Consider the following 57,671-nt stretch of genomic DNA (forward strand, 5'->3'; position numbering starts at 1 on the left):
TGCAACGTACCATGGCCTGCAGGATCGGCGTTGTCAGCCTTGGTGGCCCGGCAGGAGATCTCAGTGGAGCCATCAGGTGACAGTCAATGCATTTCTGTCGCTCTTGAAGTCGAGTGCAACCGCAATAACGGACTGCCCAACACCGCCCAAGTGGTCGGGTCATACCCTCGCCTCTTCCCTATGCTGGGCCCCGTCGCAAGGCACACGGCCTCGACACCCCCACCGCATCCGATCAAGGGCAGACACCGATGACCAGCAGTACCGCACCCGTCACGCTGCGCACGCTCCACGAAAACGATTTCGAACCCTGGCTGCAACTCTGGCTGGCCTACCAGGACTTCTACCAGGTCGAGCTGGGCGAAGCCGTCAACAACACGACGTTCAATCGCCTGCTCGACAACAACGAGCCCCTGTTCGCCGCCGTGGCCGAGCAGAACGGCGAAATGGTCGGCCTGGTGCACGCGGTCATCCACCGCTCCACTTGGTCGAGCACCCACTACTGCTACCTCGAAGACCTCTACGTAGCACCCCAGGTACGCGGCCAAGGCACCGGCGAACAACTGATCGCATGGGTCAAGACAATCGCCGAACAGCAGCACTGCTCGCGCCTGTACTGGCACACCCATGAAACCAACAAGCGCGCTCAACAACTCTACAACCGCGTGGCCGTGAACCCCGGCACGATCCTCTATCAGATCCCGCTCTGATCACACCCGCACAACGGCAGGCATCGACAGCCCGGCACAGGCACGTCAGCATGGTCGACCTGCCACTCACCACCAGAAATCCCTGCATGGCACACACCTTCGAACTCGACACCCTGAAAATCCGCCTCGCCGACCCGGCGCTGGCCACGCTGGAGCTGCGCGTGCGACTGCAGCGCGCACTGCGCGGGCTGATTGTCCAGGGCGTGCTGGCGCAAGGCTCGCGCCTGCCCGCCAGCCGCACCCTGGCCAAGTCGCTGGGGGGTGTCGCGCGACACGGTGGAAATGGCCTATGTGCAGTTGCAGCTCGACGGTTTGATCTGCCGGCGCGCCGGCTCCGGCAGCTACGTCGCCGAGCAGGTCGGGCCCAACCTGCTCGGTGCTCGCGCTGCGCGTACGCTCGCCCCACCGCGCCCGCCCAGTGAACTCGACCTCAGCAGCCGCGGCGCGGCAATCCTGGCCAGCGGCGGGGTCAACGACCAGCAACAGGTCAAGGCCTTCGCCACCGGCCTGCCCGAAACCCGCGATTTCCCGCTCGACACCTGGGACCGCCTGCAACGCCAGGCCCTCAAGGATTACCGCGCCAGCGTGCTGCTGCACGGCGACCCGCTGGGCGCCGAACCGCTGCGCCTGGCCATCGCTCGCTACCTGAACCTGGAACGCGGCGCCAAGGTGCACCCCGACCAGGTGCTGGTGCTGAGCAGCGCACGCCAGGCGCTGTACCTGTGTGCCCAACTGCTGGCCGACCCAGGCCAGCCGATCCTGCTCGAAGACCCCGGTTACTTCGGCGCGCGCAAGGCCTTCGAAATGGCCCAGCTCAAGGTCGTGCCGATTGCAGTCGATGCCCAGGGCCTGCGCACCGACCTGCTGCACGCCGACCGCAGCGGCGCCCGCACGATCTATGTCACACCATCGCATCAGTACCCCACAGGGGTGACACTGTCACTGCAGCGGCGCCTGGAACTGATCGCCTGGGCCAACGAGCGCAACGGCTGGATCATCGAAGACGACTACGACAGCCAGTTCCACTACGACGGCTTGCCCACCGCCTGCGTGCAGGGCCTGGACAGCGCGCAGCGCACGATCTACCTGGGTACCTTCAGCAAGTCGCTGTACCCCGGCCTGCGCATGGGTTTCATGGTGCTCCCCCCCCGCGCTGGTCAAACCCATGAGCCATGCCCGCAGCATGCTGGACGGGCACACCCCGCAACTGGCCCAGCTGACCCTGGCGCGGTTTATCGAAGACGGTCATTTCGCCGCACACATACGCGCCATGCGCACGATCTACGCGGTGCGCCGCGAGGCCATGGCCCAGGCCCTGCACCAGCACCTGGGCGGCATCGTCACGGCGCAGCTGCCGCCGGGCGGATTGCAGATGCTGTGTCGCCTGGAACCGGGTTGGTCGGAAAGGGAGACACTGCGCCAGGCCGCCCGCGTCGGCATCCAGTTGCCCGGCCTGAGCCGCCTGTACGCGACCCCACCCGCCACGGGCGGCTGGCTGCTGGGGTTTTCGGCGTTGACCCCGCACGAGATCAACAGCGCCGTGGCGCGCCTGGCCAAGGCACTGCGAACCGGTGTGCGCAGCGGTCTGACACACGCGCCTCGGGGCTGACCGGGCCGCCCGCTCACGCGCCGAACGTTGCCACAGATCAAGCCTTGACCAAAAAGATGGCACTCTGCCCTAAAGTCCCGCCGCAATAGTCCGATACTGATGCTCGAAGGAACGAGGTCCCACTCATCAAAGGAGCATTCATGCTGCGGGTACTTTCTCTGGAAAATCTCACTGTTACCCGCAAGCTGGGGCTCGGTTTCGGGCTGCTGCTGGCCTTCGCCGTGCTGCTCGCCGGCACAGGCCTGAAGGGCTTGCGCAGCGATGAGCAGTCGTTCGAACGGATCAGCCGGCTGGGCGCGATCTTCGATGAAACCGTGTACGCCCGGGAGGCTAACTATCAATACGCCCTGAGCACCGACAAGGCCCATCTGGGCAGCCACGCCGACCACCAGCAGACCCTCAAGCAGGCGCTTGCGCAACTGCTTGACGATGTGCAGCGCAACCAGTGGCCGGTGGAGGACCTGCCCACCGTGCAACAACTCAATGCCGGGCTGGACAGCTACAACCAGGCACACCAGGCCGCCCAGGCGGCGCAACCGGTAGACGCCAACGCGATCGTGCAAGCCAACGAATTGCTCTCTGCACTGCAGGACAATATCAATGTGCTGTACAAGAAAGAGGAAGAGCGTGCGGCAGCCAGCGTGGCGACAGTAGTGTCGATCCTGCTCGGCGTCACCGCGGTGGCACTGGTGCTGGGCGTGCTGATCGCCTGGCTGATAGGACGCCAGATCGTGCGCCCCCTGCGCCAGACCCTGGACGCTGCCGAACGTATCGCCCAAGGCGACCTGACCGTGCAACTGGACAGCCACCGCAACGACGAGCTTGGGCAACTGCTGCGCGCCATCGGGCACATGAGCCAGCGCCTGCGCGACGTGATCACCCAGATAGGTCAAGGCTCCTCGCAACTGGCGGTGTCGGCCAGCCAACTGGCGACCATCACCACCCAGACCCAGGCCGGCACCGACAGCCAGAAAACCGACACCGACCGCGTGGCCACGGCCATGAACGAGATGAGCTCGATGGTGCAGGCCGTGGCCCGCAACTCCGAAGACGCTGCCACAGCAGCGCGCCTGGCCGACCAGGAAGCAAGCGGTGCCTCGGGCATCTCGCGCAATGCCATCGTGCAGATCGAAGCCCTGGCAGGGGAAGTCGGGGTGTCGGCGGACTCGATGAACCGGCTGCACAAGGAAATCGACCGTATCGCAAGCGTGCTGGGGGTGATCAAGGCGGTAGCCGGGCAAACCAACCTGCTGGCGCTCAACGCAGCCATCGAGGCCGCCCGTGCCGGCGAAGCCGGGCGTGGCTTTGCCGTGGTGGCCGACGAGGTGCGCAGCCTGGCACAACGCACGCAGCAATCTTCCGAAGAGATCGAGCAATTGATCGGCGAACTGCAGCGCATTGCCAACGAAAGCACGCAGATCATGCAATCGAGCGTCGAGCAGACCCAATCGACCGTGACCGGCGTGCGCAACACCGGGGGACGCCTTGGCGATCATTACGCGTCAGGTGTCGGAGATCCAGCAGATGAGCCTGCGCATCGCCAGCGCCGCCGAGGAACAGACCGGCGTGGTGGCAGAGATCACCCGCAGCGTGCTGCATGTGCGGGAAACCGCCGACCAGTCGGCCCTGGCCAGCAGCGAGATTGCCACCTCGAGTGTGGAGCTGGCGCGCCTGGGCAACGACCTGCAGAACCTGGTGGTGCATTTTCGCACCTGAGCCCGCGGCCCCCGGGAAAGGGTTGATCCTTGGATTGACTCTGTTTCCCGCCTGACCCAAGCTTCGGGTTCCCCGCCTGCCCGGATGTCGCATGCCAAAGCCGCGCTTCTATACCCTGCTCAGCCTGATCCTGCTGCTCATCATAGGGTTGGGCTACGGCTGGCGCAGTGACACCCCGGCACCGGCAGTAACACTCAAGCACAGTTACGCCAAGGCCCTGACCATGGCCCACGAAGGCCAGGCAGGCGCTGCGCGGGTGCTGTACCAGCAACTGGGGCGCACCGACCTGTCGGGCATTCGTCGTGCCAGCCTGCATGGCGAGCTGCCAAATTACCCCTCGCCGCTGGCACTCAAGCTGGCCGACAACGACCTGACCCATGACGACCCGCTGGTGCGCAGGGCCGCCATTGCCAGCATCGCTGCGCTGGTGCCGGGCCCGCAACGCAGCCTGTTGCTCGGCCCGATGCTCGATGACCCGGAGCAGAGCGTGCGCTTTGCGGCCGTCGATGCCCTGCTCGGCCTCAGCCCGGACGAAGTCGGCCTGTATTTCGGCCCACTGCAGCAGGCCTTGGAGCAGTATCAGCAAACGCTGCTGCTTCAGACCCAAGACGCCACCGCGCAGGTGCACCTGGCGCGACTGTTCCTGCACGAGCGCAGTGATGGTGAGGCGCTTGCGGCGCTGGAGCATGCCTTGCGCCTGGCACCCGACAACCTCGACGCACTGGCGACCAAGGTTCACCTGCTCGATACCCAGGGCCACACCGATGCCTCCCGTGAAGTCCTGGCCCAGGCGCTGCAACGTCATCCCGAATCGGCCTTCCTGCAACACGAACTGGGCGTATGGCTGATGCGCCACGGCCAGCACGAATATGCCTTGCTGGCCTTTGCCCGGGCGCTTGAGCTGGACCCCGACAACAATGACTACCGCTACACCCTGGCGGTCAGCCTGCACAGCCTGGAACAGGTCGAAGTGGCCCAGAAGCAGCTGGAAACCATCCTCGCCCGCCAGCCCGCCAATCGCAAAGCCCGGGTGCTGCTGATCGGCTACTGGAAGGAGACCGGGCAGTTGCAGAACGTGCAGGTGCTGCTGGCCCAGCTGGAGCAGCAGAACCCCGACGATCCGCTGGTGCAGCAGGGCCTCTGAACGCCGCCTGCCGGCCTTTTGCAATGGGTTTGAACCCTGCCGACACCCCCGATGTCCAGTGATAGTGCATGGAAAATAAGGCAATCGCCTGGCTGTGCGTCATCAAAGGAGATCGTCCGTGAACAACTCGGTGCCCAACGGCGAACGCGCACTGATACTGGCCCCCCCGTCCCTGTGCAGTCAGGCGCTGAACCTGTTCGAGACGGCAGGTATCGAGGTGCTCGTCACCCACGACCTGAACGAGATGGCCCACGCGCTGGACCAAGGTGCAGGGCTGGCCATCCTGGCCGATGAGTCACTCGGCGGTTTCGTCCAGTCGCCAGTGCATCACTACCTGCGCGCCCAACCGGCCTGGTCGGACCTGCCGGTGGTGCTGCTGACCAGCCCGGCACACGCCGCGCACCCCACCGACGCAGACGTGCAGGCAGCGCTGGGCAACCTGTTCCTGTTGCCCTGCCCGTTTCATTCCAGTGGCCTGTTGAGCCTTGCTCACGCCTCGTTGCGCGCGCGCCGCCGTCAGTATCAGGCCCGCCAGCACGGTACGCAGTTGAAGGCGCTGGAGCAACGGGTCGAAGAACAACTGCGCCACCTGCAAGAGAATGAACAGCAACTGCGCCATACCCAGAAAATGGAGGCCATCGGCCAACTGGCCGGTGGCGTCGCCCACGACTTCAACAACCTGCTCACCGGCATCGGTGGCAGCCTGGAAATGATCCGTCGACGCTTGGCCCAGGGCCGTGAGCAAGAGCTGCCAAAGCTCATCGACATGAGCCTGGGCGCGGTACAGCGCGCCGCCGCCATGACCCATCGACTGCTGGCCTTTTCCAGCCGACAGCCCCTGGATGCGCGCCCCGTCGACGTCAAGGCGCTGCTGCAACGCGCGCGGTTGCAGCCGCAGCTCAACCCGGACATCACCCTGCAACTGACCACCGACGACGATTTGTGGCGGGCCGAAGCGGATGCACAACAGTTGCAGGAAGCCCTCGACAACCTGCTGAGCAACGCTCGCGACGCCATGCCCAACGGCGGTGAGCTGCGCATTCATGCCTGTAATCGACGCCAGGGCAAACCCTTGCCCGGTGGTAACCCGCTAGCCAGCGGCGACTATGTCCTGTTGAGCCTGCACGATAACGGCTGCGGCATGCCCCAGAGCACGCTGGACCGCGCTTTTGACCCCTTCTTCACCACCAAGCCGATCGGCCAGGGCACAGGTCTGGGGCTGTCGATGGTGTACGGGTTCAGCCGCCAGTCCCAGGGCCATGTGGCGCTGTACAGCTGTATCGGCCACGGTACGCGGGTCGAGTTGTTCCTGCCGCGCCATATTGACGGGCCAGCGAAACAGCCTGCGCCGGCGCAAGCCGAAACCCGCAGTGGCAACCGCGTGATGATCGTCGAGGACGATGCGACGGTACGCCAACTGGTGCACGAGGCGCTCACCGAGCAGGGCTATCAGTGCACTGAAATGGCCGACGCCAGCCTGGCCCTGCCGGTGCTGCGCTCCAGCCGCCCGATTGATCTGCTGATCAGCGACGTGGGGTTGCCGGGCATGAACGGTCGCCAGTTGGCCGAGATCGCGCGCAAGCTGCGCCCAGGGCTCAAGGTGCTGTTCATCACCGGATACGCCGAAAACGCGACCTCGCGCATGGGCTTTCTCGACCCCGGCATGCAGATGATCAACAAGCCGTTCAAGTTCACCCAGCTGACGCGCAAGGTGGCGCAGATGCTGGGCAGGGGAAAAACCCCATGAGCCTGCCCGAGCCGTCAGCTGGCGTTGAGCAGGCAGCGACCGTGCACGCCGTGCGTATCCTGACGGTCAATGCGCACAAGGGGTTCAGCCCGCTGAATCGGCGCTACGTGCTGCCGGAGCTGCGCGATGCGGTACGCAGCCAGGATGCCGACCTGGTCTTCCTGCAGGAGGTGCTGGGCAGCCACCGCCAGCATGCCCGCCGCCACCCCGGCTGGTCAGAGGTGCCGCAATACGAGTTTCTCGCTGATAGCCTGTGGCCGGTGTTCGCCTATGGGCGCAATGCGGTGTACCCGGAGGGTGAGCATGGCAATGCGTTGTTGTCCAAGTTTCCGATCCTGCACCACGAGAACCTCGATGTCAGCGTGACCGGCAGCGAACGCCGCGGCCTGTTGCACGCAGTGCTCGACGTACCGGGCCATGCGCCCTTGCACACGGTATGCGCGCACCTGGGCCTGGACGAGCGACAGCGCAACAAACAGCTACGCATGCTGTGCCGGCTGCTGGACAGCCTGCCGCCCCAGGCGCCGGTGATCGTTGCGGGCGACTTCAACGATTGGCGTCAGCGGGCGGACGCGCAACTGGCCGGCAGTGGCCTGGTCGACGTGTTCAGGCAAGCGTTCGGGCAGCCGGCGCGCAGCTTCCCCGCGCGCTGGCCGTTACTGTGCCTGGACCGAATCTACCTGCGCAATGCCCAGGCGCGACAGCCGCGGGTAATGACGCGCAAACCGTGGTCACATCTATCCGATCACCTGCCATTGAGTGTCGAGGTACTGCTATGAAAGCCGACTGGCGCGAAGACAACGAGGTGCAACTGTTGATCAATGGCGAGGCGTATTTCCCGGCGGCGTTCGCGGCAATCGCTGCGGCGCGGGTGCAAGTGCTGCTGGAAACCTTCATCATTTTCGAAGACAAGGTCGGCAAGCAGCTGCAACAGGTACTGATCGAGGCGGCGCAGCGCGGTGTGCGGGTCGAGGTGCTGGTGGACGGCTACGGCACGGCCGACCTTAGCAGCAGCTTTCTGCAAAGGCTCAGCCAGGCTGGGGTCAACCTGCAGGCGTTCGACCCCAGCCCCAGGCGGCTTGGCGTGCGCACCAACCTGTTCAGACGCCTGCATCGCAAGATTCTGGTGGTGGATGGCGAGACCGCATTTGTCGGCGGTATCAACTACAGTGCCGACCATCTTGCCGACTTCGGGCCCATGGCCAAGCAGGATTACGCCGTGCAGGTGCGCGGGCCGATCGTCAGCAACCTGCAGCAGGCCACCCTTGCCCTGCTCAACGCACCACCCCAGATGCCCGACCGTGGCCGGGCCTGGTGGCGCCGGGCGCCGGTGATCGCCGCCAGCAGCGAGCAGGTAAAGATGTGCCTGTGCATCCGCGACAACGGCGAGCACCCCACTGATATCGAACAGCACTACATGCGGGCGATTGTCAGCGCGCGTGAACGAATCATCATCGCCAATGCCTATTTCTTCCCCGGTTATCGGTTGTTGCGAGCCTTGCGCAACGCTGCCCGACGTGGGGTGGAGGTCACACTGATTCTGCAGGGTATGCCCGACATGCCCATGGTGCGGTTGTGTTCGCGCATGCTCTACAACTACCTGCTGCGCGACGGTGTACGCATTCATGAATACTGCGAGCGGCCGCTGCACGGCAAGGTCGCAGTGGTGGACCGTCAATGGTCCACCGTCGGTTCCAGCAACCTGGACCCTCTGAGCCTGTCGCTGAACCTGGAAGCCAACCTGGTGATTCGCGATGAAGCGTTCAATGCGCAACTGGCCGACCATCTGCTTGAGCTTGCGCAGGGGCACTGCAAATCGGTGACCCTGCAACGCGTGCTGCGCGGCTACTGGTGGCGTGCCCCGCTGATCTTCGTGGCCTTCCATTTCACCCGCTACTTCCCGGCTATCGTCGGCTGGCTGCCGGCCCATCAGCCCCGGCTCAAGCCGCTGCAACCCACGGTGATGGGCCAGGAGCACCTGTCATGAAGCTATCGCGCACGCACTGGCAGTGGGCGCGGCGCGGGGTGACCCTGGTGTTTTTCATCCTGATCCCGACGCTGCTGTTCATGCTGCTGCGCAACCAGGACTGGGGCGAGGTGCGCCACGCGCTGCTGTCCTATCGGCCAGGTGCATTGCTACTGGGCGTGGCCATCGCTGCATGCAGTTTCCTTCTGTTCAGTGGCTACGACCTGCTCGGGCGCCGTTACACCGGCCACACCCTGCCCGCGCGCAAGGTCATACCGCTGGCGTTCGTGTGCTATGCCTTCAACCTCAACCTGAGCGCCTGGGTTGGCGGCGTGGCGTTGCGTTATCGGCTGTATTCGCGCCTGGGCCTGGATATACCGACCATCAGCCGCATCCTGGGGCTGGGGCTGGTGACCAACTGGCTGGGCTATCTGCTGGTGGCCGGCAGCCTGTTCGCCTGCGGCTTGCCACGCCTGCCCGCAGGCCTTGACATCGGCACCCGCGGCCTGCGCCTGATCGGTGTGGCGTTACTGCTGGTGGCCTGCGCCTACCTGCTGGCCTGCGCCTTCGCCAAACGTCGCAGTTGGCAACTGCGCGGGCAGCCCCTGACCCTGCCGGGGATCCGCCTGGCGTTGTTGCAGGCGCTAATGGGAGCCAGCAACTGGCTGCTGATGGGGCTGGTGATCTTCAGTCTGTTGCCCGACAAGGTCGGTTACCCGACCATTCTGGGCATTCTCATGATCAGCAGCATCGCGGGGGTAATCACGCACATTCCGGCAGGCCTTGGGGTACTGGAGACCGTCTTCATCACCCTGCTGCAGGGACAGTACGCACAAGGCACCTTGCTGGCAGCGCTGATCGGCTACCGAGCGATCTACTTTCTGCTGCCATTGCTGATTGCCTGCGCGGTGTACCTGGTGCTGGAGCGCGTGGCCAGTCACGGCACCCGCACATCGGCGGGCGAAACGCGCAGCGCTTCGCCCTGAAGCATGCCCTTGACCCGTTGAAGCAGCACGTCCAGCGCAAAGGGCTTGGTCAGCAACGCCACCCCGTCTTCCAGGGTGTCATGCTGGGTGATCGCCACATCGGTGTAGCCGGTGATGAACAGCACTTTCTGCTCGGGGCGCTGCTGACGCAAGGCGCTGGCCACTTGTCGGCCACTGAAGCCACCCGGCAGTCCGATATCGGTAATCAGCAGGTCGATCCGCTCAAGCGCCTGGCAGGCCGCCAGGCCGCTGCTGCCGTCAACCGCCTCGACCACCTCGTAGCCCTCCTGCTGCAATACTTCCTTGAGCAGCAGACGCAGAGTCGGCTCATCATCGATCAGCACAATGCACCCCTTGGCAAGCGGGCCTGCCTGACGCTGCTGTGGTGACGGCAGCAAAGGGTCGCTGCTGCACCCGGCATAGCGTGGCAGCACCAGGTTGATCCGGGTACCACCGCTTTGGGGCGACTCGATCCATACCCGGCCACCCGACTGGCGAACAAAACCGTACACCATCGACAGGCCAAGGCCGGTACCCTGCCCCGCGGGCTTGGTGGTGAAGAACGGCTCGAACGCGCGCGTGGCCACCTCTGCCCGCATGCCGCTGCCATTGTCCTCGACGCTCAGGGAGCAGTAGTCTCCCGGGGGCAAGCCGTCCTTGCCAGGCAGGCTCGCATCGTAGCGTTCATTGCTGGTGCTGATTTTAAGGCACCCACCGGCCGGCATCGCATCGCGGGCGTTGATGCACAGGTTGAGCACGGCGTTTTCCAGCTGATTGGCATCCACCAGCACACCCCACAATTGCGGATCGACCTGCAGTTGCATGGCGATGTCGGGGCCCACCGTCTGGCGGATCAGGGCATCGATGCCGTGGATCAGCGTGTTGAGGTTGGCCGGGCGCGGATCGAGCGGTTGGCGCCGGGCAAACGCCAGCAGCCGGTGAGTCAGTACTGCCGCGCGCTGGGACGCCTCCTTGGCCGCAAGGATGTAGCGGTCAAGGTTGTCGTACTGGCCCTGGCCGATTCGGCGCTCGATCATCTCCAGGCTGCCGCTGATACCGGTCAACAGGTTGTTGAAGTCGTGGGCCACGCCGGCAGTCAACTGTCCCACGGCGTCCATCTTCTGGCTCTGGCGTAGCAGCTCTTCGGCCTGGAGCAAGGCGGCGGCACGCTCACGGTCCAGGGTCACGTCATGGCCGATGGCGGTATAGATGCCGGCGCTGGGCACGACAGACCAGCTGAACCAGCGATAATGCCCGTCGCGATGACGCAGGCGGCTTTCTACACCTTGTACCGTCTGGCCGTTGCGCAACTGCATGAGTATGGCGTCGACCACGCTCAGGTCTTCGGCATGCAGGAAGTCGAAGATCGAGCGCCCCACGACCGCGTCGTCCCAGCCCAGCAAGGTATGCCCCGACGGATTGAGCGCATAGATCTGCAGGTCCTCGCGCACCAGCAGCATGATATCGCTGGACAGTGCCCAGATCCGTGCATGATCGGCCGTCTGCTCGAGGATCTGCTGCTCGAATGCATCGGCGCGCTCGCGCCACTGCTGCTCGTTCCTCACACTGCTGGTGGTCTCGAACACCGTGTTCAGAAAGCCAGCCACCTGGCCGGACTCGTCACGCACAGGGCTGTAGCAGAACGTGAAGTAGGCCTGTTCCATCACGCCGTTGCGGTCAGTGTTGAGCAGGAAGTTCTCCATGAACACCGCTTCGCCGGTATAGGCACGCCGGGCCAGGCCGCAGATGTCGTCCCAGACATCGCTCCAGATCACATTCAGCGGTTTGCCCAGCGATGCCGGCTTGGCGCCCAGCAGGGGCACGAAGCCGTCGTTGTGCAGCGTGATCATCTCGCTACCCCATACGAGGCAGCCGGGAAACTTGGAGGCCAGCAGCATATCCACCGCAATGCGCAACGACGTCGGCCATGCCTGCGACGGGCCCAGGGCGGTCTGGGCCCAGTCGAAATCCCGCACGGCATCGCTCATGCCACCTGATTGAAGAGGCGATGTCGGGAGATGAGTCATGTGCATGCTCGACGTGTTTCCTGAAGGCTCAAGCCTCGGACTCTTCGCCGATGTCTTCGTTCCAGAGTGCGCGATGGTCGTGGATGAATTGTGTCATCAGGCCGATGCAGTCGTGATCATCGAGCACGTGCAACTGAACACCGCGTGCCTTGAGCAGTTCTTCTTCGCCGAGGAAGGTACGGTTTTCACCGATGACCACCTGCTTGATGCCATACAGCAGGATCGCCCCGCTGCACATCGCGCAGGGTGACAAGGTGGTGTAGAGGGTGGCCTGGGCGTACACGCTGGCCGGTTGGCGCCCGGCGTTCTCGAACGCATCCATTTCGCCGTGCAGGATCGCACTGCCCTGCTGAACCCGGCGGTTGTGCCCGCGCCCGATGATCTTGCCCTCGTGCACGATCACCGAGCCGATGGGAATGCCACCCTCCTCGACGCCTTTGCGCGCCTCGTCGATGGCGGCTTGCATGAAGCGTTGGGTCTCGTCGGTCATGGCTGATGCTCCTGCTGGAAGCTGATAGAAGTGAAATTAGCACACCGCCTTGGTCGATGGCGGCATTTGCACCGGCGGCTATGCTTTACAGGTTTGCTTTTTCCGCCGTGTGCATCGGCCCCCACCTTCGAAGGAGCGCTGCAATGAGCAAGAAAGTACTGGTAGTGCTGACCAATACGGCCAAGTACCCCACCCTCAAGCGGGCCACCGGCCTGTGGCTGGGTGAGGCGGTGCACTTTGTCGACGTGGTGGAGCAAGCCGGCTTCCAGGTCGACTATGTCAGCCCGGCAGGCGGCTATGTACCCATTGATCCTCACAGCCTGAGCATGGCTCAGGACATCGACTGGCAATGGTATGACAACAAGGCATTCATGAATCGGCTGGGCAGCACCCTCATGCCGGGGCAGGTCAACGCCCGGGACTACCAGGCCATCTACTTTACCGGTGGGCACGGGGTGATCTGGGACTTTCCCGACAACGTGGCGCTGCAGGCCCTGGCCCGGCAGATCTTCGAGGCTGGCGGGGTAGTCGCTTCGGTGTGTCACGGGGCGGTGGGCCTGCTCAACATCAAGCTCAGTGACAACACCCTGCTGGTCAAGGGTCGCGAGGTCACAGGCTTTTCCAACACAGAAGAACAGTTGGTCGAGCTGGACAAGGTCGTGCCGTTCCTCACTGAAAACGAGCTCAGTGCGCGTGGTGGCGTGTACCGCAAGGCCGAGGACCCGTGGCAGGAGTTCGCCATCGCCGACCAGCTTGAAGGCCGCCTGGTCACCGGACAGAACCCGGCCTCGGGTGCGGCGGTCGCCCGTCAGGTACTGGCGGTATTGGCCGCACCTAAAGCGGGTTAGGCCCCCAGCGCGTCGACGAATAGCACGGCCGATGTCGGCGCGTCTTACAAGGGCAACCTACGTCACTCACTTATGCTGGACGGCATCCGTTCAAGGCTCCGCGCCTCGCTCCGTCAACATAGGTGAACCATGGCTCCTCATAATTTTCGCGCCGGTCGCGTCGTGCTGGAATTGCTGATAACCCTGCTGATCGGCCTGACACCGGTAGCGTGTGGCCTGTTGATCATGGCCTGGCAAGTAGAGAAAACCCTTGCCGAATCGACCCGGGTGGCGATTGAACAGACGTTGTTCGATGTTGATGGCATCCTTGATTCGCTGCATAACGCCAGCAACAAGGTCCTCAACCTTGCAGAGTTCCCTTGCCAGAAAGCCTTGCCGAGTTTGCGCACAGAAGTGGTCATGCGCCCGGCGTTGCGTTCGTTGGTACTGGTGCGGGAGAACCGTGCTTTTTGCAGTACGGTGAGTGGTGAGTACCAGTTGCTGGTCGACCCTGGCAGTTTCTTCAACCAGCGCTTGCGCCTGGAGCCCGGTAACGATGTGACACCGGATTCGGCGATCCTCTATTACCGCTTGCAGGAGTACCCGCTTGGGGTGCTGGCGCTGACGGATGGTTCAACCTTGCAGGCAGTGATGCAGGGTATCAAGGCGCGGACCACGCTGGTGCTGCAGTTTGGCGATGCGTTCTTGTGGCATGACGGCAACGTCATCGAAGGCGACCTTCCGGACCATAGCGAGCAGCACATGCGTGCGCTGTCGGTCAGGTATGGCTATGCCGTGCATGGGGGGTATCCGAAGGGGTTCATGTGGAAGGAGCTGACGAGCAATGGGTTGGCGATTCTTCCGTCGTTGCTGCTGGTGGGTGTGATGACGTCGGCGGCGGTGTACTGGACGTTGTTCCGGGGGCGTCGGGAGTATCAGCCGAAGCGAAGTCAGGGGTAAGGGGCCAGCTGATTCGCAGCAGATACTGGATAAGCTCATCAAGCTTGAAGCTTGCGGGGCCGGGGTCCGCTGGCAAGCCAGCTCCCACAGGTGCCCCGCCGTTCTCGGGGCATGTGATTATCCTGTGGGAGCTGGCTTGCCAGCGAAGGCGGCCTTAAGGCCCAAAGCGCACTGCGCTGCGGCCCCCCTTCCGGTGCAAGTGCCAAGCGTTCGGCACAAAAAAAGCCATCGGGCTACCCCGATGGCTTTTTTGACTCATCCGATCAGTCGGTAGTCAACACGCCCCGACGTACCTGATCGCGCTCGATCGACTCGAACAACGCCTTGAAGTTACCCTCGCCGAACCCGTCATCGCCTTTGCGCTGGATGAATTCGAAGAACACCGGCCCCATCAACGTTTCGGAGAAAATCTGCAGCAGCAAGCGCTTGTCACCCGACTCGGACGAGCCGTCCAGCAGAATCCCGCGGGCCTGCAGCTCATCGGCCGGCTCGCCATGGTTGGGCAGGCGCCCTTCCAGCATTTCGTAATAGGTATCCGGCGGCGCCGTCATGAAGCGCATGCCGATCTTCTTCAGCGCGTCCCAGCTCTTGAGCAGGTCGTCGGTCAGGAACGCCACATGCTGGATGCCCTCGCCGTTGAACTGCATCAGGAACTCTTCGATCTGCCCCGCGCCCTTGGACGACTCTTCGTTGAGCGGAATGCGGATCATGCCATCCGGCGCGGTCATGGCCTTGGAGGTCAGGCCGGTGTACTCGCCCTTGATGTCGAAGTAGCGAATCTCGCGGAAGTTGAACAGCTTCTCGTAGAAGCCGGCCCAGTACGCCATGCGCCCGCGATACACGTTGTGGGTGAGGTGGTCGATGATCTTCAGGCCTGCACCCACCGGATGGCGGTCCACACCTTCGATCCAGTTGAAGTCGATGTCGTAGATCGAGCTGCCTTCCTCGAAACGGTCGATCAGGTACAACGGCGCACCGCCAATGCCCTTGATCGCCGGCAAACGCAACTCCATCGGCCCGGTTTCGATTTCAACCGGCTGCGCCCCCAGCTCCAGCGCACGCGCATAGGCCTCATGGGCATTGCGCACACGGAACGCCATGCCGCACACCGACGGACCATGCTCGGCAGCAAAGTACGATGCAACACTTTTAGGTTCGTTGTTCAGGATCAGGTTGATACCGCCCTGACGGTACAGGTGCACGTTCTTGGAGCGGTGGCTGGCAACCTTGGTGAAGCCCATGATCTCGAAGATCGGCTCCAGGGTACCCGGGACAGGCGCGGCCAGTTCAATGAACTCGAAGCCCATCAGGCCCATCGGGTTTTCGAAGATATCTGCCATGTTCGTTTCCTCATCATCAAAGCGGTTCAATAACGCTGGTTACTTGCTGTCGATGTAGGGCGAACGTGGCGGCGCGCAGGAGATGCCCCTCACACTGCGGGCGAGGTAGTCACCATAAATCAGTTTGAACCCATGACACTTCATAGGGGACCTATTCTCGGCCGTTTGATCCTCCGGTGGCGAAGGACCTTATTATTGTATGCGTAACCTGATTCTACAGGGCGTAAGATAAATTGTAAGTACTTTAGTTTTGAAGCTGGCGCTGGGCCTTGGCCGGCCAGTTGCACAGTACGATGCCTGCCAGTACCAGCGCCCCGCCCATGGCCATTGCAGGGCCGAGTTTCTCCCCGAGCAACAGACCACCCAGCACCACTGCACTGACCGGGTTGAGCGCGATGAACACGCCGGCACGGGTCGGGCCGATATGGGCAATGGCCTGGTAATACCAATAATAGGCCAGCGCCGAGCCCAGCACGCCAAGGTAAATAAGGCTCGACCACTCATCGGGCCCAAGCGCCAGCAACGCCGAGCCGCTCAGTTGACCATCAACCATGGCCAGCAGCACCAGCATCAACGTACCGAACAAGACCGACCAGGTGACCGTGGCCAATGCGCCCAGCTGACTGATGAGCGGGCGACTGAACAGGCTGTACACCCCCCAGCTCACGACGCAACCCAGGATCAGCACGTCGCCCTGCCAGGTCGACTGCAGCAACGCCTGCGGGTCGCGCACCAGTATGACCATGGCCGCGCCCAGCAGGCACAGGCCAATCCCCAGCAACCGGCGCGGGGCCAGGCGCTCACGCAGCAGGACCGCGCTGGCCAGGGCGATGACTGCCGGGTTGAGCGCGACGATCAGCGAAGCACGCGAGGCGCTCACGGTGTGTAACCCCTGGAACAGGCACAGGTTGTAGACGAATACCCCAAAAAAACCCAGCAGCGCCAACTGGACGAACTGCCGCGGGCTCGGCCGACTGCCCGCACGCTGTATCCAGGGCAACAGGCACAGCAGCGCAAGGCTGGCCAGCAGGAAGCGCACGCTGGCCACCAGCAACGGCGGCGCCTCGCTGGCGAGCTGGCGGCCCGCGACAAACGTACCGCCCCATATCACTACCACCAGGATCAGTTTCAGGTAGGCCGTCGTGTCTGTACGCGCATCAGGACGCATGGTTTGGGCTCCTTCAGAAAAACATGTCCATAGCCTGAAACTAATGAGCAGTCATCGTAAAATGAGCGATTACTCATAGGAGCACCCCGCATGACCCTGACGCAATTGGAGATCTTTTCCCACGTGGCCCAGTTGCGTGGCTTCACCCGTGCAGCCTTGCGCCTGGGTATCAGTCAATCTGCCGTGTCGCATGCCATCAAGGCGCTCGAGCGTGAGCTGGGCGTATCACTGTTCGAGCGCCACAGCGGCGGGCTGGCGTTGAGCCGTATTGGTGAGCAGTTGCTGGAGCGCAGCCGGGCCATGCTTGGCCTGGCGGCGAGCATGCAACAGGAAGCGGCAGATGCCCGCGGCATGAAGCGCGGCACCTTGCGCATCGGCTCGTTCGGGCCAAGCGCCACGTGCAGCCTGTTGCCAGAGCTGTTGCAGCGTTACAGGGAAGAGGCGCCCGGCATTGAAGTGCACATCGACGAAGGGCCGGACCGCGATGTGCTGCAATGGCTGCAGGAGCGGCGCATCGACGTCGGTTTCGTAGTACTGCCGCAACCGCACCTGCACACCTTCGCCCTGCTCGAGGACCAGATGGTGGCCCTGTTGCCGAGCGGCCATCCGTTGTGCGCCCAGCCCGCCGTCAGCCTGCACGCTCTGTGCAGCGACCCGTTCGTACTGACCCAGGCGGGATCGGCCGAATTGGTGGAATCGTTGTTCGCGTCCGTGGGCCGGGTACCGAACCTTCGCTACCGCTGCGGGCAGTTGCTGAGCACACTGGACATCGTGGCTCGGGGTGAAGCGGTCAGCCTGGTGGCACAGCGCTCGCTGCCGTTGCCACAGCCGGGCGCAGCCACACCCGCTTGGCAGACACGTGCATTGGAGCCGGCGGTTCGGCGCAAGATAGGCCTTGCAGTACTCGACCGCCAGCAGGCATCGCCCGCGGCAACCACCTTCATCGATCTGGCGCAGCGACTGTACGTTGAACGATGAACGGCTACGCTGTGCGCTCCCTGGGAACGCCAGCCCCTTGGCCGCAGTTCACTGGATGAGCACCGCGTACCCGCGCTGTTCGGCCTGCTGCCGTTTCTCGGGGTGCTGGCGCTGGGAGTGATGATCGCCATCGACGACTTCGGCAGCGGGCCGTCAAGCCTGAGCTATCTTCGTCAATTCAAGGTCGACGTCCAGCAGGGCTGGCTGTTTGCCCGGCCGATGCCATTGGCCGAGTTCGTGACAGCATTGAGCTCGCAGGCGGTTGCCGAGGTGACGCGCCCCTGAGATCATGCGCGCTCGCTACTCAACTACTCCTTCGTGCTCCCGAGGCCCCCTTGTCCAGAGGCATCGTTTCATCGGTCATGGCGTCGTGCCTGTTCGCCCTGATGTATTACTACACCTCCCTGCTGACGCCACTCGACGGCGAGGAAATCTTCGGCTGGCGCATGCTGCTGACCCTGCCCTGCGTGACGCTTTTCATGCTGCTGTCCAAAGACTGGCCGCTGGCTATCGGGGTGCTGGGGCGTATCCGGCGCAACCCGCTGCTGTTGCTGGGGCTGATGGCCACCTCCACGCTGATGGGGCTGCAGTTGTGGGTGTTTCTGTGGGCACCGTTGCACGGGCGCAGCATGGAGGTGTCGCTGGGTTACTTTCTGCTGCCGCTGACCATGGTGCTGACCGGTCGGCTGGTGTACGGCGAGCGCTTGTCACGCCTGCAAAAAGTGGCGGTGGCCTGCGCCGTGGTGGGTGTTGCGCACGAACTGCTGCAACACGGCTCATTTGCCTGGGAAACGCTGCTGGTGGCAGCCGGTTATCCGGTGTATTTCGTCCTGCGGCGCAAGCTGCGTACCGATCACCTTGGAGGCCTGTGGACCGACATGTGCCTGATGATGCCGGCGTCGGTGTATTTCATCGTGCAGGGCCCATTGAGCAGTGCCGACGTGCTGGCTCACCCGCAGCTCTACTACCTGATCCCGGTGCTGGGTGTGATCAGCGCACTGGCCCTGGTCACCTATGTGATGGCCAGCCGCCTGCTGGCGTTCAGCCTGTTCGGGCTGCTCAGCTATGTCGAGCCGGTGCTGCTGGTGGCAGTGGCGCTGCTCCTGGGCGAGAGTATCGCCCAGGACCAGTGGCTGACCTACCTGCCGATCTGGCTGGCGGTGGTGGTGCTGGTGCTCGAAGGCATCAGGCACCTGCTGCGTCAGCGGCGACGCTCGGTGTAAGGCGCACCTGCCTTACCCGGCGCTCTTCAACCGCCTCGACCGTCATCATCCAGTCGCCCCAGGCCAGTTGATCGCCCACCCGCGGCAGGCGGTCGAGCAGGCTCATCACCAGCCCCGCAAGGGTCTGGTAGTCCTCGGTCGGCTTGGCCGCAAAGCCGATCTGCGCCTGGATCTGGCGCAGGTTCAGGGCACCGTTGACCAGGTAGCCGTCCTGCTCGGGCACGATGTCCGGCCCCTCGACCTCACTGGCGTCAGGTAGCTGGCCGGCAATCGACTCGAGGATGTCGGTCATGGTCAGCACCCCGGTGAAGTCACCGAACTCGTTGACCACAAACGCGATGTGCGTCGACTGGCTGCGCATCTGCTCCAGCGCGTTGAGGATGCTGAAGCTCTCCAGCAGGTTCAACGGCGCACGGGCCAGGCGTTCCAGGTCCGGCTCCTGGCCGGCCAGCAGTTCCTTGAGCAGTTCCTTCTTGTGCACGAAGCCCAGCGGCTCTTCGATACGGCCGCCGCGAATCAGCGGCAGACGTGAATACGACGAATGCATCAGCGCCGTGCGAATCACTTCCGGCGGCTGCGCCAGGTCGATGGCATCGACCTCGGCGCGCACCGTCATCACGCTCTTGATCGGACGCTCTGCCAGGTTGAGCACACCGCTGATCATCACCCGCTCGCGGCGGTCGAACAGCACCTGCTCGTCGGCATCCTCGACCAGGTCGGCAATCTCTTCGCCCACCTCGTCGGCCTGCAGGCGGCGCCCGCCCAGCATGCGCATCACCGCGTGCGCGGTACGCTCGCGCAACGGCCGGTGCTGTTGCAGGCTGCGCTTGCGCCGGGCACGGGCCAATTGGTTGAACAGCTCGATCAGGATCGAGAAGCCGATCGCCGCATACAGGTAGCCCTTGGGAATATGGAAACCCAGGCCTTCGGCGGTGAGGCTGAAACCGATCATCATCAAAAAGCCCAGGCACAGCATGATCACCGTGGGGTGGGCGTTGACGAAACGGGTCAGCGGCTTGCTCGCCACGATCATGATGCCGATCGAGAAAATCACCGCGATCATCATGATCGACAGGTGTTCGACCATGCCCACGGCGGTGATCACCGCATCGAGCGAGAACACTGCATCGAGCACAACGATCTGCGCCACGATCGGCCAGAACGCCGAATGGCGCGTGGGGCCGCTGCTCTGTGCAACATGCCCCTCAAGGCGCTCGTGTAGTTCCATGGTGGCCTTGAACAGCAGGAACACACCCCCGAACAGCATGATCAGGTCACGGCCCGAGAAGCTCTTGTCGAACACCTCGAACAGCGGCGCGGTCAGGGTCACCATCCACGAGATGCTGGCCAGCAGGCCCAGGCGCATGATCAGCGCCAGCGACAGGCCGATCACCCGCGCACGGTCGCGCTGATGGGGCGGCAGTTTGTCGGCGAGGATGGCAATGAACACCAGGTTGTCGATACCCAGTACCAGTTCGAGCACGATCAGCGTGGCAAGGCCCAGCCAGGCCGTGGGGTCGGCTAGCCATTCCATGGGCGGGTACTCATGCGGGAGGTGTCACAAGGACGGGAGGCAGGCCGGAACGGCCGGGTACTGGGAGGCTCCGAGAACGAAGTCATAACAACCTTGAGTCAATTAGGATTGGTGATCCTACAATTTCAGCTGACTTTTCTCACAGCGTGAAAGTATTTCAAGCTGTGGCAAGGCGTTCAGGTTCGTTCACGGAAGTGAACCAGCGCAGATTGCGCCACAGCAGGCTGGAGAAGCTAGCGACCCGATCGATAATGCCCCGGCGTTGCCGCCAGGTGCTGCTTGAACGCGCGCTGCAAGTGCGCCTGGTCGGCAAAGCCGGCGTCCAGCGCCACATCGGCGATCAGCCTGCCTTCGCGCAGTTGGGCGCGTGCGTACTGCACCCGGCAGTCGAGCAGATAGCCATGCGGGGTAAGCCCGTAATGCTGCTTGAACGTGCGGATCAGATAGGACGTCGACAAACCCGCCGCCTGGCCGATCGCCTCCAGGCTGAGCGGCTCGGTGCAGCGCTCGCGAATCAGCGCAGCAGCTCGCGCCAACCCAGGATGGCACGCGAGCCCGGGCGCTGGCGCCGCCTTCAGGCGCTGGCCCAGGCCACTGAAAAACGCCTGCGCGGTGGCCTGCTTGAGCGCAGCGCCGCACGCACTGTCAGTCAGCGTCGCATACAGCTGGCACACCTCGCCGTACAGGCTGGGCGAGGTGCTCAAGGTCGCCGCCAACGGCGCAAACCCCAGGCGCTGCAGCCACGGCATGTCCACATACAGCATCAGGTATGACCAGGGCTGGTCGGCGATGGGGTTGCAGGCATGCACCACCCCGGGGTTCATCATCACCACGGTACCGGTATCGATTTCACACCAGGTCTCACCACTCAGGTACGAGCTGCGCCCTGCCGTGATCGCACCGATGGAAAAACCGGCGTGGGAATGGCGCGCATAACAGACCTTGCGTCCGTCAGCCACCGCGCGCGCCTCGATGAACGGCAACGCCGGGTCACGCCAGAACTGCGAGCCACTGCTCAAGGGTGGGACCTCCAGAAATACCAGGTGAAAAATGCCGCGCAACCGGCCGCCACTTTCATTCGCGTGCGCTGCAGCCTGAAGGCAACCCCTCAATACTGCAACTGCAACGCCCAATTGTTCAACCCGCCAGTGCCACTGCGACGGCCAGGCAGCCCCCCACGCACCTGCCCCGGACACCCGAAACAGTCGTAGCAAATTGAAATACCTTTTATCTTGACCTTCTATACTCAAGCCGTTGCGCCGTTGCTCGCCGCTCGTTCCAACAACAACTCCGAGGTGGCACATGATCTGGCAGCAGGTTTACGACCCGTTTGGCAGTCCCGTTCTCTCGACCGTCATGGCCGCCATCCCCGTCGTGGTGATGCTGGCGGCCTTGGCATTCTTCCACATCAAGGCACACATCGCCGCCCTGCTGGCGCTCGCTTCGGCGTTGCTGATTGCGATATTCGCGTTCGGCATGCCGGCAGGGATGGCCGGCTCGGCGGCGCTGTACGGGGCGGCCAACGGCCTGCTGCCGATCGGCTGGATCGTGCTGAACATCATCTTCCTGCACCGCCTCACCACCGAGAACGGCTCGTTCAAGGTGCTGCAGGATTCGCTGGCGCGCATTACCGAAGACCGGCGCCTGCAGTTGTTGCTGATCGCGTTCTGCTTCGGGGCATTCTTCGAGGGAGCGGCAGGCTTCGGCACACCGGTGGCGGTGACCGGGGCGATCCTCATCGGCCTGGGCTTTTCGCCACTGGCCGCCTCGGGCCTGGCGTTGATCGCCAACACCGCGCCGGTGGCCTTCGGCGCGCTGGGCACACCGATCATCACCCTGGCCAAGGTCACCGGGCTGGATGAAATGGCCCTGTCGGCAATGGTCGGCCGGCAACTGCCGTTCTTTTCGGTGATCGTGCCGTTCTGGCTGATCTGGGCCTTCGCCGGGTGGCGCAAGATGCTCGAGATCTGGCCGGCCATCCTGATTGCCGGGGTGAGCTTTGCGGTACCGCAGTTCGTGGTGTCCAACTACCACGGCCCGATGCTGGTGGACGTGATCGCGGCGTTGATTTCCATGGCCTGCCTCACCGGTTTTCTCAAGGTGTGGAAACCCGGAACGGTGCATACCTCGGCGGCCCTGTCGGGGCGTGTCGACAACTCCAAGGTCGACGTCGACCCCGACGACAAGCCGCCGGGCAGCATGCCCTTCGGCGCCGATGGCAAGCGCGCGGTGCTGCGTGCGTGGATGCCCTGGATGATTCTCACGGTGTTCGTGTTCGCCTGGGGCACCCAGGGCTTCAAGAACCTGTTCGACGTGCGCCCTGCCCTCGACCCGCAGACCCAGGCCGCCCTGCTCGACCCGCAAGGCAAGCCGAAGATGGAAGCCAACCCGCTGTTCTCACCGCTGCTGACCTTCGACACCCTCCACCTGCAGATCGAAAAGGTCCCGCCCGTGGTGGCCCAGGCCAAACCGGAAGAGGCGGTGTACAAGTTCAACTGGTTCACCTCAACCGGTACCGGCATCCTGCTGTCGGCCATCATCGGCGGCCTGCTGATGGGGTACAAGGTCACCGACCTGGTACGCCATTACCTGCGCACGATCTGGGTGGTGCGCTACTCGCTGATCACCATCGTGGCGATGCTGGCGCTGGGCTTTCTGACGCGATACTCGGGGCTGGACGCGACCATGGGCCTGGCGTTCGCCGCCACCGGCATCTTCTACCCCATGTTCGGCACCTTGCTGGGCTGGCTGGGGGTGGCCCTGACCGGTTCGGACACGGCGTCCAACGTGCTGTTCGGCGGCCTGCAACGGGTCACGGCCGAGCAACTGGGACTCAGCCCGATCCTGATGGCGGCGGCCAACAGCTCAGGTGGGGTGATGGGCAAGATGGTCGATGCGCAGTCGATCGTGGTGGCCTCCACAGCGACCCGCTGGTACGGGCATGAAGGCGAGATCCTGCGCTACGTGTTCTTCCACTCGATCGTGCTGGCGATCCTGGTGGGCGCTCTGGTGACGCTGCAGGCCTATGTCGCGCCGTTCACCTCGATGGTGGTGGGCGGGCCATAGGGGCCGCCGGCGGTGCATGCCAGCTCGAAGCTTGCGTGCACCACCACCAGCAGTTGCGCCTGCACGCTGCCCACCGAACGCAGCCGGTGCGGCGTCTGGGCATTGAAATGCAGCGCATCGCCGCGCTCCAGCAACACCCGCTCGTGCATGAAGTCCACCTCCACCTGGCCTTCGTGCACAAACAGGATTTACAACTTCCAGTCCAGGCTCAAGGTGACCGTTCGCGGATCACCCCAGTACACGCCGTTATAGAACCCCACATTGTTGTAGTACTTGGTATCCAGCAGGTTCTTCACGTTCAGCGACGCCGACAGGTGCTCGTCGAACGCATAGCGCGACATCAACCCGACGACGGTGTAGGAACGCTGGCGGATATCGGTTTCGACCGTGATGTACTCGCCGGAGGCATCACGCCCCACCGGGCGATTACCACTGTCGTAGATCGCGCTCTGCCAGTCCACCGAACTCCCTACCGTCAACTGCTCCATGACCTTGTAGGTCGTGTTGAGACGGACCATGTTCAACGGCTGCGTCGTGTTGCGGCGTTTTTTATCGGCGTCCAGCGAGTGGGTGTAGCTGTAGCCCAGTGTCATGTTCCAGCCCGCCATCACTTCGCCGCCAATCTCGGCCTCGAAACCGTCGACCGTGTTGCCCTTGCCACCGCTCTTGTAATACGTGGTCAACTGGCCATCGGCATTGCGTATGCGCGAGTAATCGACCTCGGCAACGTTATCCTGCTTGCTGCGGTACACCGCCGTGCTCAGATTCAGGCGGTCATCGAGCAAGCTGCCCTTGAGCCCGATTTCGTAGTTGCTACCGACTACCGGGTCCAGGTACTGGTCATTGACGTCCTTCAGGTTCTGCGGCTTGAAGATGTCGGTGTAACTGGCATACACGGTGTATTCGTCGGTCAGGTCGTAGAGAATCCCTGCATACGGAGTCCAGACGTCGTTGTGCGTGCGCGTGGTCTTGTTGTTGGGCGAGGTGACCTGACCGGCATCGTTGTACCGCCAGGACTGGCTCGTCACCTCCCAGCTTCCATATCGGCTGCCCAGCACCAGGTGCAGTGCATCGGTAATGTTCAGGCGCGTCGCCAGGTAGCCGGCCTTCTGCTCGGTGGTGGAACGGGAGCTGTCCAGGTTGGTCACGGTGTCAGGGAACTTCTCCACATCCCCCAGGTATTTCCAGTCAGGGATCGTGGTGTAGCCCGGTGGCACTGCGCCCGGACGCACGAACGGCGCACTGTTGCGTCGTTTCGACTCCCCATAGCCGATCATGAAATCGTGCTCACGCCCAAACAAGGCAAAGGGCCCTGCTACGTTCAGGTCTGCCGCACTCATCTTCTCGTCGCCGATGAAGTGGCTGGTCCACGCGTTCATGCCACTACGGTCGGCTGCCGGAAAACCATTGCCGCCGAAGTACACCTTGCCGTCGGTCTCGCTCTGGCGGTAGGTATAGGCAGCCTTGAGCTTCCAGTCCCCCGCCAGCCGCTGATCAAGGGTGGCAAATACGGTTTCATCCTTGAGCGGCCAAGAGCTCCAGGGCGCCGAGATGTTGTTCGAACGCGGCAGCTTGGCCTTGCCACCCGAGGCATTCCAGTACGGCACGGTACCCCACGAGGCCCCCTGCACGTGCTTGTTCTGATAGTCGTAGCCCACCGCCAGCACCGTGTCCTCGGTCAGGTCGCCTTCCAGGATGCCGTACGCCACTTCACGCTGGGTCTGATAGCGGTCACGAAACGAGTTGGCGTCACGGTAGGCCAGCACACTGCGCCCGCGCAGGCGGCCATCGAAGGCCAGCGGGCCACCCACATCGACATAGCTGTAGTAATTGTCGTAGCTGCCGCCGCGCAGGCCGGTCTTGACCGTCAGTTCATGGGTGGGGCGCTTGCGCATCATGTTGATGGTGCCCGACGGGTCGCCCGCACCGGTGGTCAGGCCGGTGGCGCCGCGTACCACCTCGATACGGTCATAGATGATGGTGTCGGAGTCGGACTTCAGGCCCGAGAAGGTATTGAGCATGCCATCGATCTGGAAGTTGTCGATGGCATAGCCACGCGAGTTGTAGGTGGGGCGCTCGGAGTCGTTGCGCTGCACCACCACCCCGGTGACCTGGCCCATGGCTTCGGACAAGGTATCGAGCTGAAAGTCGTCGAGTTGCTGGCGGGTCAGCACCGACATCGACTGCGGGGTGTCCTTGATCGACAGGTTCAGGCGTGTGGCGGTACTCATGCTGCCGGTAGTGTAGGCCCCGGTATTTTCGGTGGTTCTGCCCAGGCCTTCGGCATTCACGTTGGTAGAACCAAGCTCCAGCGTCTGTGGCGTGGCGGCCACCAGCGGCGCTTGATTTTCAGCCAGGGCGGCGGCACTGCCGGCAGTCCCGCACAGGCCCAACATCAATGTCATGGAACGGGTAATCGGCGCGAACATCGCTGCCTTCTCCTTGTTTTGCTTGGGGAAATTCCGTTTAAAAGTGCGAGGCCGAGCATAATGAAAATCAACCTTAAATGCGAATGCTTATTGATACATATTTGAGCGCAAAAAAAGAGCGACCTTTGGATCGCCCTTTTTCTGTACCCGATGCGTTATGGCATCACCGGTGGCGTGTAGTGCAACGTGGTGCACAGCGCCCAGAGCAGGTGATACTGCAGGTCGTTGGCCACCAGCATCACGTAGGGCGCCTCGATGATCCACTTGCCCCCATCAGCAAGGCATAGGTGTCATGCGAGGCACTCAGCATGATGAACAGGAAGTTGTAGGTGTTGAGCCCGGAAATCGCGGTGATCGCCAGGATCGACGGTGTCAGCGGCAAACACCCAGGAGTCGGGGACCAGCGTTCGGCCCAGTTGGAACAGCGCAAGGCAAAGCGGGCCGAGCGGCTGTCTTGGCGTTCAGCGGCCACGGGATCTTCCTTCTTGTTTTTATGGAATGGCAACCGGCCCTCACAGGTCCGGTGTACGCAGAACCTTGTGGGAGCTGGCTTGCCAGCGAAGGGGCCAGCAGGGTCTATAGCCAATTAGAAGGACATTTCCTTCACGTCATCGGCCACGATCAGCTTGCCGGCAGTCTTGGCGATGATCTCTTCCACACTCACCCCTGGCGCGGTCTCGCGCAGGATGAATGCACCGTCCTCGATCTCCAGGTAGGCAAGGTCGGTAAGCACCTTGCGAATGCACCCGGCACCGGTCAGCGGCAGGCTGCAACGCGCCAGCAACTTGGATTCGCCGTCCTTGGACGCATGGGTCATGGTCACGATGATATTGTCGGCCCCGGCCACAAGATCCATCGCCCCGCCCATGCCCTTGACCAGCTTGCCGGGGATCATCCAGGAGGCGATGTTGCCCTCCACGTCCACCTCGAAGGCGCCCAGCACGGTGAGGTCGACATGCCCGCCACGGATCATGGCGAACGACTCGGCCGAGTTGAAGATCGACGCACCACGCCGGGCCGTCACGGTCTGTTTGCCGGCGTTGATCATGTCGGCGTCGAGCTGCGCTTCGGTGGGGAACTCGCCCATGCCGAGCAAGCCGTTTTCCGACTGCAGCATCACGTCGATATCATCCGGTACGTAGTTGGCCACCAGGGTCGGGATGCCGATGCCCAGGTTCACGTAGAAACCATCCTTGAGTTCGCGGGCTACACGTTGTGCCATTTGTTCGCGGGTAAGTGCCATGCTCAGGTTCTCTTTGTTGTTCTGCGCGGGGTCGGCTCAGGCTTTGACCGTGCGTTTCTCGATACGCTTCTCGAAGCGGCCGACGATGACCCGGTCGACATAGATGCCGGGGGTATGGATCTCGCTGGGCAGCAGCACGCCGGGCTCGACGATTTCCTCGACCTCGACCACGGTGATCTTGCCGGCCGTGGCTGCCAGCGGGTTGAAGTTCTGCGCGGTATGGCGGTACACCACGTTGCCGAAGTGGTCGGCTTTCCAGCCCTTGACGATGGCGAAGTCGCCGGTGATGGCCTCTTCGAGGATGTACTTGCGCCCATTGAACTCGCGCACCTCCTTGCCCTCGGCCACCGGGGTACCGTAGCCGGTGGCGGTGAAGAAGGCCGGGATGCCGGCACCGCCTGCGCGCATCTTCTCGGCCAGGGTGCCTTGCGGGGTAAGCTCCACTTCCAGCTCGCCGCTGAGCAACTGACGCTCGAATTCGGCGTTTTCGCCCACGTACGAGGCGATCATCTTGCGGATCTGGCGGTCTTCGAGCAGTACGCCCAGGCCAAAGCCATCGACGCCGCAGTTGTTGGACACCACGGTCAGGCCGCTGACGCCACGGCGCCTGATCTCGGCGATGAGGTTTTCCGGGATACCGCACAGGCCGAAGCCGCCGGCCAGTACGGTCATGTTGTCGGTCAGGCCTTCAAGGGCCTCTTCATAGGTCGCTACACGCTTGTCCAGTCCGGCCATGCTGATCCGCCTTTTGTAGTTGTTGAACCGACGAGGAGTGTCGGAGAGCGTCTGGGGCCATCTTCCCCCCTGCCCACTCATTTGTTAATTTTGTTTTTTTGATCGATTGATTGATTATTCGAATCAATCCTTGATCCCTGCAGGCGCTGACAACACGGGATCGAGTGGGGCCTGACAGTGATCGACACGGCCGAGGTGTACGCCGAGGGCGGCGCCGAACAGCATGGCGCCACGCCGGCGCAGGCCTGATCAGTGAAAGTCGCGGCTGCGCACATCCAGCCCGTGCAATAGCGGGCTCAGGTCTTCCAGGCGGCGCGCGACCAGGTGGCGCACGCCTTCGGCATATTCCAGCGTGCCGACCACCCGCAGCAGCCGCGCCCCCACCAGCACCCGCCGCTGTCGCTCGGCCAGCTCGCGCCAGACCACCACGTTGAGCATGCCGAACTCGTCCTCCAGGGTCACGAAGGTCACCCCGCTGGCGGTGCCCGGTCGCTGGCGCCCGGTCACAAGCCCCGCCACGCTCACTGCATCGCCATGCTCGGCGTGGTCCAGCGCACGCAGGCTGCGACACCCCAGGCCATCGAGGCGACGGCGCAACAGGCTCAGCGGGTGCGGGCCGAGGGTGGTGCCGACGCTGGCATAGTCGGCAAAAAGGTCCTCGCCCACGCTCGGTGCCGGCAGCTCGACCGGGGCCTCAACGGGCGCCTCGACGCCGGCGAACAACGGCAACTGCGCCTGCACCGCCGCCACCTCCCAGCGTGCCTGGTAACGGTGACCGGCCAGTGCGCCGAGGGCGCCGGCATCGGCCAGCAGTTCGCGCGCACGCAGATCAAGGCCGGTGCGCAGGCACAGGTCGGCCACGTCACTGAACGCGCGCGCTGCCCTGGCCTGCTCCAGGCGCACGGCGTCCTCCTGACGAAAACCACGCACCTGGCGCAGGCCCAGGCGCAACGCCAGTTCATCCCCGGCCACCGGCTCCAGGCTGCAGTCCCAGGTGCTGTGGTGCACGTCCACCGGGCGAATCTGGATACGGTGGCGCCGCGCATCCTGCAGGATCTGGTCGGGGCTGTAGAAGCCCATCGGCCAGCTGTTGATCAGGGCGCAGGCAAAGATCGCAGGCTCGTGGCATTTGAGCCAGCAACTGGCATAGGTCAGCAGGGCAAAACTGGCCGCATGGGACTCGGGGAACCCATAGCTGCCAAAGCCCTTGATCTGCTCGAAGATGCGCTCGGCGAACTCGACGCTGTAGCCGTTCTTCAGCATGCCCCGGGTCAGCCGCTCGCGGTGCGGCTCCAGGCCGCCATGGCGCTTCCAGGCGGCCATGGAGCGGCGCAACTGATCGGCCTCGCCGGGCGTGTAGTCGGCGGCGACCATGGCCAGTTCCATCACCTGCTCCTGAAACAGCGGCACGCCCAGGGTGCGCTTGAAGACCGCTTCCAGTGCTGCTGATGGATAGCTCACCGCCTCCTGCTTGTTACGCCGACGCAGGTACGGGTGCACCATGTCACCCTGGATCGGTCCCGGCCGCACGATCGCCACCTGTATCACCAGGTCGTAGAACGCGCGCGGCTTGAGCCGCGGCAGCATGGCCATCTGTGCCCGCGACTCGATCTGGAATACCCCCACAGTGTCGGCACGGCAGATCATGTCGTAGGTCGGCACATCGTCAGCCGGCACGCACGCGAGGGTCATGCGCCGGCCACGGTGGTAACGGATCAGGTCGAAGCAGCGCCGCAGGGCGGTGAGCATGCCCAGCGCCAGAATGTCGACCTTGAGCAGGCCGACCAGGTCCAGGTCATCCTTGTCCCACTGGATCACCGTGCGCTGGTCCATGGCGGCGTTCTCCACCGGCACCAGGGTGTCCAGCGGCTGCTCGGAAATCACGAAGCCACCGGGGTGCTGGGAGAGGTGCCGGGGGAAGCCGATCAGTTCGCCAGTCAGCGTCAGTACCCGGTGCAGCAGCGGGCTCTGTGGGTCGAAGCCGGCCTCGCGCAGGTACTCCGGTGGCGGGATGCGGTCGCTCCAGCGCCCGCAGCAGTCGGCCAGGGCGTTGATCTGGTCCACTGGCAAGCCAAGCACCCGGGCGATGTCGCGCACCGCCCCGGCCGCGTGATAGGTACTGGCCACGGCGGTCAGGGCCGCGCGATGGCGGCCGTAGCGGTTGAACACGTACTGCAGCACTTCTTCGCGCCGCTCGTGCTCGAAGTCCACGTCGATGTCGGGCGGCTCGTCGCGCTCACGCGACAGAAAGCGCTCGAACAACAGGTGCGTGCGGGTCGGGTCCAGTTCAGTGATGCCGAGCACGAAACACACCACCGAGTTGGCCGCCGAGCCACGCCCCTGGCACAGGATGCCCTGGCCCCGGGCGAACTGCACGATGTCGTACACGGTCAGAAAGTAGCTTTCGTAACGCAGCTCGGCAATCAGCGCCAGTTCGTGCTCCAGCGCCTGACGGGTAGCCGCCTCGATGCCCGCAGGCCAGCGCCAGCGCAGCCCGCGCTCGCACAGTTCGCGCAGCCAGCTGGTCGGTGTATGGGCCTGAGGCACCACTTCGTGAGGGTATTGATAACGCAGTTGCCCGAGGTCGAAGGTGCAGCGTTCGGCAATCTCCAGCGACGCCTCCAGCAAGCCGGCCGGGTACAGCTCGGCCAACTGCGCCAGCGCTCGCAGGTGCCGCTCGCCATTGGCGAACAGGCGCTGCCCGGCACCCGCCACCGTGGTGTGGTGGCGGATGGCGCTCATGCAATCTTGCAGTGCACGGCGCCCACGGGCGTGCATGTGCACATCGCCACAGGCCACCGCACGCAGCGACAGGCTGGCGGCCAGGGCCTGCAACTGCTGGAGGCGCTGGCGATCATCGGCACCTCGGTGCAACTGCACGGCCAGCCACAACTGCTGGCCGAACACCTCGCGCAGCCACTGCACGGGCGTGGCATCCAGCGACGCGTCGGGCACCCACAGCGCCACCAGGCCGGACATCGGGCCGGCAAAATCCTCGCGCAGTACCTGGTACTCGCCTTTGGCTGCCCGGCGCCGCGCCCGGGTGATCAGTTGGCACAGGTGCTGGTAACCGCGCAGGTCTTCGACCAGCAACACCAGCCTGGGGCCATCGTGCACCCGCAGTTCGCTGCCGACGATCAGTTTGACCCCGCTCTGCTTCGCGGCCTGCCACGCCCGCACGATCCCGGCCAGGGTGCACTCGTCAGTGATCGCCAGGGCCTGGTAGCCCTGCTGGCGCGCACGCTCGAACAGTTCGCGGGCGCTGGAGGCGCCGCGCTGGAAGGTGAAATTGGACAGGCAGTGCAGCTCGGCATAGCCACCGTTCATGCGAACCACCCCTGCAGCCATAACGGCCCGTTCTCGCCCACATCCCGGTAGGCCCAGCCGCGCTGGCCGGACGGGGTTTCGATCAGGTAGTAGTCACGCCGCACATCACCGCCATCCCACCAGCCGGATTCGATCCGCTCCGGCCCTGCCAGCCAGCGCAGGCCCTGCAGTGGCAGGGCCTGCGGCTGGGCCAGCAACCAGCCCGGGCGCGGCGCGCCAGTGGGTGCCTGCGCCACCATCGGGGCCGTACCGGCGTGCCAGGCGTGCTCGGGGCGGTGGTCGGCAAATGCCTGCACCGGCCGCACGCGGTCATCCCCAAGGCGTGCCCGCAGGCGCTCGCGCAGTTGCTCCCAGCTTTGCTGTTGCTGGGGCCGGGCATTGAACAGCTCGCCCGGCTGCGGCACAAACGCCGGGAGGTCGTCGGCCAGCAGGCGCAGGCTGCGTACCGGCGCGGGCAAGCTCAGTGGTTCCAGCCGGCCGCGGGCAAGCTCAAACAACATGCCCGCCTCGCGCTCGGCCGCCAGCAAACCGACCACCACCGGGGTCTCGAGGGCCTGGGCATGTTCCAGGTACAGGGTAAAACGCTGTACGCCACCGTCGCGGCTGGCCAGAAACGCCGCCAGGTCGGCAATCAGTCGGCGCAGCGGAAACAGCAGCGCCTGATGCGATTCGACATCGAAGTTCAGCTCCAGCCGCGCCTCGAAGCGGTCGGGTGGCACATGGCACGCCAGCGCCATGGGGCGCAGCCCAAGCAACTGGTCCAGGTGCAACTGCACCGCAGCGGCAAACCGCCTGGCCAGGGTTTCACGCGGCAACGCCAGCACCTGGCCCAGGTCACGCAGGCCCATGCGCGAAAAGGCCGTGGCCGCCTCGACGGGCAGGCCGATGCGCTGGACCGGCATCTGCGTCAGCGCTGCACGGGTCGCCTCGGTATCGCTCAGCGCCAGCCCGTCATGGGCGTTGGCCAGCATGCGCGCCGCCACCGGATTACTGGCCAGCACGATACGATGGCGCAAGCCCAGCGCACTCAACTCTTCACGCAGGCGCGCCTCGAACGCTGGCCAGGGCCCGAACAGGCCCAGGCTCGACTCGACCTCCAGCAGCAGCGTACGCGGGTAATGCAGACTGACCTGCGAGCTGAAGCGGTAGGCCCAGGCGGCCAGCAGTTGCTGCAGTTGCTCGACCGCCGCCGGGTCATGCTCGACGCAGGTAAAGCTGCTGGCCAGCGCCTGTGCAGTACTCAGTGCCTGCCCGGCACGCAAGCCCAGTGCGTGGGCGGCGGGGTTGACCGCCTGCAGCACGCGGCGCTGGGCCGGGCCACTGAGCAGTACCAGCGGTGCCTGGGCGTCGTCACGCCCACGCAATACGCTGTCGAGCGCCAGTTGCGGAAGCAGGATGCAGGCCCACAGCATCGCCCCTCACCCTCGCTCGGCCATGCGTACCGGCGCGCTGGGGGCCAGCCCGCCGCGGCACTTGAGTACCCGCCACTGCGCAGGATTCAGGTCGACGGCAATGCGCAGCGCCGCTGGCGAAGGGTTCAGCGCCGCCTGTTGCGGGCGACAGGCGAACGCCAGGGTCTGGCCGGTTTCGGCCGCCACCTGCAAACGGCGCAAGGCGCGATCATCGGCCTGTTGCGGCCAGCACAGCACGGCGCCACAACTGCCCGAGCGCAGGCACTGTTCGACCGCCCACAGGGCATCGGCAGGTGAAGCGTCGAGCAGCGACAGGCAGCGCAGGTCGACACCGGCTGCCAGCCAGGCAGGGGGATAAGGGATAAACGGTGGTGCTACCAGCACCACCCGCTCCCCCTCGCCGGTCAAGCGCGCCAGGCTTGGCCACAGCAACTGCAACTCGCCACCGCCCTCGGCCGCCAGCAGCACCTCGCTGAGCGCCGACGGTGGCCAGCCACCACCGGGCAATACAGCATCCAGTGCCGCATGCCCGGTGGGCTGCAGCCCTTGTGGCTGAACCAGCGGGCGCCCCCTCCAGACCCGGCGCTCGTCGAGCAGCCCCTCGAGGCTGACCACCGCGCCCATCAATCGCGCCTCAACAGGCCGCAGAACACCCCTTCGATCACGAAGTCGCGCTCGGGGCCGACCTCGATCGGGGCATAGGCCGGGTTGCGCGGCAGCAGGCGATAGTGCCCGGCCGCGCGCTGAAAGCGCTTGATGGTGACCTCGCCATCGAGGCGCGCGACCACGATCTGCCCGTCACGGGCATCGGCCTGCTGGTGAATGCCCACCAGGTCGCCGTCGAAGATGCCGTCATCGATCATCGAGTCGCCGCGCACCTTGAGCAGGTAGGTGGGGGTGCGGGTGAACAGGTGTGCATCGAGCATCAGTTGCTCGTGGATGTCCACGTCGGGGCCGATGGGCCGGCCGGCGGCCACCTGGCCCAGTACCGGGATCTCCAGCACCTCGGGCCGGCGCAGCGCCCCGGCCAGGCGAATGCTGCGCGCCTGGTTGGGCGTGACCTCGATGAAGCCGGCCTCGCAGAGGGCCTGGATATGCTTGCGCGCCACGCTGCGCGAGGCAAAACCGAAGGCCTGGGCAATGTCGGCGAGGCTCGGTGGCTGCCCTTGCTGCGCGATGCGGTCGCGGATGAAGGTCAGGATGGCGGCACGTTTGGGCGATAATCTGTTCATGGAGTACATTTGTACTCCTTTGCGGTTTATCTGACCAGCCCCACTGATCGACACGGCAAATTGAGTATGATGGCCCGCTCCTGGAATGGAACCTTGCCCATGCTTGATGCCCTGCTGTTCGACCTTGATGGAACCCTGACCGACACCGACAGATTGCACCTGCTGGCATTGCAGCAGTTGCTGCTGGAAGAGGGCCGGGTGTTTACCGAGGCTGAATTCGATGCGCATGTGAGTGGGTGTGCCAATGCCGACATGTGTCGCTACCTGTTTCCGCAGCGGTCGGTGGCCGAGCATGAGGTGTTCGCTGACCGCAAGGAGGCGCGGTTTCGCGCGCTTTCGCCGACCTTGCGGCCGACGCCTGGGTTGAGTCGCCTGTTGGACCATGCGCAGCAGCGTGGCATTGGCGTGGCGGTGGTCACCAATGCGCCGCGGGCCAATGCGGTGCACATGCTGCAAGCGCTGGGTCTGACGGCGCGTTTCGAGCATGTGCTGGTGGCTGAAGAGCTGGCACGCGCCAAGCCTGACCCCCTGCCCTACCTGACGGGCCTGGAGTGCCTGGGGGCGATGGCGCAAAACGCCTTGGCTTTTGAAGATTCGGTGCCGGGCGTGACGGCGGCGAGTCGTGCGGGAATTTTTACCGTAGGCCTGTCCACCAGCCAAGCGCCGCAGGTGTTGCTGGAGGCTGGGGCGCAGTTGGTGGTGGCGGATTTTGATGATGTGCGGTTGTGGGACTTGATTGAGCAGATGTCGGTACAAGGCTGACGTCAGAGTTCGGTAGAGCCACCCAAGGCTGGCGAATGAATGCACGGCACAAAACATGTGCCGCACACATTATTCCCCTTATCTCCCCCAGTTCGCCTCACTGCTCTGCAACGCCGTCGCAATGGTCGCCAAGCTGTTGTCCGGCAAGGTATCCGGCAACAGATCCGTCCCCGTACTCACATACAACTGCGCATACGCATTGCGCAACTCGGCATACGACAAGTCACGCCGCAACTGCGTCTGCAAGTTGTTCAGCTCACCCTGGATCAACTCCAGTTCACCAATGTTCTGGGTCTGGTAACGGTTGCGCAACTGCTCGGCAATCTGCCCGTCCAACGCTGCCAGCTCTTCGCTGGTACGGAACTGACGAGTCGCTTCATTGAAGTTGGCATTGGCCACATACAACTGTGCCAGCACCGCCATCGACATGGCCTGACGCCGCGCCGCCGCCACGTCCTCACCCGCCTTGGCCACCTTGATCGCCGACGGCGCCGAGAGCACGTTGAACAGGTTCCACGTCACCTTGACGCCATAATCGGCCCAGCTCTGGTTGACCAGGAACGAGTTGCTGTCATAGTGCCCGCCCGCCGAAAACTCCAGGCCCGGCAACAGCCGCAACATGGCCTTGCGCGTCTCTGCCGCACTGATGCGCGCCTGGTAATCCTGCTCGCGCAGTTCCGGGCGACTGGCCAGGGCCTGCTGCTCCAGCTGGGCAAAATCACCCTTGAACTGCGGCACGCCATAGCCCGCTTCCGGCGCCAGTTCGAACGAGGTGCTCAGCGGCAAATTGATCAGCGCCGCCAGCTCGGTCTTGGCCAACGACAACGCACGCCGCTGCTCTTCAAGCTGGCGCGTGGCTTCGATCAGCGCACGCTGGTAGCTGAGGGTCTGCACCGGGTCGCCGATGCGCTGGGCACTCATGCGCTGGCTGTTGTCCCGCGCCTGGGCAATGCGCCCCATCAGGCTGTCGATCTGGGTCAGCAGACGCTGCGCCGCCACCGCCCGCCAGTACGCCGAACGCACGTCCTGGGTGATGGTGTGGATCACCTTGCGCCGACGCTCCTGCAAGATCAGGCGCTGGTCAGCCTGCTGCTTGGCGCTGACGTAGCTGACACCAAAGTCCAGTACGTTCCACACCATGGTCAGGTCGGCCACTTCGCGGTCACGGTCCTGGGAGGTCGAAGGTTCCAGCGACTGGGTACCGGTGTCGACACTCTGGCTGCTGGAGGCACTGACGTTGTTGCGCCCGGCATACCCTGCTTCCAGGGCCATGCGCGGCAGCATGTCGAAACGCGCCAGGTCTACCTGACGCTTGGCCAGCGCCTCTTCCATCACCTTCAGGCGGGCCTCGAGGTTGTACTTGACCGCGCGGGCCATGGCCTGGTGCAAGGTCAAGGGTTCGGTCAGCGGCTCCTGCGCCTTGAACATGCTGACGAGGTCCTGAAGCGCCCGCTCTTCGCTGGCGCTGCGTTCGATCGGCTGGCTGGTCACCGCACACCCGCTGATTGCCAGTGCCAGCACGCTGGCACCAAACAGTTTATGACTTTTGTTCATCCTTGGGCCGCCCCCTGGTACGGCTCGTTCTGTCAAGTGTGTGCTGCCTTTCATGCACGCGCACCGATCTGTGCCGGTTGCGCCAATGCCAATGCCAACTCACGCACATGGCGTTGGTCGGCGTCGTTGATCTGGTGAAGCTGCTGGCCCAGTGTCGGGGCGCCAAACACCCCGCGAAGGCCCTGTTCGAGGTCGCTGGCACGCCACTGGCTGCCGTTGAAGACATTCAGCGGATCAACGTAATCCACCCCTTCGCGATTGAAGATCGCCGCAAAACTGCTGCTGGCGAAGACACCGTCCTGCGCGCTGCCGACGTCATTGCCACTGCTGGTGAACACCTGGGCAATGAAGCTTGGCGTACTGACGACGTTACTCAGGAAAATCGTACCCAGCGGTGTAAAGCCGTTACCCAGCGTACGCGTCTCGAAGAACGGTGCCAGCGACAACGGCGAGAGGCTGGCATCCAGCGGCGCCGCTGGCACCTGTGGCTGCAGCAATGTGCCGGCCGGCGCCACCGGCATCGACGGCGAACTGCTACGGAACTCCGGATCACCGGCGTCCTGGCCACGCACATTGGGCACATTGGGTACGCTGGGTACGCTGGGCTCGCTCGACGAGCCGACGTTCTGTGCAGCCCCTGCAAGCGATACTGCCAGTGCGTTGCCCACCTGGTCGCTGATCCCGCTGCCCTGGGCATTGAGCCCCAGGCTCAGGCTGCCCACGCCGGTGATACTGCCTACGTTGATGCGGTAGGTCTGGGCGTCGATCTGCACCACCGACAGCACCTTGCCGCTGGCATTGCCGGTGGCGAGCAGGCTGAAGTCACCGACATCGACGCCACTGACCGCCTCGTCAAAGCGCAAGGTGAAATTCAGCGTCGTGTCGCCAGGCGCGGCCGGGCCATCGAGCACGATCCCGGTCGGGCGCGGCGGCTTGGCATCGACCACGATGCCGGCGGTACTGTCGACGTTGTTCAGTTGCAGTCGTGCGTCATTGCCCAGTGCATCGCGCAAGGTAGCGCCGTTGAGGTCCAGGGTCGAAGCAATGCTCACCCCGCCCGAGCGCCCACTGCCAACCGTCAGGCGGAACACCAGGGCGTGGCTGCCCGACCCTGACAGATAATCGGCATAGGCCACCCGGCCATCGCCCAAGGTCACCGCCAGGCGCGGTACGCCATTGCCGGTATCGACCAGCACCACCTCGTCGAGGTTGACGGTGAAGTCCAGGTGCTGCCCGGCCACATAGGTGCCGTCTGCCGGCACGCTGACGCTACCGACTTTGGGCTGCACGCCGTCGATGACGATATCCTTCTGGCCGGCAATCGACTGAGCGCTGCCAAGGCCCGGCAGGGTAAGCACGGCATTCTCGCTGGTGGCACTCCTGATGGTCGCACCGTTCAACTGCAGCGCCGCAGTGCTCTGGTAGTCGAGATCGGCACTGAGGTCACCGGCCTGTACCTGGTAGATGAAGCTCAGCGTGTTGGAGCCCGAACCGCTGACATAGGTTGCCTGGCGATCGATCAGGCCGGTTTCCAGCAACAGGCTCGGCACACCACCGGTCACATTCACGGTCTGGTCGAAGGTGACGACGACCGTGAGCAAATCACCCACCTTGTAGCCGCCGTTGCCTTGCACCACGTTGACAGCGGTCACGCTCGGGTTCAGTGGCGCCACCGTGATGCTGACGGTGTCGGAGTCGCTCTGCGACCCGCCGCTGCCGGTGCCTCCCTGATCGCTGGTGGTGAGGGTGAAGCTCGCCGGGCCGTTGTAGCCAGGCGTCGGAGTGAACTTCATGCCGTTCAGCGCGGCATTGATCTGCGCCAGAGAGCCCTCGAACTCCAGGGTGGCGGTGCCCGGAACGTTGCCGTTGTGGAAGGCCAGTCCGATGTTACTGGACAGGGTGATCAGGCCGTTGGTGGCGGTCAGGGTGACGATAATCGGCGAGCCGCCGGAATCCACATCGCTGATGCTGACCAGATTGCCGTTGGCGCTGTTGAAGGTCAGCACCGCGTCCTGCTTGACGCTCTGGTCGCCCGGCACTGCGTTGACCGGTGCGTCGTTCACCGCAATGACGTTGATGATCACGGTCTTGGTATCGGTAAGCGCACTGCCACCGGTGTTGCCGTTGTCGTTGATCGATATCGTCAGCAGCACGCTGGTGGTGTTATCGAGGGCGGTCTGGTACTTCACGCTGGCGGCGGCGATGAAGGCGTTGAGATCGCTCAGGCTGCCGGACAGTGTCAGCGTAGAGGTGCCCGAATCCACTACCGTTACGCCGCTGCCGGAGATAGCGCTGAGGATGCCGCTCGGTACCGAGAAGGTCGCGGTGACCGAAGCGCTGCCGGCATCGACGTCACTGAAGCTGATGCCGGTCAAGGAAGAAGCCAGGTCTTCGGTAACGGTAATGCTCACCGGCACGGTGGCCACCGGCGCATCGTTCACCGGCGTGACCGAGAGGGTCATGGTCTTGGTGTCGGTGCCGACGCTGCCGGTGTCGACCGTGATGGTCAGGGTCACGTCGGCCGTGGCGTTGGCCGCCGCGGTGTAGGTCACGCGGTTGTTGGCGATGAAGGCGTTGACGGCGGCGATGGTGCCGCTCAGGTTCATTGTGGTGGCGTTGCCGCCCACGACCACGCCGGCGCCGCTGGTGGCGGCAAGGGTGCCGGAACCGACGTTCAGGGTCATGTAGACGTTGACGGAGTCCGGGTCGCTGATGCTGATCAGGTTGATCACCGAGGCGACGTCCTCGACCACCTGGGTGCTCGCCGGTACGCTGATCAACGGTGTGTCATCCACGGCGCTTATGGTGATGGTACGGGTGACGCCCGCAGAGTCCAGGCTGCCGTCGTTGGCCCGGAACTCTACGGTGCGAGCCCCGAGGGTGGGCGATTGCGACAGGTTGGTAAAGGTCACCGCCCTCAATGCCGCCTGGAACTGCGCCTGGCTCGCCAGGTTACCGGCGGAACTCAGGGTCAGGGTCGCGTTGGCGGCGTCCCACGTCCCGATGATATTGCCCATGGTCGCCGGGTTGGAAACCAGCGCCAGGAAATCGTTGCCGTAGCTGTAGTTGTTCGAGATGCGCACGGTCGCCGAGGCGATGCCAGGACCGTCGGCATCGCTGATGGTCACAGCGTTATCGATGACTACCGGGATCGACGTGGTGGTGTTGCCTTCGGTCCAGGTCACGCTGCCGCCAGAGCCGGTGACGATCGGCGCATCGTTGACCGCGGTGACCACCACGCTGGCAGTGTCGGTGGAGGTGGAATAAGCCGACGTGCCGCCGGAGGTGGTGACATTGACCTTGACGCCCTGCAGGCCGGCGTTGCTGCTCTGGTCCCAGGCCTTGTAGGTGATGGTTGCCGTCTCGCCATGGAGAGCGTCCGGTACGAAACGCACCAGGTTCTGCGCGGTGAGGATCAACGCGGAGCTGGTGGAGACGATACCCACGTCGCCCCAGGTGACGCCGGCGTCGAGGCTGTACTGCCACTTGCCGTAGGTGGCGGTCAGGCCGGTGATCGCCATGCCCTTGACCGCGGAGTTGTCGATGTCGGTGACACCGCCCAGCAGCGAGAGGACGGTACTGCCGCCGTTGTTGATGGCGGTCTCGGTGATCCCGTCCAGCGCCGGCGACACGCCCGTCATCACCGGCGCATCGTTGACTGCGCTCACTACCTGGTTGGCCACCGCAGTGTCCGTGGAGAAAGCAGTCGTCCCGCCGTTGCTGGTGGTATCGGAAACGCCGCGAACACCGTTGATGGAAGCGGTACCAGTGGTCTGGTCCCAGCCACGGAAGTTGAGGCTGGCCGTCTCGCTGTTGGCGCCATCGGGGACGTAGCGGATATAGGTGGTGGAGGCGAGCAACAACGCACTGGTACTGGAAACGGCGCCGAAGTCGGTCCAGGTGGCGTTGTCAGTAGAGTACTGCCAGATGCCGTTGCCGGACTTGCCATACACCGCGATACCGCGCAAGGCGCCGACGTCTGCGTCCACCATGGTGTAGTTGGTCAGCAGGGTCGAGACCCGCGTGCCAGTGCTGGTGGTGTCCTCGTTGATGCTCGGGAGGCTGTACGGCCCACCGGTGAGGACAGGTGCATCGTTGATGCCGACCACTGTCACAGTGCTGAAGATGCCGATGGCTGCGGTAGGCAAGCCGCCATTGGCCGACCCGCCGTTGTCGCTCACGGAGCTCAGGGTCACCACCCGGTTGGTGGTGTTAGGGCTGTCGCTGTCGTTGCGATAGGTCATGGTGTTGAGGATGGTCTGCGCCGTCGCAGAGTCCAGGCCGGCGCTGCTGCTGAGGGTGACGCTGGCAATGCCGCTGATCACCGAGACCGTGACCACCGTGCCGTTGTTGGTGGTCACCACGCTCGTGCCGTTGGTCAGGGTCACGTCGCTGCCGTCGATCACCAGCTTCTCGGCGGCGCCGTTGTATACGGTGCTGACGGTGAAGGTCATCTGGCTGACTTTCTGCCCGGACTCGACGGTGTTGATCGTCGCGCCGCTGAATAGCTGCACCGCCGAGCTGTTCTCGGTGTAGGTCGGGTTGGAGGCAGTGACGCTGACCACCGGTGCATCGTTGACCGACTGGACGGCAAGGGTAACCACGGACACCGCGCTATCGCCACCAACCCCGTCATCCATGCTGATCGACACGCTGCGCGAGGTAGTCGATGGCTCGACGGTGTTGGCGTTGCGGTACGCCAGGTTCTGTACCAGGGCAGCGACCGTGGTCGTGTTGGCGTTGCTGGTGAAGGTGACCACCAGCGGGTTGCCGTTGCTGCCGCCGGTGAAGGTGCCGATCACCAGGCCGTTGTACATGATCGAAGCGCCGGAAATGGCGATCTGGTTGGCGCCAGCACCCTGATCACGAATGAACAGCACGTCTTCGCCATTGGCCCGACCGCTGGTGATCTGCACGGTCAGCTTGCCACCGTTGAAGTTGGCCGAGTCGGCGTCGCTGACCGTCGCGTTACCGGAAGCGTCGAGCAGTACATAAGCGCTGTCTTCGACGTAGGTGACGCTGTCGCCATTGAGGTTGCCGATCACCGGCGGCAGTACGCTGGAGGTGCTGAAGTTCAGCGTCGTGTTGTTGGCGATACCCTCATAGGCCTTGCCATCGGTGGCAATGAACGCTTTTGGCGAAATGCGCACGGCATAGGCGGTGCCCGGGTCGAGGTTGCTCGACGGGTTGATGGTCCAGATAGTGCCGGAGCCGCTCACCTGGACGTCGGAAGCAGAAATGGTGGTGATCTGACCGTCGCTGAGGCGCACGATCTGGATATTGCCGGAGCCCTGAATGACGGCACGGTCGAAGGTCAGCACGATGTTCGCGGCGGGGGCAACGTTCAGGGTGTCGTCACCCGGGGTGGCGTTGAGCAGCTTGGGCGAACTGCCGCTCTGCAAGTAGACCGAGCCGGCCACGTTGAGCGAACTGGCGAAGAGATCCAGGTCGCCATCGCCGTCGAAGTCGCCGAAGCGATAGTTCTGGTTGCTCATGTTGACCATGTTCAACCCTTTGATCGGAGAGTCGGCGTCGTCTTTCTCCAACAGGGTGTAGACAGGGTTGCCGGAGCCATTGGTGCCATCGTTGCGGTAGAACTTCCAGTCGTTGGTGGTGGCGCTGAGCTGGAACAGGATGTCGGCATCGCCGTCGCCATCGAAGTCGGCGACCACATAGCGGGTCTGCGGCAGCGCTGAGGCGATGCCCACCAGCGTACCGTTGACGAACGTGCCGTTGTCGTTGCGAAAGTAGCTCATCGAGGAGCCGGCGACCAGGTGGATCAGGTCCACGTCGCCATCGCCGTCGACGTCGGCAATACGGTACTGGTAGAGGATGAAGTCTGGCAGGTTGATGTTGCGGAACGGCGACGCGGCGTTGGTGATGTCAAGGTCCGTCATGCTGCCGTCGCCATTGTTCATCATCACCCGCCACGGTGCACCGGCGGTACTGGTGGTCTGGTACAGCAGGTCGGCGGCGCCATCGCCGTTGAAATCGCCAACGATGGTACGGTTGCCGAATTGCGGGCCGCCGGGGATCGTCTCGGCGGAGAACACACCGTTGTCGTTGCGGTACAGGGTCAGTTGCTGAGCGCTGACGGCAGCCACCAGCAAATCGGTGTCGCCATCGCCATCGAAGTCGGCGGCATGATAGTTGACGCCGTTCGACGCCGACGCGCCCAGGGACAGGCCGGCAAACGGCGAGCCCGACTGGTTAGCCAGGACGGTGATGAAGGTGCCGTCGGCCTGGCCTGCGGCGAAGCGCCAGAGGTTGGTGTTGTCCTGGTACAGGATGTCGTCGCGCCCGTCGTTGTTGAAGTCGCCCACTACCATGCGCATCAGGTTGGCGGCGGTGTTGCCCAGAATCGGCGCGGTGGCGACCTGGCCGCCGGTATAAACGACCGCCATGAGGTTGTCGTAGGCCGTCAGGTTGAGCGCGCTGGTCTGGATGCTGCCGCTGCTGCGTTCCAGGCTCCAGTTGCCGCCCAGGGCTGCTGCGCCGGTATCGTCGACCGAGGCGGCGACATCGGCGCCGGTGATGCTGGCCAACTGGTCGAGGAAGGTCTGGCCCTTGTCGCCCTGCCCCACCTTGCAGCCGTAGAGCATCAGGTCTCCATCGGCCTTGAGCGCGGCGCCAATGCTTTCCAGGGTCGCGCGGTGCTCGGCGAGGTTGTTGCTGGCCAGCCAGACGTTGCCCATCTGCACCGTGCCGTCCGCGCCGTGAGACAACAGGTGGATGGCGTCCAGGCCTTCGCGGCCCTTGAGGTAGTCGGCCATCTGCTGCAGGCCGTCCTTGTTCGGGTCGAGCACCACGATCTCGGTATTGGCCGGCAGGCCTGCAACCAGCTTGTCGGCATCGCTGACCTGGCCGTCGACGAACACCACTTCATGGCGCTGCGCCGCCTGCCCGCTACTGCCGGATGCGGCCGCCTGGGCCGGGCTCGCCTCGTTGCTGGAGGTGCTGTCCTTGGCCGCGTCGACGGTAGTCTGGGCCGCGGCGTCCTGGGCGACCACGCCCACGGACGCATCGAACATGATTCGCGGCTCCAGCGCCATCAACAACGGAGCCGGGCTGGCCTCGATGGACTGCGACTGGACGGGTTTGCGCGAGAAGCGTTCGATGAATTTCATGCTGCACCTCCTGGTGTGCCCCCGCGTCGTCGGTTGGGACGCCGCGAACAGAAAAGTGGCGGTGCCCTGAGGCACCGCCGGTTGTCGCTGTTAGTTGCGGCTAGGGAAGACACCCTGCAGCGCAATGATGAAGTTGACCGACAGGTAAGGGTTGAGCAATGAGTACGGAACGCTTTGGCCGCTGATCGAAGTCTGACCGGTGCCGGCGGCGACCACCGCGGGTGCCGACAGATTGATCTTCGGCGCCGGCTGGCCATTGGCCAAGATGCCACTGTGGTACAGGTTGAAGGTACCGCCCTGGCCGTCGTCCGGGATCGCCAGGTAGCCGTTGGCCAGAGGCGTCGAACTGGTAGCCGGAGCATTGACGACCTGCAGGGTCGCAGCGCCATTGACCGTCAGCGAAACGGTGTGGGCATGCTGGGCCAGGGTCGAAGCCAGCTCGGTCATGGCAATCGCCCCGCCTTTCTGGCCCATTTCGTAGGCCGGCAGGCCAGCGCCGGTGCCGAAGCCGACCGGGATACGGCTACGAAAATCGGGGACAGCGAAGGTGTTCACCCCATCACCGCCAAAGTTGGTGCCCAGCAGCGCGAACAGCGCGGTGTTCTGGTTCAGTGGCAGCATCTGGCCCTGGCAAAGCGCCCATCCATAGGGGTTGAAGTTGAACCCCACCATCCTGATTTCACCCAAAAACGGATCAGACATCAGACTCTTCCTTTATGTTGGCTTGCGTGGCTTGGATTTAAGCGAGTCAGGAAGCATCGACCGGAACCTGGCGCCGGCGATGGATGACCGCTTCGAGTACGTGACGACCGTCGGGCTCCGGGGCCACCGGCGTCATCAGCAGTGTCCAGGGCTGCTGGCGCCCCGGCCCAAAGAGGTTGAACACCTCCTGCGGCAGGCTGACGCCATGTGGCAGTACCAACAGCAGCGAATAGCATTCGTGCTCGTCGTTCATCGCCACGCCCTCGTTGACCGTCAGCAGGCTGACCCTCAGACCCTGCTCGGGGGTGAGCTGCAACACAAAGCCGTCGGCATCGGCATCGCGCAGTTCCTGCAGGCTGGGGATAGCGGCAAGAATCGGTTCGCTCATGAGACTTTCCTTGAGTCGGTGCAGGCATCGCGGCGCAGCTTCAGGTAAACCCCGGAGTCGCCGCAGACGTTGAAGCCCAGCCGGCCATACAGCCGCTGTGCCGGGTTATAGGATTCGACGAAAAGCTCTACCTGCAGACCTTGTTCGTCGGCGCGGCGCAACTGCGCCTCGATCAATGCCGAACCGATACCTTGGCGCTGGAATTCGGGAAGCAGGGTTATATCGATCACGTTGAGCGTGGTCGCCCCCCAGAACATATAGAGGCGGCCGATGGCCTTGCCCCCACGTTCGATGATCAATAATTCCCCATCGGAATAATGAGCTTGGTAATAAGCGTGCTGAGCGTTGAACTGTTGACTGAGAAAGGCTGCGACCTGCTCGACAGGCCAACCGCTGCGGGACATTTCCTCCTTGCGCGAGCCGGCATAAAGATGCTCGATGAAAGCCATATCTTCTGAATGCAAGGCACGGAGGGTCACAGCGTCATTCGACATCAATCGATACTTCCCTGTATTGAATAGACTTTGCGGACCAACTTTTATTGTAAAAAACGTCACGCTTACTGGCATGGCGAATTGACAGCAGATTACTCCAACTGTCCTACAATCGCACGACTAAAAACCACTTTCTCTTACCCCCAGAGCGGCCATCCGTCGCCATGCGGATCCCAGTAGCGACATCGCCTCTCCGTCCAGCACCACAAGGCCTCTCTGCGGGTGCGACACCTGCTCCGGCGCACCGTTTCCAAGGTCGAAACGCACGCCATATTGAGCCTCCAGCGGCTGTGCCCGTTTTTCTTCATCACGACGCACGGCGATCGGTCCGTGGTGGTCCGACACCAGGGCTTCCTGGTCGATGTAAGAGACGCCGTTGGCGTCCACTTCTTCAAGGCTCACCGGCAGCGAATCGCGCAACACGTCATCGGCGACGAAATGCCCGGTGGCGCCCGGCGCCACCCGCCACAGATCGGCCTCGGCCAGGTAACCCCGCAAACGCAACCCCCCTTCGGCGACCTGCGCCAGCGGCAGGTCCACGCCGACCCAGCGGCCCGGCGCGAGGTTATTCGCCAGATCACGCACCACCCCGGCATGCGGCGCCCGCAGGCTCAGGCGCTCGCGCTGGGCGGCCAGGCCACGGTACTCGGCCACCGCCTCGGCCAGGCGCTGCTCGAGAATGCCGCTGTCCGCCGCGGTAGCACTGCGGCTCGACTGACGACGCAGTTGCAGTTGCAGGATCTCGATCTCGCGGCGGGTGATGCTCATGCGCGAGGCGAGGTCCGGAGACTCGAGTTCGACCACTACCTGGTTTTCGGCCACTTGCTGGCCATCTTTCACCAGCACTTGGCGAATGCGTGCCGGGGTCGGCGCATGCAACCCGCTGACCCGCGACGCCTCAAGCATCGCCGGCACTTCCACGCCACTGCGCCAAGGCACCAGCAGCACCGCCAGCAGGGCCAACAGCCCGATACCGAGCACCAGCACCTTGCGCGGCCGGGCCTTGTCGCGGTGTTTCCACCAGTGCTGCCATTCACGCCAGATCGGCAAACCGATGAACCACACCAGTTCGACCATCATCAGGAAAATGCCGAGCACCTTGAAGAACAGGTGATAGACCGCCAGGGCGATCCCGAAGAACAACGCCGCACGCCAGATCCACGAGGCGTAGCCCCAGAACAACAGGCGCTTGCGCAGCCCCGGCGACCAGCGCTCGGGCGGCGGCTCGCCATAGCCGAACAGGCGTTCGCGCAGGTGCCAGCGGCACAGGGCGAAGCCGCGGCTCTGCAGGTTGTCGACGCCCCACAGGTCACTGAGCAGGAAGTAACCGTCGAAGCGCATCAGCGGGTTGACGTTGATCGCCACGGTGGTGATCCAGGTGGCGCTGGCCAGCATGAACGCGGCCGTGCGCCCTGCCCCGTCCGGCAGCAACGACCAGGCGAGCAAGGCGATACACGCCAGCAGCAGTTCAGCCAGCACGCCGCCGGCGCCGATCAACAGGCGGGTGCGACGGTCCTGCACGCGCCAGGCATCACTGACATCGGTGTAGAGCATCGGCAGCAGCACCATGAACGCCACGCCCATGCTCGGCACCCGGCACCCGGCGCGCTTGGCCATGTAGGCGTGACCGAATTCGTGGCAGAGCTTGGCGAAACCCAGGGCGATACCGAAGGCCGCCATGCCGCCCAGGCTGAGCAGGTGGGGAAAGGTCGCGAGAAAGCGCTCCCAGTCACGCATCACCAGGAAGATACCCAGCAGCAACACGGTCGGCAGACCGAAGCGCAGCAGGTTCGGGCCGAAACGCTCCAGCCACGGCCAGGTGCGATTGAGAAAAGCGTCCGGCCGCCACAGCGGAATACGGAAGAACAGGTATTTGTGCAGCACCTGGGCCCACAAGCCCTGACGCTGGCTGGCCGCCTTGGCCGCGTAGCCGGCGCGCTGCTCGCTGTCGCTGGCGCTGATCAGGTCATGCCCGCGCAGAAACCGCAGTAGTTCTTCCACGGCCTGCGGCCCGAGCGGCGCACCGGGCTCGGCGTTGGCCGCCTTCAGCACCCGGTTCGGATCGCTCAGCGCCCAATGGCGCAACAGCCGCATGGCCGGTGCGCCGAGTTTGAAATACTTGCCGCGCAGCGGGTCGGCCAGGGTCCATTGCGGTGAGCCGTCGAGCCCCGGCGCACCCGCCGAAAGCTGCAGGTCGGCACGCAGTGCCGGCAACATCACAGGCCCACCGCCTGCCGCAGGGCCGCCAGCGGCCGGCGCATCAGGTACAGCGCCAGCGGCGCGCGGTCACCGAAGACTTTGGCGGTGCCACGCAGACCGATACGCGGCGGGGCGGCGTCGAAAGTCGCATCGAGCCGGTAGGCCAGTTGCCCGGCCGCCGTGCTCTGCGCCTGATAGGCGGCGCGCTCCAGAATTGCGCTGTGGCGGTGCAGCGGATCGCTGTCGAGGAACAGCGCCACTTCGGCGCCCTGCTCCAGGCCGATGGCATCGGCCACCGGCAACTCGATGCGCAGTTCGGCCTGGGTCGGGTCGGCGATTTCCAGCAGGCGCTCACCGGTGCGCACCGGTTTGCCGGTCCAGCGCTGGGCATCGGCGAACACCGCGATGCCGTCGCGCTCGGCGCGCACTTCGGTGCGCGCCAGCAGGTCGCGAGCATAGTCGCGCTCGGCGCGCTTCTGCTCCACGCGGGCCGCCAGCAGGTCGAGCCGGGCACTGGAATCGGCGTCGGAAAACGCCCGCTGGGCATTGGCCTTGAGTTCCGCCTCGGCCACCCCCAGGGTGCGCTCGGCGACATCGGCCTGGGCCTTGAGGCTGGTGGCGTCGAAACGCACCAGCACCTGCCCGGCCTGCACCGGCTGATTGGGCTTGACCAGGAACTCGGCCACCACTCCGTCCAGCGGGGCGGCCACCACCTGGCCGTTGCGCGGCACGACCTCGGCCGGCGCCAGCACCGACTGGCGCACAGGCACCAGCAACACCAGCAGCAAGGCGCCGGCAATCGCCCAGCGGGTGCGCGCCGGCCAGCGCATGCGCCACGGCTTGCCGGGCTGCAGGGCACGCCAGGCATGGCTGTAGCAATCACCCAGTTGCGCAAGCAAGGCTTGCTCGGCGTCGCTCCAGGGGGTGTCACGCGACAGCCACAGGCCGCCGAACACCTCGCCCTCGCGCCGCTTGAGCGGCAACCAGAACGCATGCGGCGCCGACAGCGCCTGCCAATCGTCACGGCTGGCCTGGTCCAAGCTCTCGGGGGGCACCGGGCCCGGCAAGGCCAGGCGCTCACCAGCGGCCAACTGCGCGGCAGCGCGCTCGATGAAAACCACGAACGGTGCATTGGGCTCCACCGCGCTGATACCGGTCAGGGCGCGCACCTTGCCGGTGATCAACAGGGCGGCGTGACGAAAGCCGAACAGCGGCTGGCTGTCGTTGACCATGCTGAAGGCCAGCACCTCGACCGACGCCGCCGCGCGCGCCTGGCGTTCCAGCTTCAGGTAGTGGGCCAGCAGTTGCTCGAGCGCCCCGGGCACCTGCGCGTTCATTGCGCGTCTGCGAAGTGCGCGGTACCGCTCATGCCGGCCAGCAGGCCCGGCGTATTGGCCGGCAGGCTGCCGATCAGCAGCAGGGTCTGGCTGCCCTCGTCGATGCGCGCGCCCAGGCGCTTGATCACCGCATCGATGGGGGCGCCGGTTTCATCCGGCACGAAGCTGAACGTCTGCTCGGGCTTGAGTCGGCCCAGCCAGCGCGAAGGCACCAGCAGGTGGATTTCCAGCGAACGGTTGTCGACGATTTCCAGCAACGGCGCGCCGCTGGCCACGCTTTCGTGGGCCTGTACCTTGCGTGCAACCACCTGGCCATCGAACGGCGCCTTGACCTGGCAGCGCTGCACCTGCACCTGGTACACCTGGGCTTCGGCCTGGGCCTGGGCCTGACGCGCCTCGGCCAGGCTCACTTCAAAGCGCCCCACCGAATTCAATGCGGCCAGTTGCTGCTTGTTCTGCAGCTCTTCGCGGGCGGCGCGCACCGAGGCATTGGCCGCGTTCTGCTGGGCCTGATAGGCACTGCAGTCGAACTTGACCAGCACATCGCCCTTGGCGAAGGACTGCCCTTCGGCATAGGGCAAGGCCACCACGCGCCCGGCCAGCTCGCTGGCCAGCACCGCCTGGGAGCGGGCCCGCAGCACGCCACGCACTTCACTGGCAGTGGCAGTGGTGCTGCCGTGCTCATCGAGCAAGGGGTCGGCCGCTGTTGCCGCCTGACACAGGCCACTCGCCATCACCAACGCCATCCACCACAGGGCCTGATTCATCACATGCATCCTTGCTGTTGCGAGTTCATTAAAAGCGTTATCGGTAGCGGGGAGAAAAAGCTGATTACCGCTCGTCAGCGACGTCGGTAGCTTTTCTGGCCGGAGGGCGTGAGGCAGTACACCCCACCCCGCGGCCCGGTGCAGTACGTACCACTGGCGCAACGGCAGCTGTCGGCGTGACCTTGCAGCGGCTGCACGGCGGGGCGTGCCTGGCGGTTGCCGGTGTAGGCCGGGCAACGCCTTTTCGACGCGCTGATGGAGCCGTCGTTGCACAGGAACGCATCGCCGCTGCAGCCTGCTATGCCACCCTTGCGACCGGAGCAAGGGGTGTTGGCCGCCAGGCTGAGCGTGCTCGACAGCATCAGCATCAGGCCCAGGGCAAGCACGCGGGTAAGGGCACGGACCATTACGGACACTCAAGAGAAGTGGCCGGATGCTATCAACCTTTGCCTGACGTTGGAAATAGCCCGCCAGCGGCCGCGTCGCATTTATTTTGCAGAGGGCTGTTCGTTCCTCGCCGCTCACTTAGGGGGCACACCCGCGCCGGATGCACCATGACCTGTCACAGGTAGCCGAATCGCGCCCGCAGACGGTGCGCTGTTGCAACTGCGCGCCCGGTAGTGGACAGCAAGGCGAAAGACCCCACCCAGACAGTGCAAATCGCAAAATATGACCAGCGGGTCACATTTCCCCGATATCTCTCCTACACTTTTCAATCGACCCGATACCGTCCGGAAAACTCGATCGAAAATAGTCGAAACTTCTGGAAAACCGGCAGGTCAGGAACATAAGTAGGCCAACGATTCTGGTTACCCAGGCGCAGCCCACCCCCACTCGTCAGAACGCCATCGGCAGGATCGCCGGCTGGCGCAGCGCTTGCACGCTTGATCAAGACGCACCACACACGAGCGAGCGAGATTGAGCCACACGACATAAAAATGGGTGCACACACCCGCTGAACAAAGGGATGGAGAGAAGTATGATCAGTGCCGCTGTCGAACCCCACGTAGAGCATTTCAATCCGGACGCCAGCGCGCAGATTCGTGCTGCCGATATCGTCACGACAGCCAAGGCACCTGCCACCGATTCGCGGCGCAACCCGAACAAGCGCAAAGTCCTGTTCGTGACCTCGGAAATCGCCGACCTGGTCAAGACCGGCGGCCTTGGCGACGTCTCTGCCGCCCTGCCCCGCGCCATGCGCCACCTGCACGATGTGCGCGTACTGATCCCCGGTTACCCCCAGGTACTCGAAAGCGACAACCCGATTCACCTGGTCGGTGAGCTGGGCGGCCATGCCGCCCTGCCGCCGTGCAAAATCGGGCGCATGGACCTGGCCGATGGCCTGGTCATCTATGTACTGATCTGCCCCGAACTGTATCAGCGCGAAGGCACCCCCTACGGCGCCAACAACGGCCGCGACTGGCCCGACAACCATATCCGCTTCGCGCGCCTGGGCCTGGCCGCCGCCGAGATCGCCGCGGGCGAAGGCATGGTGCACTGGAAGCCCGACCTGGTGCACGCCCATGACTGGCCCGCAGGCCTGGCCCCGGCCTACATGCACTGGCGCGGCCTGAGCACCCCCACCCTGTTCACCATTCACAACCTCGCCTACCAGGGCGTGGTCAGCCGCGCCTGCTGCCCGGAGCTGGCGATCCCCGACCATGCCCTGCAACAGGACGGCATGGAGTTCTACGGCAAGCTGTCGTTCCTCAAGGCGGGCCTGGCCTACTCCAGCCACATCACCACGGTCAGCGCCACCTATGCGCGGGAGATCACCACCCCGGCGTTTGGCTGCGGGCTTGACGGGTTCCTCGACAGCAAGGCCCAGCAGGGCCTGCTCAGCGGCATCCCCAATGGCATCGACGAAAGCTGGGACTCGGCCACCGACACCTACCTGACCCATCGTTTCAGCATCAACGACTGGGAGGGCAAGGCTGCCAACAGCAGCCAGGTGCGTGAACTGTTCGAGCTCGATGCCTGCACCGGCCCGCTGTTCGCCGTGGTGTCGCGGCTGGTGTACCAGAAAGGCCTGGACCTGACCCTGGGGGTGGCCGAGTACATCGTCGAACAAGGTGGCCAGATCGCAATCATCGGACGTGGCGAGCCGGAGGAAGAACAGGCCATGCGCGAGCTGGCGCTGCGCTTTCCCGGCCGGGTGGGGGTACGCATCGGCTTCAATGAAACCGATGCCCGGCGCATGTTCGCCGGCAGCGACTTCCTGCTGATGCCCTCGCGCTACGAGCCGTGCGGCCTGAGCCAGATGTACGCGCAACGCTTCGGCTCGCTGCCGGTGGCACGCAACACGGGCGGTCTGGCCGACACCATCGAGAACGGCGTGACCGGCTTTCTGTTCGACGAGTCCTCGGTCGAAAGCTACCGCGAGGCGCTGTCGCGCGCCTTCTATGTGTACGACAAGAAACGCCTGCTCAACGCCATGCGCTGCCTGGCCATGACCCAACCCTTCAACTGGTGCCAGGCAGTCGAACCCTATGCACGCCTGTACGAGGAACTGGTGGAACGCGCCACGCTGAATGTTGGCTGAGGAGAGTTGCAGTATGCCCTTGAGGTCACAGGAACACGCGACCCACGGGGCCGTGATGCTGGACAGCAACACCACCCGATTCACCCTGTGGGCACCGGATGCGCAGCAGGTGGACGTAGCGCTTGAAGACGCCGCACCCACGCCGATGCAGCGACGCGACGATGGCTGGTTCGAGGCGCGCCTGGCGTGCCCTGCCGGCACCGATTATCGCTACCGCATCGACGGCGACCTGTGGGTACCGGACCCTGCGTCCCGCGCACAGCCCGAGGGCGTGCACGGGCCCAGTCAGGTGCTGGCCAGCCACTACCCCTGGCAGCACAGCGCGTGGCAAGGCAGGCCCTGGCACGAAGCGGTGATCTACGAGGTGCACGTCGGCCTGCTGGGCGGCTTCGCGGGTGTAGCCGAGCATTTGCCTCGCCTTGCGGCCCTTGGTGTGACGGCAATCGAGCTGATGCCCATCGGGCAGTTCCCCGGCCAGCGCAACTGGGGCTATGACGGCGTGTTGCCGTTTGCGCCGCAATGCAGCTACGGCACCGCGCAGCAGCTCAAGGCCCTTATCGACCAGGCCCATGGGCTGGGCCTGATGGTGCTGCTGGACGTGGTGTACAACCACTTCGGCCCCGACGGCAACTACCTGCACCGCTACGCCAGCGGGTTCTTTCGCGAAGACCGACACACGCCCTGGGGGGCGGCCATCGACTTTCGGCGGCGCGAGGTGCGCGACTTCTTCATCGAAAACGCCTTGATGTGGCTGCACGACTACCGCTTCGACGGCCTGCGCCTGGACGCGGTGCATGCCATCGACGATCCCGACTTCCTGCAGGAGCTGGCGCGCCGCGTACGCCAGTGCACGCCCCCCGGACGCCACGTATGGCTGAACCTTGAGAACGAGCGCAACCAGGCGCACCTGCTGGAACAGGGCTACGACGCGCAGTGGAACGATGATGGGCACAACGCCTTGCATGTGCTGCTGACCGGCGAGCACGAGGGCTACTACGTCGACTACCGCCAGGCGCCGCTGCACAAGCTGGCGCGCTGCCTGAGCCAGGGTTTCGTGTTCCAGGGCCAACCCGACCGCAACGGTGAGCCGCGCGGCGAAGCCAGCGGGCACCTGGCGCCTGGCGCCTTTGTATTGTTCCTGCAGAACCACGACCAGATCGGCAACCGTGCGCTGGGTGAACGCCTGCCGCGCCTGTGCCCGCCCGCCGCGCTGCGCGCCGCCACCGCCCTGTTGCTGCTGGCGCCGATGATCCCGCTGCTGTTCATGGGCGACGACTGGGGCTGTGAACAGCCGTTCCTGTTCTTTACCGACCATCATGACGACCTCGCCAACGCCGTGCGCGAAGGGCGGCGTGCCGAGTTCAAGGGGTTCAGCGCCTTCGCCGACCCGGCGCAGCGGGCGCAGATCCCCGACCCGAATGCAGCGCGGACCTTCCTCGACTCGCAGCCGCAATGGGGCAGTGACAGCGACAGCTGGGTGCTGCTGTACCGCCACCTGCTGCACCTGCGCCACCACCACCTCATCCCGCGCCTGCCCGGCACCCGTGCACTGGGCGCGCAAGTGGTGGACGACAAGGCGGTGAGCGCGCGCTGGCAACTGGGCGATGGCAGCGAACTGCGCATCGACCTCAACCTCAGCCAGCAGCCGCTGACACTGGACCTCCCGGCACGCGAACAGCGCCTGTTCGAAAGTTGCGACATCCCGCAGGGTGACGCTGTACTGCCGCCATTGAGCAGCATCGTCAGCCTGACCCCGCCCGCCTGTGTGGAGCCTGTACATGCCTGACCTACCTTTGCTGCAACTGGCTGAACGCGCGGGCCTGGCCGTCGACTGGGTCGACGCCAACGGCCGCCCGCAACGTGTCAGCGAGCCGGTGTTGCGACGCGTGCTGGCGGGCCTGGGCCACCCCGCGGCCGACGACACGGCCATCGCCAACAGCCTCAAGGCACTGGAAAGAGCCCATGACGCCCGCCACCTGCCGCCGCTGCTGACCGTCGATCAGCATCAGGCGCTGGACCTGGCCCTCTACTTTGGTGCCCACAGCCGCTGCGAGGTGCAACTGGAAGACGGCAGCCGGCAAACCCTGCAACTGGATGGCGCTGGCGCCCTGCCTGCTGGGTTGCCCGTGGGTTATCACCACCTGCACATCGACGCCACCACCTTCACCCTGGCGGTCGCCCCGCAGCGTTGCTACAGCTTGGCCGATGCCCTCGACACGCCGAACCCGCGCGCCTGGGGCATCAGCGCACAGCTCTACAGCCTGCGTCGCCCCGGCGATGGCGGCTTTGGCGATTGCCTGGCGCTCGAAGCGCTGGCGCGCAGTGCCGCCGAGCGCGGTGCCGATGCCCTGGCCATCAGCCCGATGCACGCGATGTTCACACGCAACCATCCCAGCTACAGCCCCTATTCGCCCTCCAGCCGGTTGTTTCTGAACAGCCTGTATGCCAGCCCGCACGCGCTGCTGGGTGAGCGTGCGGTGCGCGTAGCCCTGGATGCCTTGCAGTTGCAGGGCCCGCTGGACACGCTCGAACGACTGCCACTGATCGACTGGCCACAGGCGGCGAAGGCCCGCCAGCAACTGTTGCAGGCGCTGTACCTGGATTTCGTCCAGGGCGAACACCCGGCACGCGCCGACTTCGACAGCTTTCGCCAGGCCGGCGGCCAGGCCCTGGAAGACCACTGCCGCTTCGAAGCGTTGCTGGATGCGGCCGCCGAGCGCGGCGAAAGCCAGGACTGGCGCCAGTGGCCGGCCGCCTGGCACGACTCGCGCAGCGCCGAGATCGCTGCGTTTGCCGCCGAGCATCACACCCAGGTCAGCTTCTACGTGTTCTGCCAATGGCTGATAGCCCGTAGCCTGGAACGCGCCCAGAGCGCCGCGCGCGGCAGCGGCATGGCGGTGGGCCTGATCGCTGACCTGGCGGTGGGCGCCGACGGCGCCGGCAGCCAGGCCTGGAGCCGCCAGGACGAACTGCTCGCCGACCTGCACGTGGGCGCCCCGCCCGACATTCTCAACCGTGCCGGGCAAAGCTGGGGCATCTGCGCGTTTTCGCCCGAAGGCCTGCGCCGCAACGGCTACCGCGCCTTCATCGAAATGCTGCGGGCCAACTTCGCCCACGCCGGCGGCCTGCGCATCGACCATGTGATGGGCCTGCAGCGCCTGTGGCTGATACCCCAAGGCGCACCGCCCAGCGAAGGCGCCTACCTGCACTACCCGCTGGACGACCTGTTGCGCCTGCTGGCGCTGGAGTCGGTACGCCACCAGGCCATCGTGCTGGGCGAAGACCTGGGCACGGTGCCGGACGGGTTGCGCGAAAAACTGGCGGCCCGGGCCATCCTGGGAATGCGCGTGCTGCTGTTCGAGCAAGACCCGCCCGGCCACTTCAGGCCGATACTCGACTGGCCGGATTCGGCCCTGGCCACTACCAGCACCCATGACCTGCCACCGCTGGCCGGCTGGCTGCAGGCCCGCGATATCGACTGGAACCAGCGCCTGGCGTTGATCGATGCGATCACCGAACGGCACTGGCGCGACACCCGCCACCAGGAAGTCCAGGGCTTGCGGCGCCTGCTGCAGAGCAGCTACGGCGGCAACCTGAACGAAGGCGATGAACTGATCGACGCCAGCCTGCGCCTGCTCGGCCATACCCGTGCACCGCTGGTGCTGATCCCGCTGGAAGACCTGCTGGGCGTGGACGAGCAGCCCAACCTGCCCGGCACGGTCGACAGCCACCCCAACTGGCGCCGACGCTTCGCCCTGCCCGCCGACCACCTGCTCGACGACAGCGATGCGGCGCGGCGTCTGGAGCTGCTGGCGCAGGCCCGCGAACAAGCCTTCGAGCGTGACCGATGAACAGCCTGACCGCGACCCTGCGCCTGCAGTTCCATGCCGACTTCAGCCTCGACGATGCGGTGGGGCTGGTGCCCTATTTCGCCCGCCTGGGTATCAGCCATGTGTATGCCTCGCCGTTGCTGCAGGCACGCCCCGGCTCGCGCCACGGCTACGACGTGGTCGACCCAACCCGGGTCAGCCCGGAGCTGGGCGGTGAAGCGGCGCTCGAACGCCTGGTCGCCGCCCTGCGCCTGCATGGCATGGGCCTGATTCTCGATATCGTGTCCAACCACATGGCCGTGGGCGGTGCGCACAACCCCTGGTGGCAAGACCTGCTGGCCTGGGGCCGGCGCAGCCCCTATGCCGAATTCTTCGACATCCAGTGGCATTCCCCCGACCCGTTGCTCGAAGGCCAGTTGCTGCTGCCGTTCCTGTCCAGCGATTACGGTACGGTCCTGCAGGCCGGTGAAATCCCGCTGCGGTTCGACGCCGCACGCGGCGGCTTTCATATAGAACACCATGAGCACCGCTTCCCCATCAGCCCGCCGGACTACGCGCGGATCCTGTGTGCCAGCGGTGACCCCGAACTGAGCGAACTGGCCGCGCGTTTTGCCGCCTTGCAGGGCCAGCGCCAGGCACCGGAAAAAGTCGAGGCGCTGCACCAGGCACTGGCCGCGCAGGCACGCCAGGCGCGCGTTGCCGTCGCCATCGAGCAGGTGCTGGAGCACTTCGACGCCACTACCCCGGCAGGCTTCGAGCGCCTGCACCACCTGCTAGAACTGCAGCACTACCGCCTGGCCAGCTGGCGCACAGCCGCAGACGACATCAATTGGCGGCGCTTTTTCGACGTCAACGAACTCGGCGGCTTGCGCGTGGAGCGCCCGGCCGTGTTCGAGGCCACCCACGCCAAGGTGTTCGAGCTGATCGAGCGCGGCCTGGTGGATGGCCTGCGCATCGACCATATCGATGGCCTGGCCGACCCGCGCGGCTACTGCCGCAAGTTGCGCCGCCGGGTCGACGGCCTGTTGGCCAGGCGCCCGCTGAGCGCGGCACTCGAGCACTTCCCGATCTACGTGGAAAAGATCCTCGGCCCAGGTGAGCGCCTGCACCAGGACTGGCGAGTCGATGGCAGCACCGGCTATGAATTCATGAACCAGGTCTCGCTGCTGCAGCACGACCCCGCCGGCGAGATCGAACTGACCGAACTGTGGCACGACCTCAGCGAGCGCCCGGCCTTTACCGAAGAATTGCGCCTGGCCCGCCAACGGGTGCTCAACGCGAGCCTGGCCGGTGATTTCGAGTCGGTCGCACAAGCACTGCTGCAAGTGGCACGCAACGACATCATGAGCCGCGACCTGACCCTGGGCGCCATCCGCCGCGCGCTGCAGGCGCTGGTGGAGCATTACCCGGTGTACCGCACCTACATCACTGCCTGCGGTCGCCCGGCCGCCGACGAGGGGTTTTTCCAGCAGGCCCTGGCCAATGCCCGCTCCAGCCTGGGCGAGGCCGACTGGCCACTGCTCGATTACCTGCAACGCTGGCTGGGCGGCGAACCGTGGCGCAGGCTAGCGCCTGGCCGAGCACGCAAGCAGTTGCGTCATGCCTGCGTGCGCTTCCAGCAACTGACCTCGCCCACCGCCGCCAAGGCGGTCGAAGACACTGCGTTCTACCGCTCGGCCGTGCTGCTGTCGCGCAATGACGTGGGCTTTGACGCCGAGCATTTCAGTGCCCCGGCCCAGGACTTCCACGCCAGTTGCCAACAACGCCTTGAGGACTTTCCCGACAACCTGCTGGCCACTGCCACGCATGATCACAAGCGCGGCGAAGACTGCCGCGCACGCCTGGCGGTGATCAGCGAACGCAGCCACTGGTTCGCCCAGCGCGTCGAACTGTGGCACGAGCTGGCCGCGCCGCTGCGCAGCGCCCTGGCCGACGGCGAAGCGCCCAGCCCCGGCGATGAACTGATGCTCTACCAGACCCTGCTTGGCAGTTGGCCGCTGGCGCTGCGCAGCGATGACGCGCCGGGCCTGCGCGCATATGCCGAACGCCTGCGCCAATGGCAGCACAAGGCCCTGCGCGAAGCCAAGTTGCGCAGCAGCTGGA

39 protein-coding genes and 7 pseudogenes (1 of these 46 running past the window's edge) are annotated in these 57,671 nt (G+C 64.6%); 20 read left to right on the plus strand and 26 right to left on the minus strand.

Annotation, left to right across the window (positions count from 1 at the left end):
- Positions 1-248: 248 nt before the first annotated feature.
- A complete protein-coding gene (locus KUO17_RS14790) occupies positions 249-707 on the plus strand; it encodes a GNAT family N-acetyltransferase (RefSeq protein ID WP_217976292.1) in 459 nt (152 codons plus the stop codon).
- Here KUO17_RS14790 and KUO17_RS26685 read toward each other — a convergent pair.
- On the minus strand, positions 692-922 hold the full coding sequence (locus KUO17_RS26685; protein ID WP_255263598.1) for a hypothetical protein: 231 nt from the start codon (positions 920-922) through the stop codon (positions 692-694). The genes KUO17_RS14790 and KUO17_RS26685 overlap by 16 nt on opposite strands.
- Here KUO17_RS26685 and pdxR point away from each other — a divergent pair.
- The 8 genes and pseudogenes from pdxR to KUO17_RS14825 all read left to right on the plus strand — a co-directional run bounded on the left by pdxR (position 848) and on the right by KUO17_RS14825 (position 9,875).
- Positions 848-2,316: pseudogene (gene pdxR, locus KUO17_RS14795) on the plus strand (MocR-like pyridoxine biosynthesis transcription factor PdxR). The gene KUO17_RS26685 and the pseudogene pdxR overlap by 75 nt on opposite strands.
- Before the next feature lie 140 nt (positions 2,317-2,456).
- A pseudogene (locus KUO17_RS27220) lies at positions 2,457-3,176 on the plus strand (HAMP domain-containing protein); the annotation flags it as partial.
- Positions 3,177-3,455: 279 nt separating this feature from the next.
- Positions 3,456-4,032, plus strand: a pseudogene (locus tag KUO17_RS27225) (methyl-accepting chemotaxis protein); the annotation flags it as partial.
- Positions 4,033-4,123: 91 nt separating this feature from the next.
- On the plus strand, positions 4,124-5,176 hold the full coding sequence (locus KUO17_RS14805; protein WP_217976294.1) for a tetratricopeptide repeat protein: 1,053 nt from the start codon (positions 4,124-4,126) through the stop codon (positions 5,174-5,176).
- Positions 5,177-5,294: 118 nt separating this feature from the next.
- Positions 5,295-6,923 carry a response regulator gene (locus tag KUO17_RS14810; RefSeq protein WP_217976295.1) on the plus strand — a complete coding sequence of 543 codons (1,629 nt, stop codon included), beginning with the start codon at positions 5,295-5,297 and terminating at the stop codon, positions 6,921-6,923.
- Positions 6,920-7,702 (plus strand): endonuclease/exonuclease/phosphatase family protein, encoded by a 783-nt coding sequence (locus KUO17_RS14815; protein WP_217976296.1) that lies wholly within the window; start codon positions 6,920-6,922, stop codon positions 7,700-7,702. Before KUO17_RS14810 ends, KUO17_RS14815 begins: the two co-directional genes overlap by 4 nt.
- The gene (clsB, locus tag KUO17_RS14820; protein ID WP_217976297.1) at positions 7,699-8,910 is read left to right on the plus strand and encodes a cardiolipin synthase ClsB; all 1,212 of its coding nucleotides are present in this window, start codon (positions 7,699-7,701) and stop codon (positions 8,908-8,910) included. Before KUO17_RS14815 ends, clsB begins: the two co-directional genes overlap by 4 nt.
- Positions 8,907-9,875 carry a lysylphosphatidylglycerol synthase domain-containing protein gene (locus KUO17_RS14825; RefSeq protein ID WP_217976298.1) on the plus strand — a complete coding sequence of 323 codons (969 nt, stop codon included), beginning with the start codon at positions 8,907-8,909 and terminating at the stop codon, positions 9,873-9,875. The genes clsB and KUO17_RS14825 overlap by 4 nt, the downstream gene beginning before the upstream one ends.
- Here the strand turns inward: KUO17_RS14825 and KUO17_RS14830 are convergent.
- Together KUO17_RS14830 and KUO17_RS14835 are read right to left on the minus strand one after the other, a co-directional pair.
- Positions 9,827-11,863 carry an ATP-binding protein gene (locus KUO17_RS14830; protein WP_217976299.1) on the minus strand — a complete coding sequence of 679 codons (2,037 nt, stop codon included), beginning with the start codon at positions 11,861-11,863 and terminating at the stop codon, positions 9,827-9,829. The genes KUO17_RS14825 and KUO17_RS14830 overlap by 49 nt on opposite strands.
- A 67-nt stretch (positions 11,864-11,930) precedes the next feature.
- The gene (locus KUO17_RS14835; RefSeq protein WP_255263592.1) at positions 11,931-12,392 is read right to left on the minus strand and encodes a nucleoside deaminase; all 462 of its coding nucleotides are present in this window, start codon (positions 12,390-12,392) and stop codon (positions 11,931-11,933) included.
- Positions 12,393-12,535: 143 nt separating this feature from the next.
- On the opposite strand from KUO17_RS14835, the gene KUO17_RS14840 reads away from it, so the two are divergent.
- Entirely contained in the window at positions 12,536-13,240 is a 705-nt protein-coding gene (locus KUO17_RS14840; protein ID WP_217976300.1) for a type 1 glutamine amidotransferase domain-containing protein, read from the plus strand.
- Between the two features lie 162 nt (positions 13,241-13,402).
- Entirely contained in the window at positions 13,403-14,179 is a 777-nt protein-coding gene (locus KUO17_RS14845) for a CSS-motif domain-containing protein (protein ID WP_217976301.1), read from the plus strand.
- Positions 14,180-14,442: 263 nt separating this feature from the next.
- On the opposite strand, the gene hppD is transcribed toward KUO17_RS14845, so the two are convergent.
- Together hppD and KUO17_RS14855 are read right to left on the minus strand one after the other, a co-directional pair.
- Positions 14,443-15,519: a 4-hydroxyphenylpyruvate dioxygenase gene (gene hppD / locus KUO17_RS14850; RefSeq protein ID WP_217976302.1), complete on the minus strand. Its 1,077-nt coding sequence runs from the start codon at positions 15,517-15,519 to the stop codon at positions 14,443-14,445.
- 244 nt (positions 15,520-15,763) lie between these two features.
- A complete protein-coding gene (locus KUO17_RS14855) occupies positions 15,764-16,687 on the minus strand; it encodes a DMT family transporter (protein ID WP_217976303.1) in 924 nt (307 codons plus the stop codon).
- A gap of 90 nt (positions 16,688-16,777) precedes the next feature.
- Between KUO17_RS14855 and KUO17_RS14860 the strand changes: the two genes are divergently transcribed.
- From KUO17_RS14860 to rarD, 3 genes and pseudogenes are all read left to right on the plus strand, one after another.
- Complete coding sequence (locus KUO17_RS14860) at positions 16,778-17,665, plus strand: LysR family transcriptional regulator (protein WP_217976304.1); 888 nt, start codon at positions 16,778-16,780, stop codon at positions 17,663-17,665.
- A 108-nt stretch (positions 17,666-17,773) separates the two neighbouring features.
- Positions 17,774-17,950, plus strand: a pseudogene (locus KUO17_RS14865) (hypothetical protein); the annotation flags it as partial.
- Positions 17,951-18,000: 50 nt separating this feature from the next.
- The gene (rarD, locus tag KUO17_RS14870) at positions 18,001-18,888 is read left to right on the plus strand and encodes an EamA family transporter RarD (protein WP_217976305.1); all 888 of its coding nucleotides are present in this window, start codon (positions 18,001-18,003) and stop codon (positions 18,886-18,888) included.
- Here the strand turns inward: rarD and KUO17_RS14875 are convergent.
- Positions 18,851-20,422, minus strand: a complete 1,572-nt coding sequence (locus KUO17_RS14875; protein ID WP_217976306.1) for a TerC family protein — start codon at positions 20,420-20,422, stop codon at positions 18,851-18,853. The genes rarD and KUO17_RS14875 overlap by 38 nt on opposite strands.
- A gap of 233 nt (positions 20,423-20,655) precedes the next feature.
- Positions 20,656-21,441, minus strand: a complete 786-nt coding sequence (locus KUO17_RS14880) for an AraC family transcriptional regulator (RefSeq protein ID WP_255263593.1) — start codon at positions 21,439-21,441, stop codon at positions 20,656-20,658.
- A 283-nt stretch (positions 21,442-21,724) separates the two neighbouring features.
- Here KUO17_RS14880 and KUO17_RS14885 point away from each other — a divergent pair, with 283 nt between their 5' ends.
- Positions 21,725-23,488: an L-lactate permease gene (locus tag KUO17_RS14885; RefSeq protein ID WP_217976308.1), complete on the plus strand. Its 1,764-nt coding sequence runs from the start codon at positions 21,725-21,727 to the stop codon at positions 23,486-23,488.
- On the opposite strand, the pseudogene KUO17_RS14890 reads toward KUO17_RS14885, so the two are convergent.
- The 10 genes and pseudogenes from KUO17_RS14890 to lexA form a co-directional block, all read right to left on the minus strand.
- Positions 23,446-23,673: pseudogene (locus tag KUO17_RS14890) on the minus strand (cupin domain-containing protein); the annotation flags it as partial. The gene KUO17_RS14885 and the pseudogene KUO17_RS14890 sit on opposite strands and share 43 nt — an antisense overlap.
- A gap of 3 nt (positions 23,674-23,676) precedes the next feature.
- Positions 23,677-25,917, minus strand: coding sequence for a TonB-dependent siderophore receptor (locus KUO17_RS14895; protein ID WP_217976309.1), 2,241 nt, complete (start codon positions 25,915-25,917; stop codon positions 23,677-23,679).
- A 155-nt stretch (positions 25,918-26,072) separates the two neighbouring features.
- Positions 26,073-26,275: pseudogene (locus tag KUO17_RS14900) on the minus strand (hypothetical protein); the annotation flags it as partial.
- A 16-nt stretch (positions 26,276-26,291) separates the two neighbouring features.
- Positions 26,292-26,389: pseudogene (locus KUO17_RS27230) on the minus strand (hypothetical protein); the annotation flags it as partial.
- A 114-nt stretch (positions 26,390-26,503) separates the two neighbouring features.
- The gene (locus KUO17_RS14905) at positions 26,504-27,160 is read right to left on the minus strand and encodes a CoA transferase subunit B (protein WP_217976310.1); all 657 of its coding nucleotides are present in this window, start codon (positions 27,158-27,160) and stop codon (positions 26,504-26,506) included.
- Positions 27,161-27,196: 36 nt separating this feature from the next.
- On the minus strand, positions 27,197-27,895 hold the full coding sequence (locus tag KUO17_RS14910; protein WP_217976311.1) for a CoA transferase subunit A: 699 nt from the start codon (positions 27,893-27,895) through the stop codon (positions 27,197-27,199).
- A 249-nt stretch (positions 27,896-28,144) separates the two neighbouring features.
- Complete coding sequence (locus KUO17_RS14915) at positions 28,145-31,243, minus strand: error-prone DNA polymerase (RefSeq protein ID WP_217976312.1); 3,099 nt, start codon at positions 31,241-31,243, stop codon at positions 28,145-28,147.
- On the minus strand, positions 31,219-32,634 hold the full coding sequence (locus KUO17_RS14920; RefSeq protein ID WP_217976313.1) for a Y-family DNA polymerase: 1,416 nt from the start codon (positions 32,632-32,634) through the stop codon (positions 31,219-31,221). Before KUO17_RS14920 ends, KUO17_RS14915 begins: the two co-directional genes overlap by 25 nt.
- 6 nt (positions 32,635-32,640) lie before the next feature.
- Positions 32,641-33,258 carry a translesion DNA synthesis-associated protein ImuA gene (gene imuA / locus KUO17_RS14925; RefSeq protein WP_217976314.1) on the minus strand — a complete coding sequence of 206 codons (618 nt, stop codon included), beginning with the start codon at positions 33,256-33,258 and terminating at the stop codon, positions 32,641-32,643.
- The gene (gene lexA / locus KUO17_RS14930) at positions 33,258-33,875 is read right to left on the minus strand and encodes a transcriptional repressor LexA (RefSeq protein WP_217976315.1); all 618 of its coding nucleotides are present in this window, start codon (positions 33,873-33,875) and stop codon (positions 33,258-33,260) included. Before lexA ends, imuA begins: the two co-directional genes overlap by 1 nt.
- Before the next feature lie 90 nt (positions 33,876-33,965).
- Between lexA and KUO17_RS14935 the strand changes: the two genes are divergently transcribed.
- Positions 33,966-34,628 (plus strand): HAD family hydrolase, encoded by a 663-nt coding sequence (locus KUO17_RS14935; RefSeq protein ID WP_217976316.1) that lies wholly within the window; start codon positions 33,966-33,968, stop codon positions 34,626-34,628.
- A 78-nt stretch (positions 34,629-34,706) separates the two neighbouring features.
- Here KUO17_RS14935 and KUO17_RS14940 read toward each other — a convergent pair whose 3' ends face one another.
- From KUO17_RS14940 to KUO17_RS14980, 9 genes are all read right to left on the minus strand, one after another.
- The gene (locus KUO17_RS14940; protein WP_217976317.1) at positions 34,707-36,182 is read right to left on the minus strand and encodes a TolC family protein; all 1,476 of its coding nucleotides are present in this window, start codon (positions 36,180-36,182) and stop codon (positions 34,707-34,709) included.
- A 50-nt stretch (positions 36,183-36,232) separates the two neighbouring features.
- Positions 36,233-43,309: a DUF4347 domain-containing protein gene (locus KUO17_RS14945; protein ID WP_217976318.1), complete on the minus strand. Its 7,077-nt coding sequence runs from the start codon at positions 43,307-43,309 to the stop codon at positions 36,233-36,235.
- 90 nt (positions 43,310-43,399) lie between these two features.
- Complete coding sequence (locus KUO17_RS14950; RefSeq protein WP_217976319.1) at positions 43,400-44,011, minus strand: phage tail protein; 612 nt, start codon at positions 44,009-44,011, stop codon at positions 43,400-43,402.
- Positions 44,012-44,057: 46 nt separating this feature from the next.
- Complete coding sequence (locus KUO17_RS14955) at positions 44,058-44,399, minus strand: DUF6916 family protein (RefSeq protein WP_163940722.1); 342 nt, start codon at positions 44,397-44,399, stop codon at positions 44,058-44,060.
- On the minus strand, positions 44,396-44,893 hold the full coding sequence (locus tag KUO17_RS14960; protein ID WP_217976320.1) for a GNAT family N-acetyltransferase: 498 nt from the start codon (positions 44,891-44,893) through the stop codon (positions 44,396-44,398). Before KUO17_RS14960 ends, KUO17_RS14955 begins: the two co-directional genes overlap by 4 nt.
- A gap of 120 nt (positions 44,894-45,013) precedes the next feature.
- On the minus strand, positions 45,014-47,113 hold the full coding sequence (locus tag KUO17_RS14965; protein ID WP_217976321.1) for a site-2 protease family protein: 2,100 nt from the start codon (positions 47,111-47,113) through the stop codon (positions 45,014-45,016).
- On the minus strand, positions 47,110-48,429 hold the full coding sequence (locus KUO17_RS14970; RefSeq protein ID WP_217976322.1) for an efflux RND transporter periplasmic adaptor subunit: 1,320 nt from the start codon (positions 48,427-48,429) through the stop codon (positions 47,110-47,112). The genes KUO17_RS14965 and KUO17_RS14970 overlap by 4 nt, the downstream gene beginning before the upstream one ends.
- On the minus strand, positions 48,426-49,175 hold the full coding sequence (locus KUO17_RS14975) for an efflux RND transporter periplasmic adaptor subunit (RefSeq protein WP_425274864.1): 750 nt from the start codon (positions 49,173-49,175) through the stop codon (positions 48,426-48,428). Before KUO17_RS14975 ends, KUO17_RS14970 begins: the two co-directional genes overlap by 4 nt.
- 95 nt (positions 49,176-49,270) lie before the next feature.
- Positions 49,271-49,564 carry a YdcA family protein gene (locus tag KUO17_RS14980; RefSeq protein ID WP_425274865.1) on the minus strand — a complete coding sequence of 98 codons (294 nt, stop codon included), beginning with the start codon at positions 49,562-49,564 and terminating at the stop codon, positions 49,271-49,273.
- A 611-nt stretch (positions 49,565-50,175) separates the two neighbouring features.
- Here KUO17_RS14980 and glgA point away from each other — a divergent pair.
- The 4 genes in view from glgA to KUO17_RS15000 are tightly spaced (at most 13 nt apart) and all read left to right on the plus strand, a layout consistent with a single transcriptional unit that may run on beyond the window.
- Entirely contained in the window at positions 50,176-51,738 is a 1,563-nt protein-coding gene (gene glgA, locus KUO17_RS14985; RefSeq protein WP_217976325.1) for a glycogen synthase GlgA, read from the plus strand.
- A 13-nt stretch (positions 51,739-51,751) separates the two neighbouring features.
- Entirely contained in the window at positions 51,752-53,524 is a 1,773-nt protein-coding gene (treZ, locus tag KUO17_RS14990; RefSeq protein ID WP_255263595.1) for a malto-oligosyltrehalose trehalohydrolase, read from the plus strand.
- On the plus strand, positions 53,517-55,589 hold the full coding sequence (gene malQ / locus KUO17_RS14995) for a 4-alpha-glucanotransferase (RefSeq protein ID WP_217976326.1): 2,073 nt from the start codon (positions 53,517-53,519) through the stop codon (positions 55,587-55,589). Before treZ ends, malQ begins: the two co-directional genes overlap by 8 nt.
- On the plus strand, positions 55,586-57,671 hold the 5' portion of the coding sequence (locus KUO17_RS15000; RefSeq protein WP_217976327.1) for a malto-oligosyltrehalose synthase. The gene runs 719 nt beyond the window's last position; 2,086 of the gene's 2,805 nt are visible here — the first part of the coding sequence; the start codon lies at positions 55,586-55,588; its stop codon lies off the right edge, out of view. Before malQ ends, KUO17_RS15000 begins: the two co-directional genes overlap by 4 nt.

It is taken from the genome of Pseudomonas aegrilactucae (genome assembly GCF_019168305.1).
GTDB lineage: Bacteria > Pseudomonadota > Gammaproteobacteria > Pseudomonadales > Pseudomonadaceae > Aquipseudomonas > Aquipseudomonas aegrilactucae.

What these genes read in the sequence shown, in the direction of transcription:
- KUO17_RS14790 (WP_217976292.1), top strand. Translation starts at nt 249, where the DNA reads ATGACCAGCAGTACCGCACCCGTCACGCTGCGCACGCTCCACGAAAAC.
- KUO17_RS14805 (WP_217976294.1), top strand. Translation starts at nt 4,124, where the DNA reads ATGCCAAAGCCGCGCTTCTATACCCTGCTCAGCCTGATCCTGCTGCTC.
- KUO17_RS14815 (WP_217976296.1), top strand. Translation starts at nt 6,920, where the DNA reads ATGAGCCTGCCCGAGCCGTCAGCTGGCGTTGAGCAGGCAGCGACCGTG.
- clsB (WP_217976297.1), top strand. Translation starts at nt 7,699, where the DNA reads ATGAAAGCCGACTGGCGCGAAGACAACGAGGTGCAACTGTTGATCAAT.
- KUO17_RS14825 (WP_217976298.1), top strand. Translation starts at nt 8,907, where the DNA reads ATGAAGCTATCGCGCACGCACTGGCAGTGGGCGCGGCGCGGGGTGACC.
- KUO17_RS14830 (WP_217976299.1), bottom strand. Translation starts at nt 11,863, where the DNA reads ATGAGCGATGCCGTGCGGGATTTCGACTGGGCCCAGACCGCCCTGGGC.
- KUO17_RS14835 (WP_255263592.1), bottom strand. Translation starts at nt 12,392, where the DNA reads ATGACCGACGAGACCCAACGCTTCATGCAAGCCGCCATCGACGAGGCG.
- KUO17_RS14840 (WP_217976300.1), top strand. Translation starts at nt 12,536, where the DNA reads ATGAGCAAGAAAGTACTGGTAGTGCTGACCAATACGGCCAAGTACCCC.
- hppD (WP_217976302.1), bottom strand. Translation starts at nt 15,519, where the DNA reads ATGGCAGATATCTTCGAAAACCCGATGGGCCTGATGGGCTTCGAGTTC.
- KUO17_RS14855 (WP_217976303.1), bottom strand. Translation starts at nt 16,687, where the DNA reads ATGCGTCCTGATGCGCGTACAGACACGACGGCCTACCTGAAACTGATC.
- KUO17_RS14860 (WP_217976304.1), top strand. Translation starts at nt 16,778, where the DNA reads ATGACCCTGACGCAATTGGAGATCTTTTCCCACGTGGCCCAGTTGCGT.
- KUO17_RS14875 (WP_217976306.1), bottom strand. Translation starts at nt 20,422, where the DNA reads ATGGAATGGCTAGCCGACCCCACGGCCTGGCTGGGCCTTGCCACGCTG.
- KUO17_RS14885 (WP_217976308.1), top strand. Translation starts at nt 21,725, where the DNA reads ATGATCTGGCAGCAGGTTTACGACCCGTTTGGCAGTCCCGTTCTCTCG.
- KUO17_RS14895 (WP_217976309.1), bottom strand. Translation starts at nt 25,917, where the DNA reads ATGTTCGCGCCGATTACCCGTTCCATGACATTGATGTTGGGCCTGTGC.
- KUO17_RS14905 (WP_217976310.1), bottom strand. Translation starts at nt 27,160, where the DNA reads ATGGCACTTACCCGCGAACAAATGGCACAACGTGTAGCCCGCGAACTC.
- KUO17_RS14910 (WP_217976311.1), bottom strand. Translation starts at nt 27,895, where the DNA reads ATGGCCGGACTGGACAAGCGTGTAGCGACCTATGAAGAGGCCCTTGAA.
- KUO17_RS14915 (WP_217976312.1), bottom strand. Translation starts at nt 31,243, where the DNA reads ATGGCTGCAGGGGTGGTTCGCATGAACGGTGGCTATGCCGAGCTGCAC.
- KUO17_RS14920 (WP_217976313.1), bottom strand. Translation starts at nt 32,634, where the DNA reads ATGCTGTGGGCCTGCATCCTGCTTCCGCAACTGGCGCTCGACAGCGTA.
- imuA (WP_217976314.1), bottom strand. Translation starts at nt 33,258, where the DNA reads ATGGGCGCGGTGGTCAGCCTCGAGGGGCTGCTCGACGAGCGCCGGGTC.
- lexA (WP_217976315.1), bottom strand. Translation starts at nt 33,875, where the DNA reads ATGTACTCCATGAACAGATTATCGCCCAAACGTGCCGCCATCCTGACC.
- KUO17_RS14935 (WP_217976316.1), top strand. Translation starts at nt 33,966, where the DNA reads ATGCTTGATGCCCTGCTGTTCGACCTTGATGGAACCCTGACCGACACC.
- KUO17_RS14940 (WP_217976317.1), bottom strand. Translation starts at nt 36,182, where the DNA reads ATGAACAAAAGTCATAAACTGTTTGGTGCCAGCGTGCTGGCACTGGCA.
- KUO17_RS14945 (WP_217976318.1), bottom strand. Translation starts at nt 43,309, where the DNA reads ATGAAATTCATCGAACGCTTCTCGCGCAAACCCGTCCAGTCGCAGTCC.
- KUO17_RS14950 (WP_217976319.1), bottom strand. Translation starts at nt 44,011, where the DNA reads ATGTCTGATCCGTTTTTGGGTGAAATCAGGATGGTGGGGTTCAACTTC.
- KUO17_RS14955 (WP_163940722.1), bottom strand. Translation starts at nt 44,399, where the DNA reads ATGAGCGAACCGATTCTTGCCGCTATCCCCAGCCTGCAGGAACTGCGC.
- KUO17_RS14960 (WP_217976320.1), bottom strand. Translation starts at nt 44,893, where the DNA reads ATGTCGAATGACGCTGTGACCCTCCGTGCCTTGCATTCAGAAGATATG.
- KUO17_RS14970 (WP_217976322.1), bottom strand. Translation starts at nt 48,429, where the DNA reads ATGAACGCGCAGGTGCCCGGGGCGCTCGAGCAACTGCTGGCCCACTAC.
- KUO17_RS14975 (WP_425274864.1), bottom strand. Translation starts at nt 49,175, where the DNA reads ATGGCGTTGGTGATGGCGAGTGGCCTGTGTCAGGCGGCAACAGCGGCC.
- KUO17_RS14980 (WP_425274865.1), bottom strand. Translation starts at nt 49,564, where the DNA reads ATGCTGATGCTGTCGAGCACGCTCAGCCTGGCGGCCAACACCCCTTGC.
- glgA (WP_217976325.1), top strand. Translation starts at nt 50,176, where the DNA reads ATGATCAGTGCCGCTGTCGAACCCCACGTAGAGCATTTCAATCCGGAC.
- treZ (WP_255263595.1), top strand. Translation starts at nt 51,752, where the DNA reads ATGCCCTTGAGGTCACAGGAACACGCGACCCACGGGGCCGTGATGCTG.
- malQ (WP_217976326.1), top strand. Translation starts at nt 53,517, where the DNA reads ATGCCTGACCTACCTTTGCTGCAACTGGCTGAACGCGCGGGCCTGGCC.